Origin of the sequence: Ellagibacter isourolithinifaciens, assembly GCF_008831035.1 — a bacterium.
In the GTDB taxonomy this organism is placed as follows: Bacteria; Actinomycetota; Coriobacteriia; order Coriobacteriales; family Eggerthellaceae; genus Ellagibacter; species Ellagibacter isourolithinifaciens.
The window spans coordinates 173,015-229,859 of record NZ_WAJR01000001.1 but is presented as its reverse complement, the minus strand read 5'-3'; the positions used below and the strand labels follow the sequence as shown (position 1 = coordinate 229,859).

56 protein-coding genes (2 of these 56 cut by a window edge) are annotated in these 56,845 nt (G+C 58.4%); 33 read left to right on the top strand and 23 right to left on the bottom strand.

What is annotated here, in order from left to right; translation table 11 throughout:
* The 5 genes from F8C90_RS01020 to F8C90_RS11170 form a co-directional block, all read left to right on the top strand.
* Positions 1–369 carry the 3' portion of a radical SAM protein gene (locus F8C90_RS01020; RefSeq protein WP_158048580.1) on the top strand. It extends 642 nt beyond the left edge of the window, so the window shows 369 of its 1,011 coding nt (coding positions 643–1,011); the start codon falls outside the window, past its left edge; its stop codon occupies positions 367–369.
* Positions 370–410: 41 nt separating this feature from the next.
* A complete protein-coding gene (locus F8C90_RS01015; RefSeq protein WP_158048579.1) occupies positions 411–1,403 on the top strand; it encodes an ABC transporter permease in 993 nt (330 codons plus the stop codon).
* Positions 1,404–1,477: 74 nt separating this feature from the next.
* The gene (locus tag F8C90_RS01010; RefSeq protein WP_246155722.1) at positions 1,478–2,155 is read left to right on the top strand and encodes an ABC transporter ATP-binding protein; all 678 of its coding nucleotides are present in this window, start codon (positions 1,478–1,480) and stop codon (positions 2,153–2,155) included.
* A gap of 155 nt (positions 2,156–2,310) precedes the next feature.
* Complete coding sequence (locus tag F8C90_RS01005; RefSeq protein ID WP_170264481.1) at positions 2,311–3,240, top strand: ABC transporter permease; 930 nt, start codon at positions 2,311–2,313, stop codon at positions 3,238–3,240.
* A 95-nt stretch (positions 3,241–3,335) separates the two neighbouring features.
* Positions 3,336–4,469 carry an ABC transporter substrate-binding protein gene (locus F8C90_RS11170; RefSeq protein ID WP_158048576.1) on the top strand — a complete coding sequence of 378 codons (1,134 nt, stop codon included), beginning with the start codon at positions 3,336–3,338 and terminating at the stop codon, positions 4,467–4,469.
* Here F8C90_RS11170 and F8C90_RS11075 read toward each other — a convergent pair.
* Complete coding sequence (locus F8C90_RS11075; protein ID WP_211360970.1) at positions 4,466–4,654, bottom strand: hypothetical protein; 189 nt, start codon at positions 4,652–4,654, stop codon at positions 4,466–4,468. The two genes, F8C90_RS11170 and F8C90_RS11075, sit on opposite strands and share 4 nt — an antisense overlap.
* Here F8C90_RS11075 and F8C90_RS00995 point away from each other — a divergent pair.
* From F8C90_RS00995 to F8C90_RS00970, 6 genes are all read left to right on the top strand, one after another.
* Complete coding sequence (locus tag F8C90_RS00995) at positions 4,653–5,825, top strand: ABC transporter permease (RefSeq protein WP_170264480.1); 1,173 nt, start codon at positions 4,653–4,655, stop codon at positions 5,823–5,825. The genes F8C90_RS11075 and F8C90_RS00995 overlap by 2 nt on opposite strands.
* Position 5,826: 1 nt before the next feature.
* Positions 5,827–6,486, top strand: a complete 660-nt coding sequence (locus tag F8C90_RS00990) for an ABC transporter ATP-binding protein (RefSeq protein WP_158048574.1) — start codon at positions 5,827–5,829, stop codon at positions 6,484–6,486.
* 68 nt (positions 6,487–6,554) lie between these two features.
* A complete protein-coding gene (locus tag F8C90_RS00985; RefSeq protein ID WP_158048573.1) occupies positions 6,555–6,995 on the top strand; it encodes a DUF4418 family protein in 441 nt (146 codons plus the stop codon).
* Positions 6,996–7,214: 219 nt separating this feature from the next.
* Positions 7,215–9,545 (top strand): aminotransferase class V-fold PLP-dependent enzyme, encoded by a 2,331-nt coding sequence (locus tag F8C90_RS00980; protein ID WP_170264479.1) that lies wholly within the window; start codon positions 7,215–7,217, stop codon positions 9,543–9,545.
* Between the two features lie 131 nt (positions 9,546–9,676).
* Positions 9,677–10,564 (top strand): radical SAM family protein, encoded by an 888-nt coding sequence (locus F8C90_RS00975; RefSeq protein ID WP_343030116.1) that lies wholly within the window; start codon positions 9,677–9,679, stop codon positions 10,562–10,564.
* A 73-nt stretch (positions 10,565–10,637) separates the two neighbouring features.
* Positions 10,638–11,294 (top strand): DJ-1/PfpI family protein, encoded by a 657-nt coding sequence (locus F8C90_RS00970; protein ID WP_158048570.1) that lies wholly within the window; start codon positions 10,638–10,640, stop codon positions 11,292–11,294.
* 89 nt (positions 11,295–11,383) lie between these two features.
* Here F8C90_RS00970 and F8C90_RS00965 read toward each other — a convergent pair whose 3' ends face one another.
* Positions 11,384–12,391, bottom strand: a complete 1,008-nt coding sequence (locus F8C90_RS00965; RefSeq protein WP_158048569.1) for a radical SAM protein — start codon at positions 12,389–12,391, stop codon at positions 11,384–11,386.
* An 843-nt stretch (positions 12,392–13,234) separates the two neighbouring features.
* Here F8C90_RS00965 and F8C90_RS00960 point away from each other — a divergent pair.
* The 18 genes from F8C90_RS00960 to F8C90_RS00875 all read left to right on the top strand — a co-directional run bounded on the left by F8C90_RS00960 (position 13,235) and on the right by F8C90_RS00875 (position 30,383).
* Positions 13,235–15,175: an NADH-quinone oxidoreductase subunit 5 family protein gene (locus F8C90_RS00960; RefSeq protein ID WP_158048568.1), complete on the top strand. Its 1,941-nt coding sequence runs from the start codon at positions 13,235–13,237 to the stop codon at positions 15,173–15,175.
* A 16-nt stretch (positions 15,176–15,191) separates the two neighbouring features.
* Entirely contained in the window at positions 15,192–16,061 is an 870-nt protein-coding gene (locus F8C90_RS00955) for an NADH-quinone oxidoreductase subunit H (protein ID WP_158048567.1), read from the top strand.
* A 12-nt stretch (positions 16,062–16,073) separates the two neighbouring features.
* Positions 16,074–16,517 (top strand): NADH-quinone oxidoreductase subunit B family protein, encoded by a 444-nt coding sequence (locus F8C90_RS00950; protein ID WP_158048566.1) that lies wholly within the window; start codon positions 16,074–16,076, stop codon positions 16,515–16,517.
* A gap of 5 nt (positions 16,518–16,522) precedes the next feature.
* Positions 16,523–17,407: an NADH-quinone oxidoreductase subunit C gene (locus tag F8C90_RS00945; RefSeq protein WP_158048565.1), complete on the top strand. Its 885-nt coding sequence runs from the start codon at positions 16,523–16,525 to the stop codon at positions 17,405–17,407.
* Between the two features lie 2 nt (positions 17,408–17,409).
* Complete coding sequence (locus F8C90_RS00940) at positions 17,410–18,498, top strand: hydrogenase large subunit (protein ID WP_158048564.1); 1,089 nt, start codon at positions 17,410–17,412, stop codon at positions 18,496–18,498.
* A gap of 6 nt (positions 18,499–18,504) precedes the next feature.
* Positions 18,505–18,873: a 4Fe-4S dicluster domain-containing protein gene (locus F8C90_RS00935; protein WP_158048563.1), complete on the top strand. Its 369-nt coding sequence runs from the start codon at positions 18,505–18,507 to the stop codon at positions 18,871–18,873.
* Positions 18,874–19,091: 218 nt separating this feature from the next.
* On the top strand, positions 19,092–19,967 hold the full coding sequence (gene rhaD / locus F8C90_RS00930) for a rhamnulose-1-phosphate aldolase (RefSeq protein WP_246155721.1): 876 nt from the start codon (positions 19,092–19,094) through the stop codon (positions 19,965–19,967).
* Positions 19,968–20,147: 180 nt separating this feature from the next.
* Entirely contained in the window at positions 20,148–20,816 is a 669-nt protein-coding gene (locus F8C90_RS00925; protein ID WP_246155720.1) for a CDP-alcohol phosphatidyltransferase family protein, read from the top strand.
* 200 nt (positions 20,817–21,016) lie between these two features.
* Positions 21,017–22,297 carry a phenylacetate--CoA ligase family protein gene (locus F8C90_RS00920; RefSeq protein WP_425481722.1) on the top strand — a complete coding sequence of 427 codons (1,281 nt, stop codon included), beginning with the start codon at positions 21,017–21,019 and terminating at the stop codon, positions 22,295–22,297.
* Positions 22,297–22,728, top strand: coding sequence for an amino acid-binding protein (locus F8C90_RS00915; RefSeq protein WP_158048560.1), 432 nt, complete (start codon positions 22,297–22,299; stop codon positions 22,726–22,728). Before F8C90_RS00920 ends, F8C90_RS00915 begins: the two co-directional genes overlap by 1 nt.
* Positions 22,718–24,130 (top strand): D-alanyl-D-alanine carboxypeptidase family protein, encoded by a 1,413-nt coding sequence (locus F8C90_RS00910; protein ID WP_246155719.1) that lies wholly within the window; start codon positions 22,718–22,720, stop codon positions 24,128–24,130. Before F8C90_RS00915 ends, F8C90_RS00910 begins: the two co-directional genes overlap by 11 nt.
* 43 nt (positions 24,131–24,173) lie before the next feature.
* Positions 24,174–24,614, top strand: coding sequence for an FHA domain-containing protein (locus F8C90_RS00905; protein ID WP_158048559.1), 441 nt, complete (start codon positions 24,174–24,176; stop codon positions 24,612–24,614).
* Between the two features lie 41 nt (positions 24,615–24,655).
* Positions 24,656–26,386 (top strand): thiamine pyrophosphate-dependent enzyme, encoded by a 1,731-nt coding sequence (locus tag F8C90_RS00900; protein WP_158048558.1) that lies wholly within the window; start codon positions 24,656–24,658, stop codon positions 26,384–26,386.
* An 11-nt stretch (positions 26,387–26,397) separates the two neighbouring features.
* Positions 26,398–26,979, top strand: a complete 582-nt coding sequence (locus F8C90_RS00895) for an indolepyruvate oxidoreductase subunit beta (protein ID WP_158048557.1) — start codon at positions 26,398–26,400, stop codon at positions 26,977–26,979.
* Positions 26,980–26,997: 18 nt separating this feature from the next.
* Positions 26,998–27,420, top strand: coding sequence for an amino acid-binding protein (locus F8C90_RS00890; RefSeq protein ID WP_158048556.1), 423 nt, complete (start codon positions 26,998–27,000; stop codon positions 27,418–27,420).
* An 18-nt stretch (positions 27,421–27,438) separates the two neighbouring features.
* Positions 27,439–28,830 (top strand): phenylacetate--CoA ligase family protein, encoded by a 1,392-nt coding sequence (locus F8C90_RS00885; protein WP_246155718.1) that lies wholly within the window; start codon positions 27,439–27,441, stop codon positions 28,828–28,830.
* Between the two features lie 127 nt (positions 28,831–28,957).
* Complete coding sequence (gene gluQRS, locus F8C90_RS00880; RefSeq protein ID WP_246155717.1) at positions 28,958–29,875, top strand: tRNA glutamyl-Q(34) synthetase GluQRS; 918 nt, start codon at positions 28,958–28,960, stop codon at positions 29,873–29,875.
* 61 nt (positions 29,876–29,936) lie between these two features.
* The gene (locus tag F8C90_RS00875; protein WP_158048555.1) at positions 29,937–30,383 is read left to right on the top strand and encodes a universal stress protein; all 447 of its coding nucleotides are present in this window, start codon (positions 29,937–29,939) and stop codon (positions 30,381–30,383) included.
* Positions 30,384–30,539: 156 nt separating this feature from the next.
* On the opposite strand, the gene F8C90_RS00870 is transcribed toward F8C90_RS00875, so the two are convergent.
* Complete coding sequence (locus tag F8C90_RS00870) at positions 30,540–31,493, bottom strand: prenyltransferase (protein WP_246155716.1); 954 nt, start codon at positions 31,491–31,493, stop codon at positions 30,540–30,542.
* A gap of 92 nt (positions 31,494–31,585) precedes the next feature.
* Here F8C90_RS00870 and F8C90_RS00865 point away from each other — a divergent pair, with 92 nt between their 5' ends.
* The 3 genes from F8C90_RS00865 to F8C90_RS00855 all read left to right on the top strand — a co-directional run bounded on the left by F8C90_RS00865 (position 31,586) and on the right by F8C90_RS00855 (position 35,012).
* Positions 31,586–32,029, top strand: coding sequence for an acyl-CoA thioesterase (locus F8C90_RS00865; protein WP_158048554.1), 444 nt, complete (start codon positions 31,586–31,588; stop codon positions 32,027–32,029).
* Between the two features lie 33 nt (positions 32,030–32,062).
* Complete coding sequence (locus tag F8C90_RS00860; RefSeq protein ID WP_158048553.1) at positions 32,063–32,959, top strand: acetamidase/formamidase family protein; 897 nt, start codon at positions 32,063–32,065, stop codon at positions 32,957–32,959.
* A 736-nt stretch (positions 32,960–33,695) separates the two neighbouring features.
* Positions 33,696–35,012 (top strand): IS30 family transposase, encoded by a 1,317-nt coding sequence (locus F8C90_RS00855; RefSeq protein WP_158048552.1) that lies wholly within the window; start codon positions 33,696–33,698, stop codon positions 35,010–35,012.
* Positions 35,013–35,470: 458 nt separating this feature from the next.
* Here F8C90_RS00855 and F8C90_RS00850 read toward each other — a convergent pair whose 3' ends face one another.
* From F8C90_RS00850 to F8C90_RS00835, 4 genes are all read right to left on the bottom strand, one after another.
* Entirely contained in the window at positions 35,471–35,860 is a 390-nt protein-coding gene (locus F8C90_RS00850) for a hypothetical protein (protein ID WP_158048551.1), read from the bottom strand.
* 119 nt (positions 35,861–35,979) lie between these two features.
* The gene (dut, locus tag F8C90_RS00845) at positions 35,980–36,429 is read right to left on the bottom strand and encodes a dUTP diphosphatase (protein WP_158048550.1); all 450 of its coding nucleotides are present in this window, start codon (positions 36,427–36,429) and stop codon (positions 35,980–35,982) included.
* A gap of 3 nt (positions 36,430–36,432) precedes the next feature.
* The gene (gene nrdR / locus F8C90_RS00840; RefSeq protein ID WP_158048549.1) at positions 36,433–36,879 is read right to left on the bottom strand and encodes a transcriptional regulator NrdR; all 447 of its coding nucleotides are present in this window, start codon (positions 36,877–36,879) and stop codon (positions 36,433–36,435) included.
* Positions 36,880–36,996: 117 nt separating this feature from the next.
* Complete coding sequence (locus F8C90_RS00835) at positions 36,997–37,335, bottom strand: hypothetical protein (RefSeq protein WP_158048548.1); 339 nt, start codon at positions 37,333–37,335, stop codon at positions 36,997–36,999.
* A gap of 115 nt (positions 37,336–37,450) precedes the next feature.
* Between F8C90_RS00835 and lexA the strand changes: the two genes are divergently transcribed.
* The gene (lexA, locus tag F8C90_RS00830; RefSeq protein WP_158048547.1) at positions 37,451–38,101 is read left to right on the top strand and encodes a transcriptional repressor LexA; all 651 of its coding nucleotides are present in this window, start codon (positions 37,451–37,453) and stop codon (positions 38,099–38,101) included.
* Here the strand turns inward: lexA and hflX are convergent.
* From hflX to dapA, 16 genes are all read right to left on the bottom strand, one after another.
* Positions 38,061–39,401 carry a GTPase HflX gene (gene hflX, locus F8C90_RS00825; RefSeq protein ID WP_158048546.1) on the bottom strand — a complete coding sequence of 447 codons (1,341 nt, stop codon included), beginning with the start codon at positions 39,399–39,401 and terminating at the stop codon, positions 38,061–38,063. The genes lexA and hflX overlap by 41 nt on opposite strands.
* 2 nt (positions 39,402–39,403) lie before the next feature.
* A complete protein-coding gene (dapF, locus tag F8C90_RS00820; RefSeq protein ID WP_170264478.1) occupies positions 39,404–40,321 on the bottom strand; it encodes a diaminopimelate epimerase in 918 nt (305 codons plus the stop codon).
* A gap of 25 nt (positions 40,322–40,346) precedes the next feature.
* Positions 40,347–41,318 (bottom strand): tRNA (adenosine(37)-N6)-dimethylallyltransferase MiaA, encoded by a 972-nt coding sequence (miaA, locus tag F8C90_RS00815; RefSeq protein ID WP_158048544.1) that lies wholly within the window; start codon positions 41,316–41,318, stop codon positions 40,347–40,349.
* A gap of 5 nt (positions 41,319–41,323) precedes the next feature.
* Positions 41,324–42,694, bottom strand: coding sequence for a tRNA (N6-isopentenyl adenosine(37)-C2)-methylthiotransferase MiaB (gene miaB, locus F8C90_RS00810; RefSeq protein ID WP_158048543.1), 1,371 nt, complete (start codon positions 42,692–42,694; stop codon positions 41,324–41,326).
* A gap of 6 nt (positions 42,695–42,700) precedes the next feature.
* The gene (locus F8C90_RS00805; RefSeq protein WP_276996631.1) at positions 42,701–43,048 is read right to left on the bottom strand and encodes a stage V sporulation protein S; all 348 of its coding nucleotides are present in this window, start codon (positions 43,046–43,048) and stop codon (positions 42,701–42,703) included.
* A 102-nt stretch (positions 43,049–43,150) separates the two neighbouring features.
* Positions 43,151–44,251 carry an ATP-binding protein gene (locus tag F8C90_RS00800; RefSeq protein WP_158048541.1) on the bottom strand — a complete coding sequence of 367 codons (1,101 nt, stop codon included), beginning with the start codon at positions 44,249–44,251 and terminating at the stop codon, positions 43,151–43,153.
* 3 nt (positions 44,252–44,254) lie between these two features.
* Positions 44,255–45,787 (bottom strand): ribonuclease Y, encoded by a 1,533-nt coding sequence (rny, locus tag F8C90_RS00795; RefSeq protein ID WP_158048540.1) that lies wholly within the window; start codon positions 45,785–45,787, stop codon positions 44,255–44,257.
* A gap of 216 nt (positions 45,788–46,003) precedes the next feature.
* Positions 46,004–46,570: a regulatory protein RecX gene (locus tag F8C90_RS00790; protein WP_158048539.1), complete on the bottom strand. Its 567-nt coding sequence runs from the start codon at positions 46,568–46,570 to the stop codon at positions 46,004–46,006.
* A gap of 6 nt (positions 46,571–46,576) precedes the next feature.
* Positions 46,577–47,632, bottom strand: a complete 1,056-nt coding sequence (gene recA, locus F8C90_RS00785; RefSeq protein ID WP_158048538.1) for a recombinase RecA — start codon at positions 47,630–47,632, stop codon at positions 46,577–46,579.
* A 173-nt stretch (positions 47,633–47,805) separates the two neighbouring features.
* Positions 47,806–48,972, bottom strand: coding sequence for a CDP-diacylglycerol--glycerol-3-phosphate 3-phosphatidyltransferase (gene pgsA / locus F8C90_RS00780; RefSeq protein WP_158048537.1), 1,167 nt, complete (start codon positions 48,970–48,972; stop codon positions 47,806–47,808).
* Positions 48,972–50,285 carry a 30S ribosomal protein S12 methylthiotransferase RimO gene (rimO, locus tag F8C90_RS00775; RefSeq protein ID WP_158048536.1) on the bottom strand — a complete coding sequence of 438 codons (1,314 nt, stop codon included), beginning with the start codon at positions 50,283–50,285 and terminating at the stop codon, positions 48,972–48,974. The genes pgsA and rimO overlap by 1 nt, the downstream gene beginning before the upstream one ends.
* Before the next feature lie 12 nt (positions 50,286–50,297).
* A complete protein-coding gene (locus tag F8C90_RS00770; RefSeq protein WP_158048535.1) occupies positions 50,298–50,795 on the bottom strand; it encodes a YajQ family cyclic di-GMP-binding protein in 498 nt (165 codons plus the stop codon).
* Between the two features lie 14 nt (positions 50,796–50,809).
* Positions 50,810–51,955 carry a helix-turn-helix domain-containing protein gene (locus tag F8C90_RS00765; protein ID WP_158048534.1) on the bottom strand — a complete coding sequence of 382 codons (1,146 nt, stop codon included), beginning with the start codon at positions 51,953–51,955 and terminating at the stop codon, positions 50,810–50,812.
* A gap of 3 nt (positions 51,956–51,958) precedes the next feature.
* On the bottom strand, positions 51,959–54,565 hold the full coding sequence (locus F8C90_RS00760) for an FtsK/SpoIIIE family DNA translocase (RefSeq protein WP_158048533.1): 2,607 nt from the start codon (positions 54,563–54,565) through the stop codon (positions 51,959–51,961).
* Positions 54,566–54,649: 84 nt separating this feature from the next.
* Entirely contained in the window at positions 54,650–56,509 is a 1,860-nt protein-coding gene (locus tag F8C90_RS00755) for a ribonuclease J (protein ID WP_158048532.1), read from the bottom strand.
* A gap of 69 nt (positions 56,510–56,578) precedes the next feature.
* Positions 56,579–56,845, bottom strand: the 3' portion of a protein-coding gene (gene dapA / locus F8C90_RS00750; protein WP_158048531.1) for a 4-hydroxy-tetrahydrodipicolinate synthase. The gene runs 630 nt beyond the window's last position; the window shows 267 of its 897 coding nt (coding positions 631–897); the start codon falls outside the window, past its right edge — the gene reads right to left on this strand; the stop codon is at positions 56,579–56,581.

Below are 56,845 nucleotides of genomic sequence, written 5' to 3'. Positions count from 1 at the left end.
CTTACTGAGGCGACGATGCGCTGCATCTCAACCAACCCGGTTTCCGCCGGCGTGGGCAAACGCATCACCGTTCCCGGCACCCTGCTGGAGGACCGCGGCATGCTCACCGACATCGTCAACGCAAACATGGTTGCCGTCTATCGCCTTGCGACAGGCCGCGATCTGCGCTTGAACTGCTCGGCAAACACGGTGATGACTGCTGCTGCAGGCGCCAACCTGGCATGGGCGGAAGTTGGCACGAACCCGCGCGACACCGTCGAGCGCACCGAGCACGGCGGACGCGGCGGCAACATCAAGCAGCTGCGCAAGATGTTTGCCGCCTCTGACTGGAAGGTTCTCGAGGGACCGTCAACGGGCTGGATGCTCTAAAAGCCCGCATGTGTTGTTGAGACGGTTGTGAATTGCGAAACATGATGTCGACAGAATCAGTCTTCGGGAAGGTTAACTTCATCGAGGCGAAGGACGCTCTGAAGCTTCTCGCCGCACTTGCCGCCATCGCCGTTGCGATAGGCTTCGATGCTCTTGTGCCCACGGTTTATCCTGAAGGGTATGTGGAGCGCTATTACCCGATATTTCTTCGCATCTTGTTTGCCGCGTATCTTGCGCTTTCCGTCTTGTCGGTTTGGTTTCCCGGTATTCGTAGGAGAGTTGTTCGATATTGGGGGTTGCTCATTGCTCTAGTTGCCCTGCTGTCGCTTTACACCTATCAAACGACGAAAACGGGAAACCTGCTCTTGCCGGTCATGCCGAGCCCCGATGCAATTATCGCAGCGGTGTTCGAAGACGGCGCAAAGGTTTGGAAGAACTTCTCGGCTTCGTTCACGCTTCTTCTTGAAGGCGTAGCGTGCGGTTTCGTTGCGGGAATGATTTACGGAACTCTCATGGGCTACAGCCGCTTCTTCAATTATTGGCTGCAGCCCATCATCAAGGTAATAGGTCCCGTGCCTTCCACGGCCTGGATGGCCATTGCCATGGTTTTGGCGCCGTCAAGCCACATCGCTTCAGTGTTCTTGGTGGCGCTCACCACGTGGTTTCCGCTGTCGGTGAATCTGTCGGGCGGCATTCGCGGTGTACGCAAAGTCTATATTGAGCGTGCCCAGATCATGGGGGCTTCGCCGCTCCATATCATTCTTCACGTGATTTACCCCGCGGTTCTTCCCAACATCTTTACTGGGTTGTTCATGGGCCTTTGCTTTTCCATGACGTCGCTTGTCGGTGCCGAGACGCTCGGCGTGCAGGCTGGGCTTGGGTGGGTCATCAACTACGCGCAGGGTTGGAATGAGTTCGATCTCATCTTCAGCACCATAATCATATTCATATTGATGGCTTTCGTGTTGCTGACCATCTTGTTCAAGTGTCAGAAACACCTCATGAAATGGTCGAAGGGAGCCATCCAATGGTAGTGTCCAATCATCATCTTATTGCCCAAGGTATCAAGCGCGCGTTTAAAACAGACGATGGAACCGAATTGGTTGCTTTGAGCGACTTTGATTTCGAGGTGAAACAGGGCGAGGTTGTTGCCTTGATCGGCCCTTCCGGTTGCGGAAAGTCAACTTTCTTGCGCTTGGTGGCCGGCCTGGATACACCTCAGTCAGGCGAGCTCACCTACAATGGCAGCCCTATCACGGGCCCCGACCCGAATCGCGGATTCGTCTTTCAGCAGGCTAACCTCTACCCATGGCTGACGGTTGAGAAAAACGTCGCCTTCGGGTTGAAGGCAAACGGCACGTACAAGGAAAACCGGCATCGCGTGCAGGAGATGATCGACCTCATGGGCCTTGCCGGCTTCGAGAAGTCATACCCGCATCAGATCTCGGGCGGCATGGCCGCTCGCGTGGCAATCGCCCAGACGCTGGTGATGGATCCTGACGTGCTGCTGCTCGATGAGCCTCTTTCGGCTCTTGATGCTTTCACGCGTGCCGTTATTCAGGATGAAATCTTGGCTATGTGCGTGAAATTCAAGCCAATTGTCTTGCTCGTGACCCACGACATCGAAGAGGCGGTATACCTTGCCGACAGGGTTGTGGTTCTCTCTCCTCGTCCTGGTACGAAAGTGGCCGAGATTCCCGTTGACTTGCCGCATCCCCGCGATCGCATATCCAGCGAGTTCATCGCGAAGCGCCACGAGATCCTCGACGCTCTTAGGTTTGAGTAGGAGAAGGTTCAATGGCGAGATTTTCTGCCTCAACTGAAGCCGACAGCTCAAACCAAAAGGATACGGCTTCAATCGAGAGCCTCATGATACGCGATTCTGATGTTCCCCCCGAGCGAAGGGTGGTTCTCCGGGCGCGTTCGACGGAAGCGGCGAAGATGCTCATACCTTTTGCGGGCATCTTCCTTGCGTATCTAGTGCATGTCCTTGTTCCCAATGTATATCCGGCAACCTATGTTCCGAAGTATTGGGCGCCCTTCTTGTTGGGGTGCGCGGGCGTTTGGACGGTCGTTTGGCTGCTGGGCTTGTTTATCGTCCCTGTCCGCAAGAAGGCTCTTAGGCTCTCTTGGCTGCTGGCGTTTCTCTTTGTGTTCCTTGAAGTTTGGGATATTGCCACGCTGAAGACTGGGTATATGAAACTGCCGTTTATCCCGAGCCCCGACAAAGTGCTCGAGCAGCTCACGGTTAACCACCTCAAGGTGATCGAGTCGGCGCAAGCGTCTTTGTTGTTGCTGTTTGAGGGCCTTAGCATTGGCTTGATTTTGGGGTTTGCTTCGGGCGTTTTATGCGGCTGCTCGCGCTTGGCGAACTATTGGCTTGCGCCGCTGCTGAAAATTGTGGGTCCCGTGCCCGGTTTGGTGTGGCTTCCCGTGTTCGTGAAGATGTTCGGGTCGAGCCATGCGGGATCGGTGGCGGCGATCGTGCTGGCTGCTTGGTTCCCCATGACGCTCATGTTGTCGAATGCCATTAAGAACACTGATATCGCGCTGATCGAAAGGGCTCAAACGCTCGGGGCATCGAAAACGCGCATCGTAGCCCATGTGATGATCCCGGCCGCTGCGCCCGCATTAGCCGATGCCCTGTTCATGGCCCTTGCCGGTTCGTTCGGGGCGTTGTCGGCGGCAGAGCTTTGCGGCGTCAAGTCTGGCCTTGCGCTCGCCGTGAGCACATGGGGAACCATCGCGAACTTCGGCGTAGTGTTCGCTTACGTTTTGGCCATGATAATCATCTTCGCCACCCTGACGGCTTTGATGTTCGCGGTGCGCAATTGGCTGCTCAGGTGGCAGAAGGGCCTTGTGCGTTGGTAGTGCTCACTCAGCTTCGCGCTGTTTGATGACAGGAAGGGCCGCCGATCAGATCGGGCGGTTCGGGAATCGATGAAGACAAAAGGGAAAGGGACAATATGAAGGAAAGTACTAGCAAGGGCTTGAGCCGTCGCTCGTTCGTGAAGGCTGCCGGTGCTACGGCGGCGGTTGCAGCGATGGGCGGCGTTGTGGCTGGTTGCGCCGGCGGCGAGTCTGCCAAGCAGGAGAGCAGCTCTGCTGCTGCGTCGAGTGACAAGACGCCGTGCACCATCGGCTACTGGGGCGGCTCCCCGTGCGAGCTTCCCGTGTACGTGGCTATCGAGAACGGCTATTTCGAGGAAGCGGGCCTCGACCCGAAGATCACTTTGATCACGAGCGACGTGTCCATCCTGCTCGCTAACGACGAGATCGACTTCTTCGAGTCGACCCCCGGCGACTTCCCAGCCATTTACCAGGGCATGCCTTTGAAGCACCTCGACACAATCCATGTGGGTTGCTGGTCGGGCGTCACGAACAACCCCGACATCAAATCCTGCAAAGACCTCGCCGGTCGCCGCGTGGGCACCACCATGATGAACGGCCCCGCATACACTGAGTGCATCTCGCTGTGCGCCCGCGAAGGCGGCGACCCCTCCACCATTGAATGGGTGAAGTACTCCGGCTCGACCATCGCGGATGCGTTGAAGAACGGCGAGATCGACGCAGCGTGCGGCTCCGATGCCACCACCTATCCTATTCGCTGGAACAACAAAGATGATGTCCATTTCTTCTACACGTCTTGCGAGGATCTTGGCGAGTACTACTGCTGCTTCATCGGCTGCAATTCGAACAACCTCGCCAAGTACCCCGAGATGGGCGATAAGCTGACGAAGGCGATGGCAATGGCCAGCGACTACATCAACGAAGATCCCCAGCGAGCCATCGACATGGCCATGGAGAAGGGCTATGCCGATAACGCGTTCCCCGAGATCCAGCGCGGCTTGACCGTGAACTACTTGTGGGGCCATGGCAACGAGAAGGACATGCGCGCTTCGAGCAAGGAGCGTTGGCGCGAGCTCTACGACGCGGGCGTGCTCACCGAAGCTCCTGCTGATGCTTCGAAGGTCGATGCCTACCTCGACAGCCTTGTCGACATGGTGGTTGACTTCCGCGGCGACGTCGCGAAGGACACGGCCGACACGAAGGGCTGCGCTGCTCGCTTGGCCGAGTTGGGTGAGATTTACACCATCTAGTTATCGTAAGCGCAATTAGGCACATCTCTTTTGATGACACAGGGCGGCTCGCCAAGGCTCATTGCTTTGACGAGCCGCTTGAGCGAACGGTTTGTGGGGCGAAAGCCGCGCTGCACGAGGGAGAAATCGAGAGACGAAGGGAAAGGGAAGGCGTTGGGTTCGTTGATACTGCGCAGCTTGCGCATGCGTAAAGTGCAAACGGCGTCGATCATCGCATCTGTCGCGCTGAGCGCGGCGTTGATTCTCGCGTTCGGCCTTGTTTACGGAGGCGTTACGAAGGGCATAGAGTTGTCGGGCGAGCGCGGTGGCGCTGACATCATGGTGGTTCCAGCCGATGCCGAGAAATACTTGACCGGTGCTGACCTTCTGTTCACGGGCGCACCGGTGTCGATGTACATGACCGAAGATGAGGTGCGTGCCGTTTCTGACATTGAGGGAGTTACGCGCGTGACGGGGCAGTTCTTTAGCCAAACGCTCGACCAATCCTGCTGTTCGGCGACAAGCCCCACGCGTCTCATTGGCGTCGATTTCACCACCGATTTCGTGGTAACGCCCCTTTTGGATGAAGGGTTCGCCGGCGAGCTCGGTGCGAACGAAGTCGTCGTCGGCAGTCGCGTCGACGGCATCTCGCAAGGGCAGATCTCAATCTTGGGCAAGCCGTACAACGTGGTTTCCACGATGGCCGAGTCGGGCGGAGAACTTGACGAGTCCATCGTCATGGACATCGATACCGCACGGGAGATATCTCGCAATACCGATGGCAACGAGCGCTATTGGGATATGTACGGGGATCCATCCGAGCTGGTCAGTTGCATCATGGTCGAGATCGACGATGAGCAGCTCACTCGCGTTGAGACCAAGCTGAACCTTATGCGCGAGCTTTCCTATGTTGAGCATTCGGAGACCGCAGAGCGCGCACAGGCTCAGCTCAAGGCTGTGTTTGTTCTTCTCGCCGGGTCGGCGGTGCTTATGTTGGTCGTAACTCTCCTTCAGATTTTCGCGCGATTCTACTCGTGCGTGTGGGACAGGAAGAGCGAGCTGGCTTTGTACCGCGCAATCGGCGCAAGCAAGTCAGATATCAGGAAGCTCATCGGCGGCGAGGTTTGCTGCCTTGTGGTAATTGGACTGGTTGTCGGCCTTGCTTTGGGAGCGGTGGCCTATGAGTCGCTCATTTCCCTGCTTCTTGACACTTTGGCGTTCCCCTTCGTGGGCTTGGGCGCTCCGGCAGTTGCGGTATTTTGCTTGGGTATCATTGCCCTGTTTGCTTTTGTGTCTTTCCTGTCGGTCGTTTGGCCGCTTCGTCAAGTCGGGCGGTTGGATCCATCGTTGGCAATGCAACAGGGGGATATCGATTAACATGGCATATCTGAAAGTCGAGAACCTCGGCAAAACATACGGCGAAAACGTGATCCTGGAAGGCATTTCGTTCACTGCCGAGCCCGGCGATTCCATCGCCTTCGTCTCGCCGTCCGGGTCGGGAAAGTCTACATTGCTCTCTATGCTGGGCCTTCTTCTCTCATCGACGACCGGAACGGTGATCGTCGACGGAAAAGACAGCGATTCGATGGGAGACAAAGAGCTCTCTGCGCTGCGGCGCGAGACCTTCGGCTTCGTGTTTCAGCATACTCAGCTCGTAGGGTCGCTTCGTGCCATAGAGAACGTTACCGCCCCTGCAAGTTTTGCGGGCAAGATGCCCTTCGATGCGCGCCGGCGCGCGCAGTCGCTTTTAACCGATCTTGGCCTTGCCGACCGCATGGATCATTTTCCGTATCAGCTAAGCATCGGGCAGAAGCGACGCGTTTCCGTTGCGCGCGCCTTGCTGCTCGATCCCCCGATCGTCATCGCCGACGAGCCGACGAACGACCTCGACTCGTCGAGTTCTCAAAGCGTTGCGGATACGCTGTTCTCGCGCGTGGAAGAGGGCGGGATCCTTCTGTATGCAACGCATGATCAGGCGCTTGCTTCGCGCGCGAAGCGTGTAATGCACCTTGAGGGCAAGACGTTCGTCGAGCGTTGATGCGCGCATGTCTTCTAAAAAGGCGAAACTGAATTAATGATGCGCGAATCTTTACGAAAGGGATTTCAATGAGGAAAAACGTTTGGAAAGCTGCTGCGGCCGCGATTGCCGTATGCATGCTTGTGATGGTTGCCGCGTCGCTTTTCATCGAAGGTTGCACGAAGATGCTTGAGACGACGGCTGGCAATATGGTTCCTATGAAATGCCATTGGGTCTTCGTCGCAACTGCGATAGTGGGCATCGTGGGGCTTGTGGGCGCGTTGTGTTCGTTTGTGTGCTCCACGAAAGAGGGACGTCGCGTTTCGTCGATCCTTGTTGCAGTTTGCGCTGTTGCTGCAATCGTGCTGACAACTTCGCTTGGCATTGGAATATGCGCAAGCGCGGAGATGGCCTGTCATCAGAAGGCTTTGTTTGTTTGGGTCCCCGCCGGCATCGCTCTCGTGATTGCCCTTGTCCAGGTTGTCAAGGCTGACCTGAAAGCGGCTGACGCCCCGAAGATGAAGCTTTAGCAACCTAGCCCGTGCTGCTGGCGTTCCCATCTGAGAAACGAAGAAGGAGAGCATTTGGCGCAGCTTTCGAGGCGTCTTCAAGAGAAGCCATCTTCGCATCTCGTGGCCTCGTGGATAGAGTGGTACCGGAGAACCCCGATCTTGGTCTCTCGCAGCATAATGGATGCGGTGGACGCTGGGGAATTGAGCAAACCTTTGGATCGTTCGGGATTTCGCGCCATGCCACGCTTGCGCGTTGAGGATGTTGTGTTTGGCGAGGAGCTTCTTTCCGCAAACGATGCGGGCATTCCGTCAATCGAAGCTTTTGGTAAAAGCGGGGTTCTATCTGCTCGGGAGCTGGCCTGTCTATCGGCGGATCCCCGTAAGAAAGACGATTTCGAGCCCGCAAACCCTGAATGCGGCTTCGCGTTTGATGTTGCTCGCGATATGCTATCTGAAGCGAAAGAGAGATGCGACAGCCGCGGCTATTCTTCTGAGCTAGCCTGGGCCGACGAGTTCGCGCAAAACGTGCGCCGCGATTTCCCATTGTTGAACGACCGTAAGCACAGACGCTCTTTGGCCTATTTGGATTCGGCCGCCACGGCGCAGCGCCCTGCATCGGTGCTGCAGGCCATGGAAGATTTTGACAAGCACGAAAACGCGAACGTATACAGAGGGGCCTATGAGCTCTCGATGCAGGCAACCGCTTCTTTCAACGATGCGCGTCAGGCGGTGGAGGAGTACCTGGGTGCTTCTCGCCGTGAGGTGGTTTTCACGCGGAATACGACCGAGTCCATCAACCTGGTTGCACTTTCGTGGGGGTCGCACAACATAGAGCGCGGCGACGTTATCGTGGCGACCTTGGCAGAGCATCATTCCAACTATCTTCCATGGCTGCTGCTGAGCCAGCGAGTCGGCGCGCACGTCGAATTGGTGAGGTTATCTTCCGATGGCTCAATCGACGAGGCAGATTACGAACGTGCTCTTGCCCTGAAGCCTAAGCTTGTGGCCCTTTCCCAGATGTCTAATGTGATAGGCGTTGAAAACCCCTTAGACCGGCTCGTTAAGCGCGCCAAGAGCGTTGGTGCTCGAGTTTTGATCGATGCAGCGCAGGGGCTGCCTCATTGCGGGATGCGCGTTGACGAGCTTGATGCTGACTGGGTCGCTTTCTCGGGGCATAAGATCTATGGCCCTATGGGCATTGGGTGTCTATGGATCTCGGCCGATGCTTTCAACGAGATGGACCCTGTGATGTCGGGCGGCGGCTCGATTTCCCATGTGGGCGAGGGCAGCTACTACTTGCGTCCCTTGGCCATTCAATATGAGGCGGGCACTCCTGCGATTTCTCAGGCAATTGGTTTGGCAGAGGCTATCCGCTATGTGAAGGGTCTGGGCCCGAACAACATCTGCAGGCACGAACGCGTTATGACCCGTTACTTGATGGACGGCTTGCGCTCTATAGAAGGCGTTACCGTGTGGGGAGACCACACTGCGCAAGAAGGTCTTCATGGCTTGGTCTCGTTCACGGTTGAGGGCGTCAAGCCCATTACCGTGTCGAAATTCCTCGCATCGTTGGGCGTGGCGATTCGCGCGGGAGGCCACTGCGCGCTGCCTCTTCACGCCAGTATGGGCTTAACGGGGACGTGCCGCATTAGCATGGCAACGGGGACGTGCCGCATTAGCATGGCCACATATACAACAAAAGAAGAGCTTGATGCTGCGCTTTTAGCTTTGCGTCTGTTGGTGCGACTGCTTTCGCGCAGCCGGGCGCTAAAGGAACCCTTTGCGCGCGAAGATTCGATTCGCCGCCATTATGCGCAGGTGGCCGCGCAGGCTTCGCAGTGCGATATCCATGTTGGAGAAGCGGTGCAGCTATATGATGACCGCATCGTAGCCGGGCTCCCCGATGCGGCGATCGCGGCTTCGCGTGGCTGTGGAGACCCTGTGGCGAAGGCAGAGCTCAAGGCCGGCGAGCACGTTCTTGATTTGGGAAGCGGCGGAGGCATAGACGCCATAATCGCATCGCGTCTTGTGGGTGCTTCGGGTCATGTTTATGGGCTCGACATGACCCCCGAGATGATAGAACTAGCCAATAAGAACGCAAGCGAAGCCAACGCCGAAAACGTTGAGTTCATCGAGGGAAACATCGAGTCGATTCCGCTGCCTGACAATTCGGTTGACGTTGTTTTGTCTAACTGCGTTCTTAACTTTAGCAGCAATAAGCGCGCTGTTATGCTTGAGGCTCTTCGCGTGCTTCGCCCCGGCGGGCGATTCGTGGTCTCCGACATCGTCTCATGGCAAGCGATTCCAGATTCTGCCCAGCGCGATTTGTGCGCAATCATGGGATGCACCAACGGGGTGTCTACGCGGGAAGAATACGAGACTTTTCTTGAAGAGCTTGGATTTTTGCGTGTGAATTTGGAAGTGAAAAGCATTTACACGAGCGCCGTTCTGCAGGGCAAGGCAAAGAAAAAAGGAAGGCTCGAGTCCGTTGAGGCCCTGAAATCCGCAGGTGTCTGGGAAGCTGTGGATGGTGCTTGCGGCAGCGTGGTTATCTGCGCTTACAAATAGCAGGGAGGCTGCATCTCTTGGACCGAATCGTCTTGAAAATAATCGAACAGGCACGTTCGGGAGAGCATCTTAGCCGCGACGAAATCGCGTGGCTGCTTTCGTTTCCAGAGGAATCCCCTGAGAGCCTCCTTGTGGTAAAGGAGGCGAAGAGGCTGGCTTGGGAGAGGTGCCGCGGCCGTGCTTTCGTGCATGCCCAAATTGGCCTTGACTCGCTGCGTTGCCCGGGGAATTGCCGATACTGTTCTTTTGCGCAGGTCAATGACTCCAATAGCAGAGAGTGCTCCGTGATGGACATGGATGCATTGCTCGCTTTCGCGCGCTTGTTCAGCCAAGAGGGCGCAAATCTAATTTCGCTGATGTCGACGGCCGCGCTCCCTTTCGAGAAGCTGCTTTCCTTTGTAGCGGCAGCACGTCTTGTCATTGACGACCATGTGATTCTTTTGGTGAACGGCCCAGATCTCTCGCTCGAGCAGGCAATCGAGCTTCGGGAGGCAGGTGCTGATGCAGCGTATCATGCTGTTCGCTTGGGAGAAGGTTATCTGACTGACTTGGATCCTCGAAGAAGGGTGCAGACGATTGAGAATATCCAGGCTGCTGGTTTGGCCTTGATGAGCGGCGTTGAGCCTCTATGGCGCAATGCCCCCGAAGATGAGCTGCTTGATGCTATTGAGAGGCAAATCGGCTTGCGACCCGTATGGACAGGGTGCTGCAGCCTGACTATTGCGGAAAACTGCTCTATACATGGCCTAAAGCCCGCATCGCGCTCAAGAGCAAGGCAAGTTGGTGCTATCATTCGTCTTGCTGCCGGTTCTCGCATACCTGTTGGCGGCGTCGGCGGCGTTGCGTGGGTTGATGCAGGGACCGACCCCCGAATGCGCGGGAGGAGCTCACATCATGAGTCCTTGCGCCGGGACATGCGAGAAACTCGACGCGATCTGGAAAAAGACGGATGGCTTGTTGCAGGCCAAGATGAATCCTGGGCATATTGCTTGCGGGGCGTGAAGCCTAGCGCGTGGTGAGCGCCTTCGGGGCCGTTGCCTCCGTTGTGCCGAAAACGAACTCGCTGAGCATTCTGGGGAAAGGGGATCTATCATGAATCGCGAGATGGCTTCTGCGAACGCCGGCGCCCCCGGCGAGCCGAAGGGCGCGAGCGAGGGCAAGAAGGTTCTTCTGTTCTTGCCCGAGGCGTTTGAAGACCTTGAGGCGGTTGCTGCGCTCTCGATGTGCGGGTGGACAGGGTACAGGGCCCATCTTCCGAACGTGTCCGTTGACTGCACAGGCTTCCACGAGGTGGCGCACGGGCGTTTCGGCCTTTCCGTTCCCATAGATGTCCCCATTGGGGAAGTGGACCCCCTCTCATACGATGCGCTTGTGGTGCCCGGGGGATTTCATGGCTTTGGCTTCGATGAGGCCTATTGCCCGGAACTGCGCGCTTTGGTGCGGGCGATGCACGGCAACGGCGCTTTCGTGGCAACCATGTGCGTGGGTGTCCTTCCCGTTGCAGAAAGCGGTATCCTTAAGGGCGGAAAAGCAACCACGTATTCGCTCAGCAGCAGGCACGACAACTTTGGAAGGCTCAAAGAGCTGGGCGTCAACCCCGTGAAGAAGCCGGTTGTGTGCTGGAACGGCATCGCATCATGCTCGGGCCCCGCATACAGCGAGCAGGTTGTCGAGCTGATGCTCGAGCATCTGGTCGGGCCGCAGGGTGCAATGGAAATCGCGCGTTTCCGCAAGGGTCTTCCAGGCTAATCGCTCTCTAAGTTGCCGTTTTGGCCGAGCACCCACTGCCCTTTGGCGTGACCCCCCGGCGACGGACAGCCTGGGCCGCCCCTCCGGCATCAGCGCATCGCCGTCTTCGCGAACATGGCCGAAGGGCCCTCGAGGACCTCCCAGCCGCATTCGCTATACAAGTCGCGGCAGCGATCGGCGGTCCAGCCTCGCACGGTCTCGGCCTCGACATCGCGAGGGTTCGACCCGACTTCCGCCCACAGCAAGTTGGCGCCCGCGAACACCCCGAGCCCGTTCGGCTCGTGCGTGCAGTTTCCTGGGACGGCAGCGCCCGTGGCAAGCGCAACGGCCGCGACGATGGTCGCCATGCGGGCGTAGCTCAGCTGCCCATGCGCGGCGAGCGGCGACGTTGGGATGCTCGTGCGCCGCATCGCACCCGAAAAGCATGCCCCAAGGTCTCGAGTGAGCAGGGTTTTCTCGACCAGCTCCTCGACGGAGTGCTCCGGCCCGACCGGCTCCACGCACATGCCCACTTGAAGCCCCGCCTCGCGAGCGTTTTCGATCGACTTGATGCGGCGGGCGACGGGGATGCGGGTGAACTCGCCCTCGCCCATGCGGATGGCATGGTAGACACCCGTATAACCGGCATCTACCAGGTCATTTGCGTGCTGGAGCGAGAAATCGCCAGTGTTCGCGATGAGCGGAACGTCGGATATCATCGCGTCTTTGATGGCTCTCGATAGCTCGAGGAACCGGTCGGCGTCCATGTCTGCGGTGGACATGACGTACACGGCGTTTACGCCTTGGCGCTCCATGGAATTCACGCCGGCGATGGCGTCTTCGGCGGAAAGCACACTCGCATCGGGAAAGACGCCGTTACATGCGGCGAACGAGCAGAACTTGCAGTCCATGGGGCATGATCCGGTGTTGATGCCGATCTGGCCGTGAATTTCCGCTTTTCCTTGCGAAAGCCCGGCGGAAAGCAAGCGCCCCGCGCGCTGGATGGCAAAAGCCTCCTCGCTCAGGTCGTCGATCTCAAAAAGACGCGTGACCTCAGTCTTTGTAAGGTCCGATCCGTCCAACGCCTTGTTGATCGCGGCAGCAACGTCATGGTTCATGATCTTCTCCTCCTCAAGCGCCGCAGCGGCCCCCGCTGCGGCGCGCTCACAGCAGCTCTCTGTATGAGACGTATGGCGATTATACGCTTAGATTCATTAATGGACAATGGCATATATAGGATGTCGTCCATCTTAGGTATTGCTGACCGTTGGCCTTTAGCCGCAATCGCCATTTTATTTCTTCTGGCTCTGCTGTTTGGGAAATAAGGACTTATTGGTGGGGGCCGAACAATAGCTGCATCGACTGGCGCCTCCCTAAAGATTAGAGGGGGTTTTCTTCGAAAGCCGCAGGCGTTTGAAGAAAGGTTATCTGAAAACCATCGACAAGCTTTGCATTGAGTACCTTGCGAGTGCCAGCAAAACACGAGCTGGGGATACTGAAGCCGCTCCCGTACGCCCCGCTCGCTTCTCTATTCGAAAAGGAAGGGGGGATTCGGGGGGAATGAAATCGAGAAAGCGGATAACGTGGGAGTACTGAAATCCACGAATCGGGGCTTCATCAGGCATTATCGGTCTCTGCGGTTATCGGCGATATTGTCAAAAATCACCCTTGACCCGCTGGGGGTCAAGGGGTCGCAGGTTCAAATCCTGCCAACCCGACCAGCTTTCTCAAGCGGGTCAGATGGAAATCTGGCCCGCTTTTTTCTTTCGCGAGATAATTGCTACCTCTGCGATAGCCCTTTTACCGATTGATTTCGACCTGCACCCCAAAGGTACAGGTCGTACCCTTTCTTTAATATTAGAGTAGACGCCACGCGAGTCTCGCGTTCGCCTTCTTGCTTGCGTTTGGCGTTTGGCCTCCGCCTTGGGCGGGAAGGTTTCTATTCAAGTAAAGGAGTATGCATGGAGCTGGTAGCCTCCCTCATTGTCGTTCCCGTTGTTGCGGCATTGCTGCTTCTCGCGATCAAAAACGACCGTGCGCGCGATGTGATAGCCATTGCCTTCGCCGCGCTTATCGCGTTGCTCTCGATTGCGTTCGCGGTTGTGTTCGCGGGGCCTGGCACCTATGAGTTCGCTCTGCCCGCCGAATGGGGGCATCCGCTTTCTCTGGTGAACCTTGCCATCGACCTCACCGTCGCCATCTTCGTCGTGTGCTATGCGGTCCGCTACAAACGCCCGCTCGCATTGGGCCTGGCTGCGCTGCAGATCGTTGTGGCCCTGTGGTTCGAGTTCGCCGTTCAGGCGGGTGCCGAATTCTCCACGACGATGCGCGTCGATGCGCTCGGCGTGGTCATGGTGCTCATCATCGGCATCGTCGGCTCGGGCATTTGCGTCTATGCGCTCGGCTACATGAAGGATTTCCAGGCTCACGAGCTGCATGGGAACCCGCAAGCGCGCGATCGCCGTCCATGGTTCTTCGCGATCATGTTCGCGTTCCTCTCTGCCATGTTCAACATCGTCCTCGTCGACAACATGGCGTGGATGTACACGGCATGGGAGGTCACCACGCTGTGTTCATTCCTGCTCATCGGGTTTACGAAGTCCGAAGAGGCCATCAACAACGCGTTCCGTCAGATCGTGATGAACCTTCTTGGCGGCGTTGCATTCCAGTTCTCCCTTGTCTACCTGGGCGTTTTCGGCCTGCCGCTTTCTTTCTCGACGTTCGTCGAGATCGGTAGCGCCTTCCCGGCGCTCGTTATGCTGCCCGTCACTTTGCTCGCGTTTGCGGGCATCACGAAGGCCGCGCAGATGCCCTTCCATACATGGCTGCTCGGCGCAATGGTCGCCCCGACGCCGACATCGGCTTTGCTGCATTCCTCCACAATGGTCAAGGCGGGCGTGTTCTTGCTCGTGAAGCTCTCGCCGATCTTCGCGGTGAGCTTGGTGCCCTCCGTGATGGTTGTGCTCGTCGGCGGGCTCACCTTCGCCCTGTGCTCGTTTATGGCTATCTCCCAGAGCAACGCCAAGCGCGTGCTTGCGTACTCCACGATCGCCAACCTCGGTCTCATTACCGCATGCGCCGGCGTGGGCACCCCCGAGGCTGTTTGGGCAGCTATCCTGCTCATCATCTTCCATGCGGTCGCGAAGAGCCTCTTGTTCCTGTGCGTTGGCACCGCCGAGCACCATATCGGCAGCCGCAACATCGAGGACATGGACCTGCTCTTCGAGCGCATGCCGCGCCTTGCGCGCTTCATGATGCTTGGCATCATGTGCATGTTCGTGGCTCCCTTCGGCATGCTCATCGCGAAATGGGCGACGCTCGTGTCGTTCGTCGAAACGGGCAACGTCGCGCTCATCATCCTGCTCGCATTCGGCTCTGCTGCAACGTTCATGTTCTGGGCGAAATGGCTCGGCAAGCTCTCGGGCATCGCGGGCGAGCCGCAGAATGTCGAGCTCACCGTGCATAAATCCGAGTGGGCGGCACTGCTTTTGATGGCAGGGCTCGTCTGTGTGACGTGCGTGCTGCTCCCTGTCATGTCATCGGGGCTTGTCGTTCCCTATGTCCAGACCGCATTCCGCTACGGCGGGCAGGACATCTCCGACGGAAATCTCTGGATCGCTGCAATCTGCGCGGTGCTCGTGATTCTTATGCTTTTCGCGGGGCTTGGCCGCTCCTCGAAGCAGAAGAGGGTTGACGTCTACCTCGCGGGCGCTTCGGCGGACAACGCGGCGCGCACGTTCCGCGGCTCGCTTTCTGCGCCGGTCGAGGCAACGTCGCGCAATTTGTATCTCGACGGTATCTTCGGCGAGGCTCGTATCGCCCCGGTCGGGTCGGGTGTGTGCATCGTGATTATGGTTGCGGCGATAGCTTGGGCGGCTGCTGTGCTGCCGAGTATGCTGTAGGAAGGCGAGGCTTCTCATGACGATCATCGTTACGGTCATCGGCATCATCGCGTTTGCGATTGCTGGCCCCATCATCGGCTGCTTGCTCGCAGGGCTCGATCGAATCATCTCGGCGCGCATGCAAGGTCGCGTTGGTCCGCCGCTTTTGCAGCCCTACTACGACGTGCGCAAGCTCTTCTCCAAAGAGAACGCCTCGGTGAACACCTCCGAGCATGCCTACATCCTGTTCGCGTTCATCTTCACCCTGGTGGCGGGCGGCGTGTTCTTCTCTGGGGGAAACCTGCTTTTGAGCGTGTTCCTCGTGACGCTCTCCTCGCTGCTCTTCATCGTGGCCGCCTATTCCTCGCGCTCGCCTTACTCTGAAGTGGGTGCCGCGCGAGAGACGTTGCAGGCGATGGCATACGAGCCGATGCTCTACCTCATGTGCGTCGCGTTCTTCATGGCGTCCGGGTGGTTCGACGTGGCGGGCGTGTTCTTCCTCGATGCTCCCGCGATCACGACGGCGTGGCTTGCGTTTCTGGGCTTTTTGTTCGTGCTCACTATCAAGCTGCGCAAGTCTCCTTTCGACATCTCCATGTCGCATCATGCGCATCAGGAAATCGTTCGCGGCGTCACCACCGAAATGAGCGGCCCCACGCTCGGTTTGGTGGAAGTGATGCACTGGTGCGAGAACGTGCTGTTCATGGGATGGGTTGCCATGTTCTTCATCTGGTCGAACCCGCTTTCGATCGTACTTGCCGTTGTCGTCGTTCTCGCGGTGTACTTCCTTGAGATCTGGATCGACAACAACTTTGCCCGCGTGAAGTGGCAGCTTATGCTGAAGTCCGCATGGGCTGTCGCGCTCGTCGCCGGCGGCTTGAACGTGGCCGTTCTGGCCTACCTGTAAGGAGGCTTACCTATGGCATATAACTCGAAATCACCCTGGGTCATCCACTACGATGCCTCGAGCTGCAACGGCTGCGACATCGAGGTGCTCGCGGCGCTGTGCCCGGGCTTCGACGTCGAGCGATTCGGCATCATCAACACCGGCAACCCCAAGCATGCCGACATCTTCCTTGTCACCGGTAGCGTGAACGAACAGAACATCAAGGTCGTCCAGGAAATCTACGATCAGATGCTCGAGCCCAAGGCGGTCGTTGCCTGCGGCATCTGCGCGTGTTCGGGCGGCGTCTTCCATGACTGCTACAACGTGCTCGGCGGCGTCGACAAGGCGATTCCCGTCGATGTGTACGTGCCAGGTTGCGCCGTTCGTCCCGAGGCGATTATCGACGGCGTCGTGCAAGCGATCGGCATCCTCGATGAGAAAGCGAAGGCTATGGCGCAACAGAAGAAGGGAGCGTAGGACCTATGGAATTCTCCTCCGAGTTCATTCCGCTCAAGTTGGACGAGGTGCCATCGCTGTCCGACCGTATGAAAAGCGAGCATGCGCGCTTCGTGCAGATTCTCGCGGTGAACACCGACGCGGGCGTCGATTTGGTCTACTCGTTCATGATGGGCGACGGCGCGCTTCAAAATTACGAGGTCAAAGGCGTGAAGAAGACCGACGTCGTGCCCTCCATCACCGGCAATTTCCTCGCAGCTTTCGTGTTCGAGAACGAGATCCACGACCTGTTCGGCGTCACGATCGAGGGAATCGCCATCGACTTCGGCGGCAAGTTCTACCAGCTTGCCCAGTCTGAGCCGATGACCATCATTTCTCCTGCTCAGAAGGCTGCCCGCGAGAAGGCCGCCAAGGCTGCGGAAGCCAAGCGCGCTCGAGCCGCGAAGGTGGCCGAGACCGAGTACGCTGCTGACCACCCCGACGCCATCAAGCAGATGAAACAGAAGGTCTCGGGTATCGACCCTGCACAGATGGCCGATTTCGAGGAACGCTTCGCGGGCACCGACCCCGAGAAGCTTGCGCGCATCAAGGCTGCGTTCGCGGCGAAGGCGGCAAAGGCTGCCGAGGCGGAGCAGTCTCGCAAGAGCAAGCGCGAGACCCGAGCGGCGGAGCTCGAGAATCTCGATCCCGAGAAGGCCGCCAAAGTCCGCGCGGCCCTCGAGCGCAAGAAGAAGGCCGCCGAGGCGAAGCGCGCTGTCGGCTCTAGCAACGTCGAGCGCGACGCCGAGATCGAGGCCAAGCTCGCCCAGCTCGATCCCGAGCGCGCGGCCAAGGTCCGCGCCGCCCTCGATGCGAAGGCGCGTAAGGAAACCGCCGAGCGTGCTGCGAATACCGGAAAGGACGGTGAATAACGATGGGTAAGGCAACCGTCATCCCCTTCGGTCCGCAGCACCCCGTGCTGCCCGAGCCGCTTCACCTCGATCTTGTGGTTGAAGACGAGAAGGTGCTCGAGGCGATTCCCCAGATCGGCTTCGTCCATCGAGGCCTCGAGAAGCTCGTCGAGACCCGCGATTACAACCAGTTCATCTTCATTGCCGAGCGAATTTGCGGCATCTGCGCGTTTGGCCACTCCATGGGCTATGCGGAGACCGTCGAGAGCCTCATGGGCGTCGAGATCCCCAAGCGCGCCGAGTACCTGCGCGTCATCTGGCACGAGCTCTCGCGTGTCCATTCGCATATCCTTTGGCTCGGTCTTGCCGCCGACGCCTTTGGCTTCGAGAGCCTGTTCATGCATTGTTGGCGCCTGCGCGAGCGCGTGCTCGACATCTTCGAGAAGACGACCGGTGGCCGCGTCATATTCTCGGTCGTGAAGGTGGGCGGCGTCGTGCGCGACATCGACGCGGTGCAGTTCGCCGAGATTAAGCGTGTGCTCGAGGGCATCAAAGACGACTATCGCCAGATTATGAACGCCTTCCTGAAGGATTCATCGGTCAAGAACCGCACCGTTGGGGTGGGGCATGTGAGCCACGAGGACGCGCTTGCGCTATCCATGGTGGGTCCTTTCGCCCGCGCCTCCAGCGTGAACTACGATGTGCGCATGCTCGGCCGCGGCGGTTACGCGGAGCTCGCCGATTTCCGTCCCATCCTCGACGATCAGGGCGACTGCTACGCGCGCTGCAAGGTTCGCGCTCTCGAGGTGCTGCAATCCATCGACATCATCGAGGAGATGATCTCCAGGATCCCCGAGGGCGACATCTCGGTTTCCGTGAAGGGCTCTCCGGTTGCCGGCTCCGAGGCGTCCAACGTTGTCGAGCAGCCGCGTGGCGAATGCTACTACTATGCTCGCGGCAACGGCACGAAGAACCTCGAGCGCATGCGCATGCGCACACCGACCTCGCAAAACCTCGCAGGAATGACCGCGGCGCTCAAGGGCTGCGATTTGGCTGACGTGAACAACATCATCCTCACCATCGACCCCTGCATCAGCTGCACGGAAAGGTAGAAGAACATGGGTGGATTCAAACTGGGAAAGATGACGCTCGGCTCGCTGTTCAAAAAGCCCGAGACCGTGCTTTACCCCGTGGAAAAGAAAGAGGCTCCCGCAGGACTTAAGGGCCATATCGTCAACGATGTCGATGTTTGCATCCTGTGCGGCATCTGTCAGCGCCGCTGCCCGTGCGCGGCCATCGTGGTGGAGAAGCCCAACCGCAAATGGACTATCGACAAGTTCCGCTGCGTCCAGTGCGGAACCTGCGTGCTCGAATGCCCGAAGCACTGCCTGTCGATGGAGCCTGGCTGGCCGGCGCCTTCGAAGGAGATGTACATCGAGTCGGTAGACGTCCCCGAGCATCCCAAGCCAATGAAGAAGGTTAGTTAAGAACAGCGTTCTTGTATCGCCCATTGGGCGAAGGTTCTCGAATGCGCGTTTTGAAGGGACCCTGCGGGGTCCCTTTTCATTTTCGCCAAATTCGCGGTTCTGATGTTGCGCAACGGAATCTAGCGGTATAGTCGGGCCAGTCGAGGAGGGCGGCGTTGCGATGCGTCCGAATGAGGGAAGGTTGTGAAACGATGGGTTTTTTCGATAGCGCGCAAGGCATGATTGACAAGGGAGTTTCTGCGGCGAAAGGCGTTGTTTCGGGCGTTGCCGTGGAACAACAGCCCTTCATGAAGGGCTTTGCGCGCCTGTGCGCCGACGGTTGGGACCAAGGCTGGCACGAGCGCAACGGCGGGAACCTCACCTATCGCATGACCGAGGGGGAAGTGGCGGATTGCCGTCCGTTCTTCTGCGAGAACCCGTCCAACTGGATTCCCCTCGGTGTTCAGGCTGACAACCTTCGCGGAGCCTTCTTCGCCGCGACCGGTGCGGGATGCTATCTGCGCAACGTTGCGCTCGACATCGCTCGCAACGTGGGGATTGTCGAGATTAACACCTCAGGCGATGCCTGTCGTGTAGTTTGGGGACTTAAAGACGGGGGGAGACCTACCTCTGAATTCCCCTCCCATTTCATGATTCACTCGGTTCGCCTGGACGCGACCGAAGGTGCGTCCCGTATCCTCTACCATGCACACCCCACCAATGTGGTCGCGCTCACTTCCGTGATGCCGCTCGACGCTCGCGCTATCACGCGTGCGCTCTGGAAAGTCATGACGGAGTGCATCATCGCTTTCCCGAAAGGTGTTGGCGTAGTTCCGTGGATGGTGCCGGGAGGATCTGAGATCGCGATGGCGACAGCAAAGCTTATGGGGACCTACGATGCTGTCATCTGGGCACAGCACGGTCTGTTCTGCTCGGGTGCCGATTTCGATTCCGCGTTCGGTCTCATGCACACCATCGAGAAGGCGGCGGATATCTATGTGAGGGCGCGCCTGCTCAACGGGGGCGGCGATTTTGCGAACACCATATCCGACGACGGGCTTCGCGCCATCGCCCGGGATTTGAGGCTGGATGTAAACGAGATGTTCCTCGACTAGGCTTCTTCCAGCCGGGCTTTGGCGCACAGTGAGCAATCCGCGATCAAATAAACGTGCTGGCAACATCTCCGTGAGGAATCGGCGAAGTGTTCCGCATCGGAAAGGCGGGGCGCTATAATAATTCGCTGCAATTAACACGACTGACCCGCTGGGGCTTTATTTACTGGGGGCTTGGCTTATATGGCGAAGATGATAGACAAGGCCGCGAAAAACGACCTGACACCCGAGGAAGACGAGGTGCTCGACACCATTTTCACCATTCCAAATCTCATTTCGACGATTCGCCTGTGCATGGTTCCGTGCTTCATCGTTTTGCTTCTGACCGGCTACGACATCCTTGCGACGGTTCTTTTCGCCGCGGCGGCGGGAACCGACTGGATCGACGGGCAAATCGCTCGCCGCACGCACACGGTCTCGAAGCTTGGCCGACTGCTTGACCCCGCCGTCGATCGCATCCTCATGATCTCAGGTGTCGTGTGCCTGCTCGCCGTCGGGCGCCTGCCGCTCTGGGTCGTCGTCTTGGTCCTTGGCCGCGATCTGCTGCTCCTTATCGGAGGGGCGTATCTGCTCAAGAAGTGGCGCATTCGCGTGGCGGTAATCTATCCTGGCAAGGTGGCGACAACGTTTTTGTTCGTCGGATTTGCAGCGCTCCTTCTTAACTGGCCGGTGCTCGCTGGCATGGGGGTCGTGCCCTTCTCTTGGCTTCCCGGCTTTTCCTCGGACCCCTATTCGTGGGGCATCTGGTTTGTCTACGCGGGACTTCTCGTCGGCGCTTTCACGACGATCTATTACGTCACGGCTGGGGCGCTCAAGCTATCCGCTGCGAAGCGTGAAATGCGTGCCGAATAACGCTTTGAGGCGCAGGAAATCTAGTTTTGCCGCCCTTTTCCTATGACGGGGTGGGCATAAACGCTACACTGTACGAGTTAACCCTAGCTATCGGGTCTAATTTGAGTGTGCGATGGCTTGGGTGGCGTGGGCAAGGGCGCTCATGCGCCGGGTAAGATAAGGAAGGACTTGAGGTGTTTTTTCAAGAAGAAATCGAGACTATGCCGCGCGAACAGCTGCGCGAGCTTCAGCTCGAGCGAATGAAGAAGTCGATCCGTCACGCGTACGACAATGTCGATTTCTATAAGAAGTCCTTCGCCGAAGCCGGTGTCACGCCCGATGACCTGACCTGCCTCGAGGATATCGCGAAGTTCCCGTTCGTCGTCAAGCAGGACATGCGCGACGCTTATCCGTTCGGCCTTTTCGCCGTTCCGAAGAAGGACGTCGCCCGCATCCATGCATCCTCTGGCACCACCGGCCAGGCGACGGTCGTCGGGCATACCGCGAACGACATCAAGAACTGGGGCGACTGCTTCGCCCGCGGCATCTACATGGTTGGCGGCTCCGCCGATTCGACCGTTCAGGTGTCCTACGGCTACGGCCTGTTCACAGGTGGTCTCGGTGCGCACTATGGCGCTGAAGCCGCTGGCTGCTCGGTCATCCCGACCTCTTCGGGCAACACGAAGCGCCAGATCCAGATGATGGTCGATCTCGGCACCGACATCCTGTGCTGCACGCCTTCCTACGCGCTTTATTTGGCCGATACGGCTATCAGCATGGGCTATGATCCTGCAAAGGATTTCAAACTCTCCGCCGGCATCTTCGGCGCCGAGCCTGCCTCCGAGAATATGCGACAGGAAATCCGCGACAAGCTCGGCATCCGCTACTGCGATGTGTACGGCCTGTCCGAGGTCATGGGTCCGGGCGTCGCGATGGAATGTTCCGAGTCCCATGGCTTGCATCTGGCAGAAGACCATTTCTTCGCCGAGATCATTGACCCTGAGACGCTCCAGCCGGTGCCTGACGGCACGTATGGCGAGCTCGTGTTCACCACGCTTACGCGCGGGTGCTGCCCGCTTGTGCGTTATCGCACGCGCGACATCACCCGCATCATCAACGAGGAGTGCGCATGCGGGCGCACCCATCGCAAGATCGACCGCATCATCGGCCGCTCTGATGATATGATGATTATCCGCGGTGTGAACGTGTTCCCGCAGCAGATCGAGCAAATCATCACCGGCTTCGACGAGATCACGGCGCACTATCAAATTGTGCTCACCGATAATGGACCGCTCGACAAGGTCACGCTGAACGTCGAGACGGTGCCCGAGTTCCCGATTGACGAGATTCGCAAGCTCGAGGACTTGAAGGCGCGTCTTGGCGCCGAGCTTAAGAGCAACCTGCAGATCAAGGTTGACATCAAAATCGTCGAGCCGAAGTCTATCGAGCGCAGCGAAGGCAAAGCCAAGCGTGTCATCGACTTGAGAGAAGGGAAGCACTAATGATTTCTCAGCTGACTGTTTTCCTGGAGAACGACAAGGGTCGCCTCGCTTCTGCATGCCGCGTGCTGAGCGATGCGGGCGTGAACCTGCATGCCTTAAATCTCGCCGATACAGCCGATTTCGGTGTCGCCCGCGTCCTCGCTGATACCCCTCATGCCGCTGCCGAGGCGCTTCGCGCGGCCGGCTATCGCGCGATGGTCACACCGGTCCTTGCCGTCCGCGTCCCCAACGTGAAGGGCGGGCTTGCGACTCTGCTTGAGTTTTTGGACCAGCAGTCCGTCAACATCGAGTACGGATACTGCTTCTCCGTCAATCCCGAAATGGCGATCGACATACTGAAAATTGGTGAAGCGGAAGGCATCGAGGCCAAGCTCGAAGAGGCTGGCTTCGCAACTGTATCCCCGGAAGAGGTTTACCAGCTTGATTGCTAGCTCTCGTCATATCGCGCGTAGCGCCCGTGCCCCCTTCGGGGTGCGGGCGCTTTCCGCGCTTTGCGCCTGTGCACTCGCAGTCTCGCTCTCGTTCGCTCTCGTGCCCGCCACCGCTTTCGCCGGCGTCGCGAAAACCGATGTCGTCGCTGGCGAGACTGTCGAGTCGCGCGGGCTTGCCGTCTCGCAGTGCCCAAGCATCGATGCGACGTACGCTTATGTCGTCGACGGCAACGGTACGGTGTATTTCGAGCGCAACCCGGACACACAGACGCATATCGCTTCGGTAACCAAGATTATGACGGCGATCGTTGCCTTGGAGAACTCCCAGCTCACCGATCAGGTGACGGTGAGCGCTGAGGCAGCCTCCATCGGCGAGTCCTCGGCATCGCTCAAGGAGGGCGACGTGCTTTCGATGGAGGACGCCATCAAGGCGCTTCTCACCTCGTCGGGCAACGACGCGGCTATCGCCATCGCGGATACCGTGGGCGCGAAGCTCGGCGGCGCGGGCGGAGCGCGGGCGGCATTCGTTGCCGCGATGAACGCCAAGGCGGCAGATCTCGGGTGCGCAAACACGCTGTTCGCAAATCCCCATGGGCTCGATTTCAACCAATACGCGGGTGATATGCACAGTACGGCCCGCGATGTGGCAACGATGTCCGCCTACGCGATGAAAAGCCAGACGTTCCGCGATATCGTCTCGAAGGACAAGGCGACGATCACGGTCACGCGCGGGGGAGTCGCAACTCCGCTCGAGCTGGAATCGACCGATGAGCTTATCGGCGTCTACGAGGGTGCTTGCGGCATAAAGACAGGATTCACCTCGCTCGCCGGAGAATGTTTTGCGGGTGCCTGCAACCGCGACGGGCTCGACTTGTATGCAATCGTGCTCAACTCGTCAAGCGAGCAGCAGCGCTTCACGGACGCGAAGACGCTTTTCGACTGGGTTTACGCCAATAGCGTGAACTACCCGTATGCCCATGCGAGCGAAACGGCTACGATGTCCTGGGGTTCTTCCACCAAGGAAGTTCCCGTCGTTGCCGAGGTCGCGCATGGCGATTGGACGGATAAGACGATCAAAGCGACCTTCTCCGAACCAGACGGCTCGCTCGACGTGTTCTCGCTCAAAGGCAACGTGAGCTGTACAATGAGTTTCGACAACGTGAGCGGGAATGTGCATGAGGGCGACAAAGTTGGTAGCGCTGTCTTCAAGCAGCACAACGAGACGATTGCCACGGTCGACCTTATCGCGTGCGAGGACGTTGCGGCGCCGAATCCTCTCGAAGCTGCCGGTATTTGGGTGGGCAGGCTTCTGTCTCATTTCACCGGGAGCCAGACCGTTGCAACGTCCGTTGACTTGAACGACACCCCGCTCATCAACGACAAGACGAAGGCCAAGTACTGATTCGCTACACTTTCATATGCAAGACGAAAGAAGGACGAGCATTATGACTGAAACGTGCCCCGTATGCGGTGCAACTCTTAACCCAGATGCTTCTGCGTGTCCGACCTGCGGATTCAAGTTGCTTGGCGCAACGCAGAGCTTCAAGCCGTTTCCCATTGAGGGAGGGGACGTGCCTGCGGCAGACCATCCGCAACACCAGTTCGTGCTGCGAGTTGTTAAGGGCCCTCAGATCGGAATGGTCTACAGGCTGGGCAATGCGCCGATGAGCGTCGGGCGCAATCCACAGTGCGATATCTTCTTAAACGATATGACAGTTTCGCGCAGCCACGCGGTCGTTGAGCCGACAGGCGATGGTTACACGATCACCGACGACAGCTCCTTCAACGGGGTGTGGGTGAACAACGACAATGTCGAGGCGCGCGAGCTTCATGAGGGCGACGTGGTGCAAATCGGAGCCTTCTGCCTCGTTTATCGGGAGGAATAGGCGCATCGACGCATAAGGCGAGATTTACGAGAGGGTTTTACATGGAATTGTTAAGCGGAAATGAGGCGATTGCTCAGGGGGCTTGGGAAGCCGGCGCCCGTATTGGCGTCGCGTACCCGGGCACCCCTTCGACTGAGACGCTCGAGGCGTTTGCGAAGAAGGATGGCGTCTATGCCGAGTGGTGCGTGAACGAGAAGGTTGCCGTTGAGGTGGGCATCGGCGCATCTGCCGGTGGCGCCCGCGTTCTTTCGACCATGAAGCACGTCGGCGTGAACGTCGCGGCGGACCCGCTGTTCACGGCTGCATATACCGGCGTTGGCGGAGGCTTCGTCGTGCTTGCTGCCGACGATCCGGGCATGTACTCCTCGCAAAACGAGCAGGACTCCCACTACTATGCCTGCGCTGCCCATATCCCCATGCTCGATCCCGCCGACTCCGCTGAGGCGCTCGCTTTCACGCGCGACGCGTTCGAGCTTTCCGAACGATTCGACGTGCCCTTCTTCATCCGCTCTTCGGTGCGCGTTTCGCACACGAAGACGCCGGTCGAGGTCGGGCCCCGAAAAGAGATCGAGCCCGCTCCCTATGAGAGCAACCCTGCAAAGTGGGTCATGATGCCCGCGTTCGCGAAGCCGCGCCGCAAGGTGCAACTCGAGCGCATCGAGGCGCTTTCTGCATGGGCCGAGACCTGCTCGTACAACCAGGTCGTTAGGCGCGGGGACAAGGCTGGCGTCGTGTGCGCCGGCGCGGTTTCCCAGCATGTGCTGGAGGGTCTGCCCGATGCGTCCGTGTTCAAACTTGGATGCACATGGCCGCTTCCCAAAAAGGCGTTGCGCTCGTTTGCCGAGAGCGTCGATGCGCTCTACGTTGTCGAAGAGGCATCGAGGTACCTAACCGACGCTGTGTCGGCCCTCGGAATCGACGTCGCCACTTTCCCTGCGCCCTTGCCTCGCGACGGTGAGCTGTCGGTAGGCTTGATCCGCGCCGCGTTCGGCTATCCCAAGCCCGCCCATGCGCCCGCTCAGAAAGACGTTCCCGGCCGTCCGCCCGCGCTTTGCCCCGGCTGCCCTCATCGCCTCGTCTTTAAGGAACTCTCGCGCTGCAAGGCTATCGTGACTGGCGATATCGGGTGCTACACCCTAGGAGCTCTGCCGCCGCTTTCCGCAATGGACACCTGTGTGGACATGGGCGCTTCCGTGTCGATGGCTCACGGTTTCGAGCTTGCGCTCGCAGGGCGCGAGCATCGTCCCGTTGTTGCCGTGATCGGCGATTCCACGTTCGCGCATTCCGGCCTTTCGTCGCTCATCTCGATGGTTTACAACAAGGGTGCAGGCACCGTCTGCATTCTCGACAACCGCACGACCGCAATGACCGGCCGCCAAGGCAATCCGTTCAACGGCGAGACACTCCAGCACCGCCCCTCGCGCGAGCTCGATATGGAAGGCGTCTTGAAGGCGCTCGGCATTGAGGACGTGCGCACGGTTGATCCTCACGACGCGAGGGCCGTCCGCCGCGCCTTGAAAGAGGCAACTTCCGCCACCGATACGCTTTCTGTGATCGTCTTCAGGGCTCCGTGCGTTCTGCTCGAGCGCCATCGCGAGCCTGCATTCGAGGTTTCTTCCCAGTGCACGGCATGCGGCGTGTGCATCACCCTCGGCTGTCCTGCGATTTCCAAGGACGAGTCGACCGGCCAGGCGCTTATCGATCGCGACATGTGCATCGGCTGCGGGCAGTGCGCGCAGTACTGCGCACGCGGCTTCATCGTTCAGGATTAGGAGGGGGCCCGATGAGTTCGAACACGAAAACGGTTCTTCTTTGCGGCGTTGGCGGCCAAGGCACGATTCTCGCTGCCGATTTGCTTGCCCGTGCTGCCGAGGAGAGCGGGCTTGACGTGAAGGTTTCCGAGATCCATGGTATGGCCCAGCGCGGCGGCGCGGTGACCACTGTCGTGCGATTCGGTGATAAGGTCCAGTCCATGATTGCCGATCTGGGCTCGGCGGACTGCGTCGTGTCGTTCGAAACGACCGAGGCGCTTCGCAACCTTCCCTACGTGAAGGAAGGCGGCAGCCTCTTTGTGAACGACGAGTCGATCAAGCCCCTTCCCGTCGCAACGGGTCGCGCCTCCATGCCTGAGCATGCACGCGAACGGTTGCGCGATGCGGGTGCGATGCTCATTCCCGCAACCGAGCTTGCCCGCAAGGCGGGTACCACGAAGGCGGCCAACGTCGTGCTGCTCGGTGCGCTCTCACGCGCTCTCGGCTTCCCGACGGATGTATGGAATCGGGTTATCGCTGCCCGCGTTCCCGAGAAGTATCTCGATGTCAACCTCGAGGCGTTCAAACTGGGTGCCTCGTTTTCCGCGGAATAAGCGAGAAGGAGTGTTCTTATGAGCGTTTCCCAGATCAGCGTCTTCATCGAAAGCGAGCCCGGCCATCTTGTCCGCGTGCTCGATTCCTTCGTCGAGGCGGGCGTCAACGTTCGCGGCTACAGCGCTTCCGATACCGGTGACTACGGCATCGTTCGCTTCATCGTCGACAACCCCGATGCGGCGCTTGCGGTGCTACGTGATCAGAACGCTGCCTGCGCGAAGTCCGAGGTGCTCGTGCTGCGTTTGGAGGACACGCCTGGCGAGCTCGCACGCGTCATGGGAATCATCGCCGACTGTCACATCAATGTAACGTATAGCTATTCGCTCATCAGCACGTATATCGTCCTCTCGGTGAACGACGTCGCTGCCGCCGAGAGGATGCTCGAAAGCGAGCCCGTTGAGCTCCTGGGCCAGGATGATCTTGCGCATCTCGTTGCGTAACCGCTTAAGAAAGTTGTGATGATGGTGAACAGTACCGCTGAAGAGATATTCGATCCCTCCGTGAAAGGTGCCGCCCTCAAGGCTGCTGCTGCGGGGAATTTCGACGTGCTTCCCATGTTCGACCGCGCCATGGAGACCTCGAGCCGCGAGCGCATCCGCGCAATCCAGCTTGAGAAGCTGATCGCGCAGGTTGCCTACACCTACGAGAACGTGGCGTGGTATCGCGACAAGATGAACGAGATGGGCGTGAGGCCCGAGGACATCAAGACGCTTGAAGATGTTCGCAAGCTTCCCTTCACTGATAAGAACGCGCTGCGCGAGACGTTCCCCTATGGGCTTTTCGCCCAGCCGCTCGACAAGATCGTCGAGATGCACTCGTCCTCGGGAACGACGGGCAAGCCGATTGTCGTCGGCTACACCAAGCATGACATGGCCGTTTGGAGCGATTGCATCGCGCGTCTTGCCAGTATGGCAGGCGTCGTTCCGGGCGATCGCGTGCAGATGGCGTTCGGCTATGGTATGTTCACTGGCGGTTTCGGTCTTCACTACGGCTGCATGAAGCTTGGCTGCACGATGATTCCGGCGGGCTCGGGCAACACCGAGCGTCATATCCAGATGATCGAGGACTACGGTACGACTGTTATCATCGCGACGCCCACCTACGCGCTCCATATTTGCGAGGTGGGGGAAAAGATGGGCTACGATTGGGCGAAGTCGACGTTGCGCGTCGGGCTTTTTGGCGGCGAACCTTGCCCGCCTGCACTCAAGGCGGAAATCGAGAGCCGCATGCATATCGTATGCACCGACAACTACGGATTGACTGAGGTGATGGGCCCGGGCGTCTCGGGCGAGTGCCTCGCCGAGCGCGACATGCAGCACATCGCCGAGGATCATTTCCTGTGGGAGATCGTCGATCCGGCAACGGGAGAGCCAGTGCCTGAAGGGGAGATGGGCGAGCTCGTTTTGACGCCGCTCGACAAAGAGGGCATTCCCGTTCTTCGCTATCGCACGCACGACCTGACGCGTGTTGTCACCGAGAAGTGCAGCTGCGGACGCACTCACGCGCGCATGCAGAAGGTCCGCTCCCGCTGCGACGACATGCTTATCATCCGCGGCACGAATGTGTTCCCGAGCCAGGTCGAGGATGTGCTCGCGGGCATCGAGGGCGTCACCCCTCATTACCTTATCGTGGTCGACAATGAGACCGGCCTTGACCGTATGACGGTCAATGTGGAGCTCAAGCCCGAGGCGTTTAGCGACTCTTTCGAAGTAATGGACAACTTCCGCCAGATGGTCGCCGAAAAGCTCAAGGGCACGCTGCTTGTTGGCGTGAAGGTGAAGCTTGTCGAGCCGGGCGGCATCGAGCGCTCGGTCGGTAAGACGAAGCACGTGAGGGACCTGCGCAAGTAGCGTTTTCAATCTTTACTCGATGCCGGCGGCGTTTGTCGTCGGCATCGTTGTTTTGGGGCTCTGCCTTGCGCGGGGCTCGGGTTCTGTTCTGGTTGTTACATCATGAGGGAGCGAAAGGGGTTATGCGGTGAGCGAGAAGGTGGTCGGGCGTTTTGCCCCTTCGCCCACGGGGCGCATGCATGCGGGCAATATCTACGCTGCGCTTACGGCGTGGCTCGTCGCGAAGTCCCAGGGTGGCGATATCGTTTTGCGCATCGAGGATTTGGACCGCGACCGCTCGAAGCCGAAGTATATCGACGCAGTGCAGCGCGACTTCGAGATGCTTGGCTTGACATGGGATCGCGGCCCTTTCTTCCAACACGATAGAGATGAGGCTTATGCTGCTGCCTTCGATTCTCTCAAGGAGAGGGGCCTTATCTACCCCTGCTACTGCACGCGTGCAGATTTGCATGCCGCCTCTGCCCCTCATCGCGGGGAGAAACTTGTCTATCCGGGAACGTGCCGTTTGCTGTCCGCCGAGGAACGTGCGGCAAAGGAGGCATCGGGACGCAGGCCTGCCATGCGGTTGCGAACGCCTGAAGAGGTCATTTCGTTTCATGATTCAATACAGGGCGACTATTCCCAGGACCTCGAGCGCGATTGCGGCGATTTCCTTGTTCGTCGCTCCGACCAGGCCTTTGCCTATCAGCTCGCCGTCGTCGTCGACGATGCCGCACAGGGGGTGAACAGCGTGGTGAGAGGCGTCGACTTGCTCTGTTCGACGCCGCAGCAAATCTACCTTCAGAACCTGCTCAGCCTGCCGCATCCCATCTACGGCCACATTCCACTCCTCGTCGCCGAACGCGACCGTCGCCTCTCAAAGCGCGATCACGACGCATCGCTTGATGCCTTGCTTGTGAGATTCGGTTCGCCGGAGGCGATCATCGGGCATATCGCGGGGATTGCCGGCCTTGCTCCTACGACTGAACCGGCAACTCCCGAGCAGCTCCTTTCTTGCTTCTCGCTTAAGAATCTTCATGGTAGAATCCAGATAGCCTGGATTTGATAACCTGTCCGACTAGGGGATAGGCGGCGTTTTCGTCGTCGTTTGAAAGAGAGGTTTCATCATGGGATACTCAAAGATTCTCGTAGGTTACGATTGCTCCGACGCTTCGAACCGCGCGCTCGCTGACGCTTATGAGCTCGTCGACCATGGTTTGGCCGATGGTGTGGTCGTTGTCACGGTCACCGACTTGGCGAAGACGGGCGATCCGGCGTTCAACGCGGCTGCGCGTGCCGCAGGCGTTCTTCTCACCTCTATCGGTGACGAAGAGGAAGCGCTTTCCAATTTGAAGAAGAATATTGGTGAGAGAATCGCCGGCCATGAGGGTGTCACGACGCTGCGCGTTGCCTTCGGCAAGCCGCACGAGCTGATCATCTCAATCGCGAAGTCTGAACGCTGCGGGCTCATCGTCATGGGAAGCCGCGGCTTGGGTGCTGTCCGCTCGATGTTGGGCAGCGTTTCGACGGCGGTCCTTCGCGAGTCGGAAATACCCGTTCTCGTGACGAAGTAACGCCTTCCCACGTGGTTGTTCGCAAAAGCGATACATGCCCTGCATTCCGATGCCAGCCTTCGGGGTGCAGGGCATTTTATGTGGCGTGAATGCGATTGCTCGCGCGTATCGCCCTCAATAGGGTAGAGGTGTTGGTGCTGGTGGCGGTCCCTTCCCTTAGGCGACGAAGGCGATGGCGCTGCTCGCGAGTATTGCGGCAGCATAGAACGATCCAAGTGCGATGTTCACGCTGCAGATCTGCGCCATGGCTCCAATGCGCGCCTGGGGAGCGAGGGGGTTGCTTAAGAGCGCCTTCAACAAAGGATAGGAAGCTAACAGCGCGAACACCAAGACGATTGTTCCGCGCGTGAAGAAGACTGCGATAATGACCGCAATCGCAACGAGCCAGCAGAAGACGAGTGCATGGTAGAGCTTTCGAGCGTGCGGCCGGCCGAGCAGCGTCGGCAGTGTGCGGCGGCTCACTTCGATATCTTTCTCGATGTCGCAGGTGTTGTTTGTCATCATGATGAGCCCGATCCCGATGATCGTTGGGATTGACCAGACAAGCACGACGAAATTGAGCTCTCCCGTGAGGGCTTGGTAGCACGCGAGTGGAATGAGCCCGCCCATGACGAACCCGCTTACCACTTCTCCGATGGGAAGGTAGGAGATAGGCGTTTTGCCAGCGGAATAGGCGATGACGATCACCGCGCCGATGATTCCAAGTACAAGCGGGATCCATCCAGCGCAATAGATGACGTAGACGCCGATCGCAAAGGCGGCGACAAGCAGCCCAACTGCCAGGCGAAGCGCCGACGCGGGGTTGATATGGTTGTACACGAGCACAGCGTCGGTCACGTCGACGTTATCCTCTTCGCTGTCCGCGCCTTTGACGAAGTCGTAGTAGTCGTTGAAGGTGTTGACCGAAGCCTGCATGAGGATGCAGATGGCGAGCAGCGCACACACCATAAGGATGTCGAGGACGGGGGAGTGCACGACCGCGCAGCTTGTGGCTACGAGCACGGGCAGAATGGATGCGGGCCATGTGTGCGGTGCGGCGAGCTCGACAGCCATCTTCAACGTGAATCTCTCGTAAGGTCGCTGGTCTTTGTTTGAAGCTGATTCGGTCATTGTCTCGTTTTGCCCTTCTTGATATCTCGACGCGCCGCAATGCGCTACCATACTAAAAGGTATTCTACCGTTTTTTAGAAGGTGTGCTCGTTATGCGTCTGAATGTGCCCATATCCGTTCGCTACGGCGAAACCGATATGATGGGAGTCGTCTATCATGCCAACTACATCCTCTACTTTGAGGATGCTCGTGAGAAATATCTTGCTGAGTTAGGATTTCCCTATGCGGACTTGGAAGCGCGGGGACTTATCTCTCCCGTTCTCCATGTCGAATGCGACTACGGCGAGTCCGTTCGATACGGGGACAAGGTCGTTGTGCAGCTTGCCGTCACCGCACTCAAACCGACGAAGGTGCAGTTTCGCTACAAAGTCTTCGATGGGGAAGAGATTGATCTTGACGAGGCGAAGCCGTTTGCGACAGGAATGAGCGAGCATTGTCTTATTCGGCGCGATGATTTCAAGCCGGTAAGCATTAAAAAGGCGGTACCGGAGCTTTACGAGCGCTACACAGCGGCGCTTGAGCCAGATTATCAATGAGAATAACGGCAACGTTTGAAAGGGAGTTTTCTCATGATTGAACTCGATGATGCCAAGACACTGTTTTCGTTCGACAAGGATTTGGAGCCGGTGCTGAAAGTGCCATCGGGCGAGACGGTGCGCATCCGCACGAAGGACTGCTTCGGCAACCAGCTACAAGGTCCCGAAGATCAACTGAGCGAAATTGACTGGGAGGCGATCAACCCCGCCACGGGCCCGATTTATGTCGAAGGCGCTGTTGCGGGCGGCACGCTGAAGGTCCATATCGACAATATCGAGCTCGATGCGCAGACAAGTTCTTGCACCGGAAAAGACGAGGGTGTTTGCGGCGACCGCTTCAGTGACTGGGCGACGCATTTTTGCAAGGTTGAGGACGGCAAGGTCGTGTGGGACGAGCGCCTGAACATCCCTCTTGCTCCGATGATCGGCGTCATCGGTGTTGCCCCCGAAGGCGAGCCGGTCAACTGCGGAACGCCGGGCAAGCATGGCGGCAACATGGACAACACCGCCATTGCCGCAGGTGCGACGCTGTATTTTCCCGTTGCCGTCGATGGCGCGCTGTTCGGGTGCGGCGACATGCATGCTGTCATGGGCGATGGCGAGGTGAGCGTGTCGGGTGCGGAAGTTGCCGGTTATGCGACGGTGACGCTGACCGCGTTGCCCGAGCTTTCGGTCCCGAACCCTCTGATCGAGAACGAAACGCATTTCGGCATCATCGTTTCCGCCGAATCGCTCGATAAGGCTGCCGAACTCGCGGTTCAGCAAATGGTCGATTTGCTTGCATCGCGTACCAACGAGTCGGAAGCTGACCTGGTCATGCTGCTTTCGCTTGTGGCCGACGTGCGTGTCTGCCAGATGGTCGATCCCGAGAAGACGGTTCGCTTCATGGTTCCGAAATACGTGCTCGACGCTATCGGCTTTTCGTTATAAAGAGCGAATATGAGCGCTTCCAAGCCCGCCGAGAAGGCCTTAATGCCGCTGCTCGCTGCAGTCCTGGCCGTGTCGGTTTGCCCCCTCGTGCCCGCTGAGAAAGCGCAGCCATAGTCTTCGCGCGTGCCTTCGAGTGGGAAATCCTAGAGTAAGCCCAGCTTCAAGCGCAGCGATTGCCCCCTTCCTTTTCATCCGAACTCGAAAAGGAAGGGGGTTGCCTTCTTGAATGTGTGGCTTGCGATTCGGAGAGTTTACGTAATGAAAGACCTTGCCAAAAGAATGGGAGTCCGTCTGGTCTGTTTGAGTGTCATAGGATACACTTACCGCAAGTCGTGGTGCGGCGATTTAGGGGAAACGTCGCTAAGTTGTTGAGAATCGGAGCTGCGTTTCGGGCAATTTACCTGCACTCTTTCATAGGACCAATATAGGGTCTGACCTGGCATTGCGCCGCTTTGGTCGCGTCTGCACATATCGCGGAGCCGGCAAATCGAAATGAAAGACTGGAGGCAAACGATTCGAATCCGCGACCTGGTTTTTGAAAGAGTGCAAGTAAACGAGCCTTTGAACTGCACAAACGTTTACTTAGAAGAATTCAATCAACCCAAAGTACACACGCCTTAATTCTTATCTGAAATGCACGTTCTGTGCATTTAGTCTCGGAAAGAAGCGGTTCGCCTCCCGAATCCCATCGGATACCATCGTTCCAGCGGCATTCGGGCGAGGGGAGGTGGAGAGAATGCCGAGAAGCAAGAACGGGCAGCTCACCCAGGGGGACCGCATGGCGATCGAGCAGCAGCTCAAGGACTGCCGGCCGCTGCCGGAAATCGCCAGGGGGCTGGGCGTCGCGCCGTCGACCGTGGCCCGCGAGATAAAGCGCAACGGGATGTCGTCGAGCCCGAGCTTCCTGTCCGTCGAGACGCGCAACATATGCCTGAGGCGAGAGGCGTGCTCGAAGAGGGACGTGTGCGGCAAGGGCTGCCTGATGCCGTGCCCGACGTGCCGGACGTCGATGTGCAACAAGGTCTGCCCGGATTTCCTCCCGGACCAGTGCCCGTGGCTCGCGAAGCCGCCGTTCGCGTGCAACGGCTGCCACAGGCGCTATGGGATGGGGTGCGGCTACGAATACCGGTTTTACGACGGCAGGATGGCCCACGAGCTCGCGCAAAAGCGGAAAGTCGAGTCGAGGGAAGGCATCGACGTCACGCCCGAGGAGCTCGAGGCGATGCGGTCGATCGTCGGGCCGCTCATCAAGAAGGGGCAGAGCCCCGAGGTCATTTGGGCCACCCGCGCCGGCGAGCTGCCCGTGTCCCTGAGCACGTTCTACCGCTACGTCGAGATGGGGGTGTTCGGCGACATCATCGGGCTGGACTTGCCAAAGAAAGTGCGCTTCAAGCCAAGGAGGAGACGCGCCGACGAGACCCCGATTCCCAGGCATGACCTGGAGGGGCGCGCATACAAGGACTTCGAGGCCCTTCCGGATGACGAAAAGATGGACGCCGTCGAAATGGATTGCGTGGTAGGAAGGCGCGGCGAGGCCCAGGCAATCCTAACACTGCTGTCCAGGCGATTCAGGTTCCAGCTCATGCTGTTCCTGCCGAAACGCAACCAGGAAGAGGTAGGCAAGGTGCTCGACATGGTCGAGAGGCTGATCGGCCTCGGGGAATTCAAGAGGCTGTTCGGCGTCGTTCTCACCGACAGGGGGTCGGAGTTCTTGGACTACGGCGCCATCGAGAAAAGCTGCACGTCGAGGGGCTCGCGCTGCCGCGTGTACTACTGCGATCCGATGAAGTCGGGCCAGAAAGGCAGCTGCGAGAAGAACCACGTCGAGCTGCGCAAGGTAATCCCCAAGGGCTCGTCGTTTGCCAAGTTGACCCCGGCGAAGCTGTCGGTGGTGTGCTCGCACGTGAACTCGTACGGGCGTCCGCAGTTCGGCGGCGCGTCGCCGCTGCAGCTGGCCTCCCAGGTCGTGCCGGCCGAGCTTCTGGACGGCCTGGGCATAGGGCTCGTGCCCGTCGAAGAAGTCATGATGAGGCCGGGTCTGATCGAGCTTTAAGAAACGGAAGAGCAGGAAACCCGAAGAGAAAACGGCCCGAATGCCATCGAAAACCGCATACCGAGGCAAAAACGAGCAACGGCCCCGCGCTCACGGCGTGCGTTTAGTCTCGGAATCGCAAAATGAGGGGTCTATCTGGGCATGCGCGTCTTCATATCCCGCACACAAGCGAGAAATGCCATGCATCGATTCCAATACTAAACGCATGATGAAAGCAGCACGAAAAGGCAGCGATTCCAACACTAACTGCATTACTCCACGTCACCTGCGCAAATACGTGCATTTGAGATTGGAATTAACCCAAAGTACACACGTTATCTTCATTTGTAATTAGTTTACATAACGTCTATTATCAAGTGTTTATGTATAATAGGAAAGCGATGTATAGTGAATTGGCAAACCCTTGAATGGGCTTTTGATTGAAGCGTGGTCTGGTTAGCCGAAACGCTGTCGTTTCTTTAGCCCCAGGTGGACGTAGCTGTTCCTGCGGTGTTTACCGCACCGCCCCCGAAAAGCGTCGTCAGATTACCTGTCTGTGAGGCTTCGAGCACGGCTGGCATCACAAGCGCCAGCGAAATGACATTAAGAACAAGCGCTATCGTGCAGATAATCAGTGCAATGGCGCCTGGTTTTGCCGCCTGCATGACCTTTTGCGAAAATATCTGATCTTGCGGTTGCTCTTTCAGCATGGTGTTGATTCTCGAACGCGCGATCAACGAGCATATAAGTCCTGCCGTGCTCAGCAAGACTCCGCCTATAATGAGCGAGACAGGTCCAGCGATGTTGGCGAATGTAATCAGTTTCCTCGTTGAGGCGAGTTTCCGCTCTTTTTCTTCGCTATTCTGCACTGCTATCCTTTGTCTCGTAAAAATATCAAGCTGTTGACCTAGGGTTTCATGGGCGAAGCTCTTAGAGCCGTTCTAAGGCCCGATCTGGGTTTCTTTGGGCAACTATACCGTGGAAATAGCTAGCTTTGAATGCCGCTGCTTCCGAATCCGGAATCTCCGCGCTCGGTTTCGTCCAATGAGGCTCTGCATCCGAAGTTTGCGTTCTCTACCTTCATGATAACGAGCTGAGCAATGCGGTCGCCTTTTTGCGCCTGGAATGATTCATTTGGGTCGAGGTTGATCAAGGTGACCTTCAGCTCGCCTCGGTAGTCGCTGTCGATAAGTCCCGGCGTGTTGACGATAGATATCCCATGCTTCACAGCAAGCCCGCTCCTCGGCATAACGAAGCCTGCATAGCCTCTCGGCAGTGCGATTGCGATTCCTGTTGGGACGAGCTTTCGTTCGAACGGCTTGAGCGAAAAATCTTCGGCTGCGCGCAGGTCTACGCCTGCATCGCCCTCGTACGCATAACGGGGAACCTCCAAGGTCTCATCAAGCTGTTTTATAGGAACGAGTAACTGTTCTGGCATGACTTATCGCAACTCCTCAAGTGCTTCAGCGAATTCTTCAATGTTTTGAAAGTCTTTGTATACGCTCGCGAACCTGACATAGGCGACATCGTCGAGCTTTGCAAGGCGCTTCAACGCCATTTCACCAAGCTCTTTCGATCTGATTTCGGTTCGCGAGGTATTGCGAAGCTCGGTTTCGATGCTGTCGATCAAATCGTCGACCTGCTCTTTCGAAATCGGCCGCTTGGCGCATGCGATAAGCAGGCCCCTGAACAGCTTGTTACGATCGTAGGCTTCGGATGATCCGTCGACTTTAACGATGACGAGCGGGTTATCGCCCAAGCGCTCGTATGTGGTGAATCGGCGTTGGCATTTCAGGCACTCTCGGCGCCTTCTAATTGATGTTCCGTCTTCGGATGGGCGTGAGTCTACGACTTTTGATTCAAGGTAGCCGCAGGAGGGACAACGCATGCGCATGCTCCTTTAAACTTTACTTCTGTTAAAGGTATCATACCGTATGGATTGTCTGTTACGGGTTTGATCAGGATGTCCGCACAATTGAAGATGCGGACACCATCAACAGGTTGTTTACAGGAAGAACAGGATAAACGAAGCGATTGTCATTGCGACACCGCATGCGATTGCGTGTGACGGCTTCATATCGCTGCGAGAGACGCCGCGCAAGGTTCCCTCCTTGAGGCTTCGCACCATCTGCCGATCATCGAGCGGCGTGGTGAAGAGCGCTTTGAGCTGAGAGAAATCCGAAGGCTGTGCCGCTGCGCTGTTCTGTTCGAGAGACTCCCAATCGAACTCGTTTTGCGCAATAGCTGGGAACTCGATGATGGTCGCAGATTGCGATTTCTCTGCTGAACTGGGCTTCAGCGCGGCTGATCCGTGTACGGGGTACCTCATTTCGAAATTTCCCATCTTTGTGCCTCCTTGCCCTTGCGTAGAACCTTTGTTCGCGTTTATAATAAATCGAACAAAGGTTCACGTCAATAATTATTTCAAACATTTGTTCGATTAATTGAAAGGACGCACTATGGCCGCCAAAGTGACGAAGCGTCAACAAGCTGTTCTCGATTGCATTGAGGATTGCATTCGGGAAAAGGGCTACGGGCCGACGGTTCGCGAGGTATGCCATGCCCTGGGGCTTTCCTCCCCTTCCACCGTCCATGTCCACCTGAAGGCTCTTGAAGAAAAGGGTCTTATCAAGCGAGACCCCTTAAAATCTCGATCGATCTCGCTTACCTACCCTCTTGAGGGCTCATCGGTGCAGGCGAGCTCTGTGCCAGATGTTGTTCAGCCGAGCTTCAGTAAAATCGTGAACGTGCCGCTTGTGGGCGATGTCGCTGCGGGCGTGCCGATTCTTGCTGAAGAGAATATCACCGATACGATTTCCCTTCCGACCGACATTGTCGGCGATGCCCCCTCGTTTCTCTTGTCCGTGCGCGGCGAATCAATGATCGAGGCAGGCATCAACGACGGCGATTATGTGGTCGTTAAGGAGCAGCCAGTTGCTAATAACGGCGATATCGTTGTCGCCATCATCGACGATGGGGCAACCGTGAAGCGCTTCTACAAGGAGAAGGACCATATTCGGCTTCAGCCGGAGAACTCCTCTATGGATCCGATCATCACTACAAATTGCTCTATTGCGGGCAAGGTTGTTGCGGTGTTCCGTCGTTTGTAAGGTAGGGCTGAAAGGCGCTGACATAGCTTTGGGGGACGAACATTGTGATCGCAGTCCCCTGTTCTTCGTGGGTTTCGCTCACGATATGGCAGCGCTCGTGAGCCTTCGCAACAAGAGCCCCTTTTGCATAGGGAATGAGGACGCTCATATGCGTATCGGCAGCTGAAGCGGCTTGCGCGATTCGTTTGACGAGCTCCTCAACCCCCTCTCCTGTTGCAGCGGATATCGCAATCGCCTGCGGATAACGGGACTTGAGAGCGCTAATGTCTTCGTCGCTTAGCAGGTCGCACTTGTTGAATACCTCGATTCGGGGAATCGATTGAGCGCCGATTTGCTCGAGCGTCTCGTCGACGGCATCGCGTTGGCCTTCTCGTTCACTTGAAGAAGCGTCAATCACGTGCAGAATCAAATGCGCTCCCGTGATCTCATCGAGTGTCGACTTGAATGCCTCAACCAAGGTCGTCGGCAGTTTTTGAATGAACCCAACGGTGTCGGTCACGGTTATTTCGCGCCCTTCGGGTAGCTCGAACTTTCTTGTCGTAGAGTCGAGGGTTGCAAAGAGCTTGTCATAGCTGAGGACGTCGGCGTCACACAGACGGTTGATCAAGCTTGATTTACCTGCATTGGTATATCCGGCCAGAGCAACGCGGAACATGCCGCTTGAATATCGTTCCTCGCGCTGCAGCGATCGTACATCGGCTAAGTGGGCGAGCTCGCGCTTGATGGAGGTGATTCGCTTGCGTACCATCCTTCGGTCGACCTCGAGCTGGCTTTCGCCTTCGCCGAAGCGCGATCCGACGCCGCCACCCATGCGATTCGAGGCGAGATGCGCCCACATGCCGCGAAGGCGGGGGTAGAGATATTGGTTCTGCGCAAGGCGCACCTGCAACCTGCCCTCTTTCGACGAGGCGTGGAGTGCGAAGATGTCGAGGATGAGCGCCGTACGATCGATGATCTTGACGCTCTTATCGACGGTCTTTTCGAGGTTTGATTGCTGCGACGGGGTGAGCTCATCGTCGAATATGACCAGGTCCGCCGAATACGAGCGAGCAAGCTGGGCAATCTCTTCCGCCTTGCCTGTTCCGACGAACGTTCGAGGATTGGGCGATTCGAGTTTCTGCGTCGTCTTGGCGACGGTGTCAGCGCCCGCAGTGTCGGCGAGGCGTTCAAGCTCGGCGAGCGAAGAGTCAAGAGACCACTTTTGGTTCGGGCGATCAACCCCAACGAGGATTGCTCGTTCCCTCTGTTCCTCGAATGTCGTTTGCGCTCCCTTGGTGAGCACCGAGGCGAACTGCTCCATGCTTATAGGACTACCGTTCCCTCGAACGCTTCGGCGGCAGGTCCCGTCATCATGACATGGTCGTCCTCGGTCCAAAGGATATGGAGCACGCCACCGCGGAGGATGAGGTCGTTTTCGCGCCCGGTGCGCTCGGTCAGCGCAGCAGCGACGCAGGTCGCGCACGCACCCGTGCCGCACGCAAGGGTTTCGCCGCAGCCGCGCTCGTACACGCGCATCTCGATTCCCGCCTCTCCGATGTGGGCAAACTCGATATTGGCCTTCTCGGGGAATACGGGGTTCGACTCGTAGAACGCCCCGATTTTCTCAAGGTCGAGCGTCTCAAGGGACCTTTCCTCGGAAATGAACAGGTCTTTCGGCAGTGTGTTGAAGTCGTTGATGAAGGTGATCGCATGGGGGTTGCCCATTGAGACGCAGGTGAAAGCGAACGGCCCCCAGGGTGAGTCGATTTCAATTTCGCGAGCATAGGCCGCGCCCGCAGGAGACGTTGCGTTCGCCTTGGCGTTAACGGGAACCTCGCTCGGCTCGAGGATCGGATGGCCCATATCGACCGTTGCTTGGAGCATCTTGTCCTCATCGTCGACAGTGAAGCTGATCGGCTTCGGTCCTGCGAGCGTATCAGCGACAAACGAGCCGTCGCTCGCCTGCACGTATCCACGGTCGACGAGGAACTTCGCGAAGCAGCGCACGCCATTGCCGCACATTTGGGCAAGCGTTCCGTCTGAGTTGATGTAGTGCATATAGGCGGCGCACTCCGGTCGCACGGAGGGGCGCACAAGAATGACGCCATCGGCGCCAATGCCGAAATGCCGATCGCAAAGCCAGGAAACCTGGGACGTTGTCAGCTCGATCTCGCTTGAAAAATCGTCCACAAAGACAAAGTCGTTGCCGGCTCCGTTGAGTTTGGTGAATGAAAGCTCCATAGGTGCATGTCCTCTTTCTGTTAGCTTAGGCGCCCATTGTATCAAGTGAGTGTTGCGCTTGTGTTGCGATTGCTTCAGCGTTTCCGGAATCCGCGTCAATCCATGCAATTCGCGAATCTTTGCGGAACCATGTTCGCTGTCGTTTTGCATATCGCCGTGTTGCAGTCTTGATCTGCTCGATGGCCGCGTCGAGCGAGATATCCCCGTCAAGCGCGGATACGATTTCCTTGTATCCAATAGCCTGAGGTGCCGTGATGCCCTTGCGAAAGCCTTCGTCGAGCAATCGTTCAACCTCGCAGACGAGCCCGCATTCGATCATGCTGTCCACACGCCGCTCGATTCGCTTGTTGAGTATTTCTGGATCGACGGCGAGCCCGATGAACTTGGCAGGAACAGCTTGCGGAATCGACGCGAGATTCTTCTTTTGAATCGCATACGTTGTGCCCTCTTCGAGAAGCTCGAATGCCCTGATCACGCGTCTTACATTGTTTGGGTGGATAACGGACGCGCTTTCGGGATCGCGCTCGCGTAGCCGCTCCCAAAGCTTATCGGCCCCGTTGTCCTTGTAGTATGAGGTCCACTTTTCGCGTACGGGGTTGTCGACCTGCTCCCCTTTCGGGAAGTCATAGGCGTCGATTGCCGCGCGGACGTAGAGTCCCGTTCCCCCGACAAGCAGCGCTCTCTTTCCACGTTTGTCGATATCGGAGAAGCATTCTCTTGCATACTGTTGATACACGGCTGCCGAATATGGCTCCCCCGGGTTCACGAGGTCGAACCCGAAATGGGGAACAAGCCGTTTCTCTTCGGGAAGTTTGCCAGTGCCAATGTCCATGCCGCGGTAAATCTGCATGGAATCGGCGCTTACCACTTCCCCACTGAGATTTTGCGCAAGCAGCTGCGCAACGTCGGTCTTTCCTGATGCCGTCGGACCAACAACGCAGATAACAGGGCGCATAAGTGGAAGGCTGATGGCCGTCTTCCCCGTTTCGTCGATCATAGCGCTTAGAGACGCTCGTTCGCGCCCAGCACGTGGCCCGAAAGGTACCATGTCTTGGCGTCGTCGATCTTGACGTTCACGAACGTGCCGGCCAGTTCGCTCGGCGTCACACCCTGCGGGGCGAGCGCGTGGACGGTTTGGTTCTTGGGGCTTTTGCCGGCAATCATTCGCTCATCGCGTTTCGAGGATCCCTCCACAAGGATAGGGACAACGCTTCCGACATCCGGTTGGTTGAGCTCGAATGCGCGCTTTTGCACAAGATCGACGAGGCGATCGAATCGCTCCTGGATAACCTCGCGCGGTGTGGGGTCTTCGATCTGAGCCGCAGGGGTACCTTCACGCTTCGAATAGATGAAGGTAAAAACCTGATGGTAGCCGACCTCTTCCACGAGGCGATACGTGTCTTCGAAATCTTTCGCTGTTTCACCTGGGAAGCCGACGATGATGTCGGTCGACAGGGCGATATCGGGTTGCACGTCGCGAATCTTGCTGATAAGGCGTAGGTAATGGTCGCGCGAATAGCGCCTGTTCATTGCCGCGAGAATAGCGTTGGAGCCCGACTGCACGGGAAGGTGGAGCGCAGGCATGAGCGATCGCAACGAACCGAACTTCTCGATAACCTCGTCGGTGAGGTCCTTCGGATGGCTCGTTGCGAAGCGAAGCCGCTCGATTCCCGTTTGGTCGACGGCATCGAGGATGTCGGCGAAACGGGGTTTTCCATAAAGATCACGGCCGTAGGAGTTCACGTTCTGCCCGAGCAGCGTAATTTCTTTCACGCCGGAAGCGACATAGCGCTCGGCCTCGGCGACGATATCCTCAATAGAGCGCGATTTCTCGCGACCGCGGACATAGGGAACGATGCAGTAGGAGCAGAAATTGTTGCACCCGATGGTGATGGGCAGCCATGCCGCCCAGGAATGCTCGCGGCTTGTCGGGAGCTCTGTCGGGAATTCGGATGAGGCGGCGAGCACTTCGACCTGCTTCCCCTGTCCCTCAATCGCCGCCTCGAGCAATCTCGGAAGCGACCCAAGGTTGTGCGTGCCGAACACGACATCGAGATGAGGAAGGGCTTCAGTGAGCTTCTCCCCGTCGCGCTGTCCGATGCAGCCGCCGACAGCGATGACGCGCTTCGACAGAGGAGATTCTGCTCGAAGTGGAATGTTCTTCATGGAGGCAACCTGGCCATAGAGGCGTGTGTCGGCTGCTTCTCGGACGCAGCAGGTCATGAAGACGACGATATCGGATTCCTCAACGGTTTCTACCATGAGTGCTCCGAGCGCCTCGAGCATGCCTGCTATGCGCTCGGAATCGTGTTTATTCATTTGGCATCCGAAGGTGTGGATGCAGAACGTAAGCCCATTGATGGGTGAATGCATGCGGTATCAGCGCTCCGTAGGGTTGGCGGTTTTCTGTTCAGCGGCGATGGAAGGTATCACGGCGCCGCGCGGTTCAACGGTGAAACGGATGGCGGTTCGGTATTCGCCATCGATGACGATGTCGGCAAAGGATGGGGCGCATACGATTTCGACGCCCACGGGAGAGAGGAAGCCACGCGAGATAGCGATGGCTTTGACTGCTTGGTTCACGGCGCCGGCCCCTACCGCTTGAATCTCGACGTGAAGTCCATCCTTGATCATGCCAGCGATCGCTCCAGCGACAGATGCAGGAGAGGATTTCGACGACACTTTTAAGCAGCCGATTGACGGCTGCGATTCCGATGGGGTTGTCACGAGCATTTCCTTGTCGTTTCGTAGTGTGTTTCAGTGGTGGTATTTATGTCACTGAGAGAAATGATAGCAATTACTCATCAGCGTGGCAACCTGCGCAAACGGCTATCTCAGCTTATCGAAGCGCAGGGTGATCTCGATCTTTTGGGGGCCGACCTTCACTTCAGGTGCGCCGAGCGGATCAAGATAATACCGATTGGCGATATCGAGGAAGGCATCCTTGCAGGAATCCGCGAGCATTGCCTTGTCCTCATTGCAGAGACGAAGCGACCTGCCGTCGCGATCGACGGCTTTCTGACTTGCCGCTTTCGAGGTTTCGTGTGCCTTTTCCTTTGCGGGAATCGCCTGAGTCCTTACGAGTTCAGCCAATGAAATGATGGGCTTGATCTCCTCATTTAAGATTCGGCGCGCCGATCGTTCTGAAAGCGAGAGCCCCAATTCTTCTGCGATTTCAGCGAAGCTTGCCGGATCGGATGCAGTGCAGAGGCGTTTGCATACTGGCAGCTCGAGCGGATCTTTGCAGAAGGCTCGAAGGGCAGGAGAGGTGGTCGTCGCCCCGAACTCGTAGAGCGTGGCGGCGATTTCAGTCGCCGAACCCCAATAAACCGTGCATGCCTTCCTTGATTCGAGGGCGAATTCCGTTGCGGTGCGGACGATGTTTTTCGGCCCTCGCATCGAGTAGGTTCCCGCTTCCGTTACTTCGAACGTAGGGAAGGTCGATTGATCGGCACGTTCGGGAAGTTTGGTGAGGTCGGTTTCGACGTAAATCGCGCTACCGAAATCCTTGTCCGATGCGAGAACCTTTGCCTGCGTCGAGTTCACTTTGATCGAGTAGAGAGCCATTCCCCTGCCGTGGACTCCCCATTTGTCTATGTGGACAGTGTCGAGCTTGGAAGTGACGCGCGGTTCGAAGATCTTCTCATGCAAGGCGAGTGGAATGCCGTCTCCGTCGTCGAGCATCGTGAGCTTGCGAGTATTCCCGTCGCGTCCTACCGCAAGGAAAATGGTGCGGGCATGGGCGTCTCGTGCGTTGCGAAGCAGCTCGATAACGATGTCCTCGGTCGATCGGATGTCGTGGGCAGCTTGACGCCGCTCCGCTTCGGACGTGCGAAGACGAACGAAGCCATCCCCTAAATCGTCTTCGATTCGGAGATGGCTTTCGTCACAGATGGAATCAACGAATTGTTCGAGATTCGATGCGCCCATGTATTATTTTGCGATCCCGATGGCTCGACTTTCACGGATGACAACGACCTTGACCTGGCCCGGATACTGCATCTCGCTCTCAATGCGGTGAGCGATATCGTGAGCCAAGACGACGGTCTGAGCCTCGTCGACGACTTCGGGCTCGACCATGACGCGGACTTCGCGGCCGGCCTGGATAGCGTAGGTGCGCTCGACGCCCTTGTAGGAGTTGGCGATTTCCTCGAGCTTCTCAAGACGCTTGACGTATGCGTCGAGGGTTTCTTTACGTGCACCAGGACGCGCAGCGGAAACGGCGTCGGCGGCCTGCACGAGTACGTCGAGGACGCTGTTCGGCTCGACGTCGTTGTGGTGCGCTTCGATCGCATGGACGATTTCGGGGCGCTCTCCGAAGCGGCGTGCAAGGTCTGCGCCGATGACGGCATGGCTGCCCTCGACTTCGTGGTCAACCGCCTTGCCTAGGTCGTGCAGCAAGCCAGCTCGCTTGGCAGGAATCGGGTCGAGCCCAAGTTCGGAGGCCATGACGCCGGAAAGATATGCAACCTCAAGCGAGTGGTTGAGCACGTTTTGACCGTACGAGGTGCGGTAGCGAAGGCGGCCTAAGGTTCTTACGAGCTCGGGATGCAGGTCGTGGATCCCCGTGTCGAAAGCCGCTTGCTCGCCCGCTTCGCGAACGCGCTGGTTAACGTACTGCTCGGCTTTGCCGAACATCTCCTCAATGCGCGCCGGGTGGATGCGGCCGTCAGCGATGAGGTTCTCCATCGTGACGCGACCGATTTCACGGCGAACGGGGTCGAAGCATGAGATGGTGACGCACTCGGGAGTGTCGTCGATGATGAGGTTCGTGCCGGTGAGCTGCTCGAACGAGCGGATATTGCGGCCCTCTCGTCCGATGATGCGGCCTTTGAGGTCGTCGGACGGGATATGGATCGTCGACACCGTGTTCTCGGCCGAATGGTCGGCAGCCACGCGCTGGATGGCGAGGCTCAAGATCATGCGGGACTTCTTGTCTGCCTCGGCTTTCGCCTGTGCTTCCGCATCGCGGATGATCGCGGCAGATTCGTGAGCAACCTCATCCTTCAGCGAGGTGAGCAGTTCGTTCTTGGCTTCCTCGGGCGTCATGCCCGCGATGCGCTCAAGGCGCTGCGAGGCTTCTTGCTCGACTTGAGCGACATCACGCTCGCGGCGTTCAATCTGGCCCTGCAACGAGGAAATTTGATGCTCCCTTGCGTCGAGCGACTCAACGCGGCGATCGAGCGATTCTTCGCGCTGGGAGACGCGGTTCTCAGCGGCGCGCACCTCTTTCATGCGCTCCTTGTTCTCTGCTTCGGCTTCCTGCTTGAGTTTGAGAGCCTGGTCCTTTGCTTCGAGGACCGCCTCTTTGCGCATCGTCTCGGCTTGTCGTTTTGCGTCAGCAATCATGTCGTCGGCCTCTTGAGCAGCTTTCTTCGTCGAGGCGTTGATTACGTAGCGGGTGATGACGAAGCCGAGAGCTATGCCGACGATTGCGCCGATAATCAGCCATACAATTCCGGGCATATGCTCCCCCTTCCCTTTTTGGTTTCCAGTAGTCATGGCATAAAAAACCCGGCAATGCCGGGCCAAAGCGAAACGCGTATCAAAAGGAGCGTCATATTGGGTTATAGATATATATGAAGTCCCTCATGGGACGCAAATCACTTATGCCTCCATACATAATAGAGGATGTTTGCTGGTCATATAACCCTCAAGGTCAAAAAATGCGAAATTGCTCGCTTAGTCGGCGAAATATTCGCATTCAGGTGCAGCAAGAGACTCGCTCCAGCGTCTCGCGGCGGAAGCGGCGACGTCTGCGCTGTACCCTTTTTGGACAAGCTTACGATAGGCGCCTTCTCGGAGATTCTTCGACCGCGGTGGCTTTCGGTGTAAAAGCGCCATTGCTCGCTCGAGCTCATCGTCTCCGAATTGCTCGTAGGCGAGCTGCCATGCTTCTTCCGATGGCGAGTCGATATTGAGCTGTTCGAGAGCGCGTTCGACGCCGCGACGGCCTTTGCCCTGCGCCAGCTGGGTGCGCATGAAGGCTTCGGCATAGCGCTCGTCGTCGACGATGTGTGCCTCGATTGCGCGCCCAAGGGCGTTCGAGACAGCCTGTTCGCTAAAGCCGTCCTTGATGAGCCTCTCATGGAGCTTCTTGCTCGCTTGTTCACGGATGCTTGCAAGTTTCAGAATCTTCTTGAAGGCCTTTGCCTCCTCCTCCGCCAAGCTGGTCTCTTCATAAACGGAGGAGGACTCGATTTCCCTGATATTGCGCTTTAGCTGCTCTATGTCGACGAGCGTTGCCATGAACCGCTATTTCTTCTTCGGTTTGGCGACGGGGGTGACTGCATCGGCTTCTTCTGCGGTGCGCGTCGGGATGGGGATTTCGAACGCTTCGCGAACTTTGTTTTCGAGCTCTTCCCTCATCTCGGGGTTTTGACGCAACGTGGCCTTCGCAGCCTCGCGACCTTGCCCCAAGCGCTCTTCGCCGTAGGTGTACCACGCGCCGCTCTTCTTTGCGACGCCGCATTCGACGGCCATATCGACGATGCAGCCCTCACGGGAGATTCCTTCGCCGTACATAAGGTCGAACTCGGCCTGGCGGAACGGAGGCGCGACCTTGTTCTTGACGACCTTTGCGCGAACGCGGTTACCCACGACCTCGCCGTCCTTCTTAATGCTGTCGATGCGGCGGATATCGATACGCACGCTGGAGAAGAACTTCAGGGCGCGGCCGCCTGTCGTAGTTTCGGGGTTACCGAACATGACGCCAATCTTCTCGCGGAGCTGGTTGATGAAGATGCAGGTTGTGTTCGATTTCGAAAGGGAGCCTGCGAGTTTGCGCAGCGCCTGAGACATGAGTCGCGCCTGAAGTCCGACGGTGGTGTCGCCCATCTCGCCTTCGATTTCGGCTCGGGGGACAAGCGCCGCGACCGAGTCGACTACGACGGCATCGATCGCACCGGAGCGCACGAGCATATCGCAGATTTCGAGCGCTTGCTCGCCCGTGTCGGGCTGGGAAATGAGCACCTCGTCGATGTCGACACCGAGGCGGGCGGCATACACAGGGTCGAGCGCATGCTCAGCGTCGATGAAGGCGACCACACCGCCCATCGCTTGGGCTTCGGCGAGAATCTGGAGGGCAAGGGTTGTCTTGCCCGATGATTCAGGGCCGTAAATCTCGATGATGCGGCCACGAGGCACGCCTCCGATTCCGAGGGCTGCGTCGAGCGGCAGTGCCCCGGTGGGAATGACGCCGATGTTGAGGTGCTCGCCCCCTTCGCCAAGCTTCATGATCGATCCCCGACCGAATTTCTGCTCGATCTGATCGGTTGTGATCTTGAGCATCTTGGCTTTTTCGTCGTTCATTCCTTCTCCTCCGATTACGGCGATTTCATCCATGTCATAGCTCCTCATTATACGAACAAACGTTTGTGTGTCAAGGCTCGCGGTGGAACTTGCCTCAACAGAATCGTAACGTCGCATTCTGGCGGAGCTTTTACGAAAACCTTCCCGATTCCTGGCAGCTTATCTGCAGGAAATTAAGCGAAACTCGTCGAAAGCGCGCCCTCGATCATGCGCAGAGCTTCCCGAACTGTCGCATTGCGGACCTCTTCGCGATTGCCCTCGAAATGGAAGCACATCGCTTCGCAGGAGTTTTGCGCGGAAACCGCGGCCCATACGGTGCCGACCGGCTTGCCCGGCTCTTCTCCACCGGGACCTGCGATTCCCGTCACAGCGACGGCTATGTCGACATCGAGGTTCTTGCGTGCACCCTCTGCCATTTGCCGGGCGACCGCTTCGCAGACGGCCCCTTCGGTCTTGAGAACCTCCGCGTTGACGCCGAGCTCGCGATGCTTGATGTCGTTCACATAGCTCACAATCGCACCGTGCACAACCTGCGAGCTTCCGGGGATCGCCGTGAGAGCGCCCGCGATGAGGCCTCCTGTCAGGCTCTCTGCGCACCCGATGGTCGCACCCTTCTCGCTCGCGCTTTCGATGATGCGACGTGCGATTTCCTCGTTCGATTCGCTCTTTGCGTTCCCCTCTCGCTGGAGAGCTCGTTCCTTGCTTGTGGTGAACCCGAGGAGATGGCGCGCCTTTGCGAAGTAATCCATCATTGAAATGATAGTGAGAGCGAGCGCTACGACCATGACGAGCCACGAGAGCACGTAGAGCGGGTTGTCAAAGGGGTTCGGGCTGGTCACGGGGAGGATGGAGTCCTTTACGATGAACAGCACGATTGCGATGATCTGCGTGACGGTCTTCGCCTTGCCATACCAGCTTGCCGCGATGACGACGCCCTTGTCCGCGGCGACCATGCGGATGCCCGACACGATGAACTCGCGTGCCAAGATGATGAGCACCGGCCAAGAAGGCAGAACCCTTAGCTCAACCAGCGCGAGAAGCGCCGCGCAAACGAGAATCTTGTCCGCGAGCGGATCCATGAACTTGCCGAAGTTCGTCACCTCGCCGCGGCTGCGAGCGAGGTAGCCATCAAGCCAGTCCGTGCATGATATCAAGATGAAGATAAGGGCCGCAATCAGGCTTTTTGTGGTCGATGAAACGCCTGCAATACTGAACCAGGTCGGCCAGGGGGTGATAAGCGCCACGACGAACACCGGGACGAGGCAGATGCGCACGAGCGTGATGATGTTCGAGATCGTCCAAAGCTTGTCGGTCTCCCCCGGTTTCAACTCGGTCGACATTACTCTGCCTCCATCTCGTAGAGCAGCGTGTCGGCAATGCGAACGCGAACGATGTCGCCCACGTTCCCCTCGGTGAGGTAGGTCTCGCCGTCAACGTCGGGGGCTTGGCACATCGCGCGGCCGAACAGTTGACCGTCCTCTTCGATGCCCTCTACGAGCACGTCCATTTCCTGGCCCACACGCTGCGCGATGCGCGGCGTGCACGATGCATCGGCAAGGTCGCGCAAGGTCTGCGCGCGCTCGGCTTTGATGTCCTCGTCGATCTGGCCAGGCAGCTCGTATGCGGTCGTACCCTCCTCGCGCGAGTACGCGAAGACGCCGATGTAGTCGAAAAGCCCTTCGGAGACGAAATCGCACAACTCTTCGAACTGGTCTTCCGTTTCTCCGGGGAATCCTGCGATTAGCGTTGTGCGCAAGGTGACGTTAGGAATCGCTGTGCGAATCCGCTCGGCGAGCGCCAGATACTTCTCGCGCGAGCCTGCGCGGTTCATGGCGCGCAGAAGCGACTTGTCGACATGCTGGAGCGGGATATCGAGATAGGAGCAGATGTTGTCGCGATCCGCTATGGTCTTGAGCAGCTCGTTGGTGATTCCCTCGGGTTGGACGTACATGACGCGAAACCACGTCGACGGGTAGCGCTGCGCAAGCTCGTCCATAAGCGCTGCAAGCGATGACGGTTCCTCGAAGTCCTGTCCCCAACGGCCGGTATCCTGGGCGATAAGCACGATTTCCCGTGCGCCCTTTGCGACATGAGCAGCCACCTCGCGGTCGATGTCTTCAAGTGCGAAAGAATGATAGCGCCCGCGAATATAGGGAATCGCGCAATATGAGCAGAAGCGGTCGCAGCCGTCGGAAATCTTCACGTACGCTGAGACGCTTGCGGGCTCGTCATCGGAATCATCGTCCGCCGCGGCGCGCTCGGGCGAGCCTCCGAACAGGGCATTAAGAATATCTCCGAGATCGTCCTCCTTGCTGCAGGGGACAAAAGCGCAGGCCTCGGTCAGCTCCGCCGCAAGCTCGTCGCCGTAGCGTGCCGGCATGCAACCTGCGACAATGAGCTTGGCATCTCCCGAGGCGACGTTTTCCATGCCCGCTGCCTCGAAGATTGCCTCGAGGCTTTCCTCTGTAGCACTTTGAATGAACGAGCAGGTGTTGATGACGATCGCATCGGCCTTCTCGGGGTCTTGCTCGATGTGATAGCCCACGGCTTTCGCCTTTGCGCGCATCTTCTCGGAGTCGACTTCGTTTTTGGCGCAGCCGAGCGTGATGAAGGCGACGGAGCGCCCGCCGCCTTGGGTAACTTCCACTGTCATGAACAAGGATTCCTAGCGATAGTTCGTGTACTGAAGCGGTTGGCCGTAGTCTTGGCCTTTCAGGAAGGCGATGACCTCCTGGAGCGTGTCGCGGGAAGCTGAGGAGACGCGGAGCTTGTCGCCTTCGATGGTCGCCTTGCATTTCAGCTTGAGGTTGCGGATGTCCTTGCTGATCTTGCTTGCCGTTTCCTTATCGATGCCGTCGACGATCGTGGCGGAAAGACGCACGCTCTGCCCGGTTGCGGCTTGCGGCTCGCCCCACTTCACAGCGGTAAGTTCGATCCCGCGCTTCACGAGCTTGCTGCCGATCACGTCTTTCACCTGACGGGCGACGAAGTCTGCCGGTGCGTGGATGCCAAGGGTCTTGTTCTGTTTGTCGAGTGTGATCTCAGCGCCCGAGTCCTTCAGATCGTAGCGCTGTGAAATCTCGCGTTTAGCCTGTTGGAAAGCATTGTCGACTTCCTGGAAATCAACGGTCGAAACGATATCGAAGCTCGATTCCTTTGCCATGTGGGCCTCCTTGCTTATTCGGATGTGCGGGTCGTGCTCTTCGTCGAGGTTGCGTTGCTCGACGAAGAAGAGATGGTGCTTTTCGTGCTGCTGGGTGACGACGTCGAAGTCGATTTCGCTGAATCGCTTGAGGTTGCGCTCGACGACGAGCTTGCTTGGCCGTGGTCCTGCTGCCATTTCGCAAGAATCTGCGAGAAGTCGACGGTGTAGTCGTACATGCCGTTGCTGTTCTCGGTCAAGTCGACCTTCTCCCCGTCGACGGTGACCTCAACTGCGCTCGAAGCGTCGGAAATGAAGCGCAGCTTAGTCGTGACGTCAAAGGACTTCTCAGCCGGCCCCGTTACCGTCTCGGCGACGGATGCCGAGCTCGAATCGCCCTCGTAGATCTCGATGTAGACTCTCGAACCCGACGCGACCTTGTAGGTGAAGGTGGCCTTCGTCGGAGCGACGGAGGACTGCTGGGTCTGGGAGTCTGAGTTCGAGGTGCTCTCGGAGTCGCCTTGTGCCTGCTTGTTCGACGTATCAGACAAGCCCGTGATGGGCACGGTCGGCGTTTCCTGAGCGGGCTTGGATTCTTTGCCGCCGAACACGAACACGCAGATGATGATTATGATCACGGCGATGACGCCGATGCCGATGAGCAGAGGAAGCTTTGGGCGCTGCTGCGTTACGTTCTGCGGCGCTGCGTAGAGGTTGGTATACTGCGGGCTTCCCGGCGAGAGCGGCCTGCGCGACGTGTGCACATGGTCGTTGCCTCGTGCCGTTCCTCGCGCATCGCGCCGGTCGTCAAACATGAGGCGCCCCGATGACCGGCGCGGCGAATCGTCGGCCTGTCGCGAGCTAGAGCCGCGCGATGAGCGCTGTGACCTCATGTTCGGCACACGGCTCGAATCGTTTTTCATCTTCCCCGTCTCGTAGGCGTTTGCTGCCTCAAGGTACATCCGCGTGATGGTCGTTTGGTTGACGCCGACGATGCGCGCGTAGGTGGCGACCATGTTCTTCGCGTATCCACGAGGCGGCATGCGCGTGAAGTCGTTGTTCTCGATTGCGCGAATGATGTCGGCGCGAACGCGCATCTGCCGCGCGATGGATTGGACGTCCATCCCCCGGTGTTCGCGTGCTTCCCTGAGCACAGCGCCGAATGTCGTATTGCTAGCCACCTTCTACTCCTTTGCGGCGTCGTTCGCTTCGAATGCCTTCAGTGTCTCGAGCTCCATGGCGTCGACGAGAACCTCGCGCGGCTTACTGCCGTTGGGCGGGCCGACGACTCCGTGTTCCTCAAGCATGTCAATTATACGACCTGCTCGCGAATACCCCACCTTCAAGCGTCTTTGAATGTTCGAGGTCGATCCGAGACCTGATGACACGACGATGTCGGCCGCTTCCCAGATAAGCGGGTCGTCCTCCTCCACCGTGCCGCCTGAGCCGTCGGGCGACTGCGAGAGGTTCGTCACGATGTTGGTCTTCAAAATCTCGGAGTGGTACTCGGGCTGTCCCTGTTCCTTCAACGTGTCGACCACAGCGTTGATCTCGTCCTCGGAGACATAGCACCCCTGGATACGCTGCGGCTTCGCGTACTCGGGCTTGCTGAAGAGCATGTCGCCCAGACCGATGAGGTTCTCGGCTCCGGGGGTGTCCAAAACGACGCGCGAGTCAATGCCGGACGCCACGTTGAACGCGATGCGGTTCGTGATGTTCGCCTTGATGAGACCGGTCACCACGTTGGTGGAAGGGCGCTGCGTCGCCACGATGAGATGGATGCCCGCGGCACGGGCGAGCTGCGCGATGCGGCTGATGGAGAACTCGACTTCCTTGCCAACGTTCATCATAAGGTCGGCAAGCTCATCGATGATGATCACGATATAGGGAAGCTGCGTGGCAAGCTCCTCGGGGATGGGGTCGTCTGCCGCTTCCGCATTCTCATGCGCTGCGTGCACTTTCGCGTTGTATTGGCCGATGTTTCTGGCGCCGACCTTCGAGAAGACCTTCAAGCGGCGCTCCATCTCAGCGACGCCCCAGGCGAGTGCGCTCGCCGCCTCCTTCGCCTCGGTCACGACCGGGACGTAGAGATGGGGAATCCCGTTATAAGGCGTGAATTCGACGCGCTTCGGGTCGATCATGATGAAGCGGACCTCGGCGGGCGTCGCGCGCATGAGGATTGACATGATCATGGCGTTGATGGACACCGATTTGCCGGAGCCGGTCGTGCCGCCGATGAGGAGGTGGGGCATCTTCGCGAGATCGGTTATGATCGACGTGCCCTCGACGTCTTTGCCAATTGCCATAAGCAACGGGCCGCCATCGGCGTCTTTGAGGACATCGCCTAGAAAGACGGTCTGGCGAGTACGGTTAGGCACCTCGATGCCGACGTAGTTCGTCCCAGGGATGGGCGCGAAGATGCGAACACCTGGGGCGGCGAGCGCGAGCGCGATGTCGTCGGAGAGCGCTGTGACGCGGCTTACACGCACGCCCGCAGGAAGGTCGACCTTGAAGAGCGTGACCGTGGGGCCTGCGACCCACCCGACAACGTCGGCCATGATATGGAAATCGGCAAGCGTTTCTTGCAGGTGGGCAGCTGTATCTTGGAGCTCGATTTCGGATGCACGGTCCTTCTCGGGGTCGTTGGAGTAGGAAAGCAGGTCCATCGAGGGCAGCGTGAAGCCTTCGAGCGGGGTCGGAGCGCTTGCGGGCAGTTTCGCGCGTGCTGCCTTCTTGGGCTTGGGCGCCTCTTCTTGCGGTGCCGCTGCGTCGGAATCAGCCTTTTTGCCGAGCTTGCGCGTGAGCGACGAAGACGTGCCCTCGATGGGCTCGATCCGGCGGGTCGGCATCGAGGCAGGTTGAACTTCTCCCCCATCGGAAGTGCTTGCCTGTTGCTCCTCGAGCTCGGCGAGGCGAGCCGCCTTGCGCTCTGCGCGGCCGAGGGTTCGGGTTTTCGCGGAGGAAGACGCTCCCTGCGCGATGGACTTGGGGGTTGCCAGGGGATGCGCGGCGATGACCCGCGTCTCGGCGCTGCTGTCGACCTCGGGAGCTTCGTCATCTGCCGTATCGATTCTCTTTGAGTTGCGGCGAATCCTCGCGAAGGGGAACGACGCGCCCGCACCCTCCTCCGCTCGGCGCTCGGCACGGCTTTCCCTGATTTTCTCAATGAGCTTGGAGATGGACAAGCCGATGATACACAAGCCGGCAACAGCGACGCCGATGACGATAATCATCGAGATAACCTGCCCGAATAATGTAATGCCGAGCCAGGCGATGCCCGCTCCGATATAGCCGCCCCGAACGGTCAACTCATGTTCGTTGAACAGGATGCCCGCAGGGTCGCCTCCCTCAGGCAACGGCGTCGCAAGAGCGAACACCGAGAGCAACGCGACGAAGACGAGTGCAAGACCCACTGCGACGCGGGTCGGCACGCGTTCTGCTTCGAAGCGGATGAGGAAGGTGATTCCGATAGCCAGCAGGAACAGTGGCAGGATATAGGCACCGATTCCGAGCGTGAGATGAAGCGCGCTCGAAATGAAGGAGGTCACGATCGCGTCGGAGCGCATGACGGCCGCGATGAAGAGCACGACGGCCGCAACAGTGAAGGCGATGCCCACGATGTCGCGTTTCGCGTACTCGTCAATGAGCTTGCGGGAATCGCGTTCGGCGTCAGCCGCCTTCTGGGCGCGTGGATTGCGCCCCTTGCGCGTGCCCGGCTTCCCGGATCCTGCGCTTTGTGGGCGACGGTTCGCGGCGGTGTTCCTCGACGACGAAGATGGCTTCCGAGCCACTATTGCTCCTAACTGGTTCGTTAATGCTGCGTGTCTGCGAAGCAGGCCCCCGCGTCGCTGGGGCGCGGGGGCATGTTGGGTCGTTTAAATCTCAAGTAGGTTGGCGATAACCATAGGACGCTGCTTGGTGCGCTCCCACAGCAGGGACAAAAGCGCGTCGCGCGCGGCCTTCTTGGCCTCCTTGAGCGTGGCGTTCTTGCCAAGCGCCTTGCGAAGCGCGCTCTTCACAGCAGCTTCAGCGTCGTGCGCGAGGTATGCGTCGTCGCCGCCGGTAATGCCGCGCATCTCCACCTGGACTTCGCCCTGCACCTCGTGGCGCGAAAGCGAGACAGCAGCTGCGATGCAAGCAAAGCCCTGCTCGCCGAGCGCGCAGCGCTCGTCGAGGACGTCTTGCGAGGTGTCGCCGACCGACAGGCCGTCGACGTAGACGATGCCGCTCTGGACAACCTCACCGCGATGGACGCCGCGCGGGGTGAGCTCGAGCGATTCGCCGTTCTCACATAAAAAGATGTTGTCCTTCGGCACGCCGGTTGCTTCCGCGAGGCGAGCGTGGGCGCGCAGGTGCGTCGACTCTCCGTGGACGGGCATGAAGGACTTCGGCTGCACGATCGAGAGAACGATCTTGAGCTCCTCAGCACCCGCGTGTCCCGAAACATGGACGCGCGCGCGGCTCTTGTCGTACACGTCTGCACCAATTTTCGCGAGCGAATTGATGACGCGCGTGACGGCCTTCTCGTTACCGGGGACAGGCGTCGCTGAAATGATGACGGTGTCGCCTTCCTCGATGTCGATCGTCTTGTGCTCGCCGTTCGCGATGCGTGCGAGGGCTGAGAGCGGCTCGCCCTGACTGCCCGTGCACATGATGACGACCTTCTCGGGCGGGATGCCCTTCAGCTCGTAAGCGTCGATCAGGTCCTCGTCGGGAATGTTGAGGTATCCCAGCTTGCGAGCAATGTCGGTGTTCTGCACCATCGAACGGCCCGTGACGACGACCTTGCGGCCGTTCGCGCGCGCGGCGTCGCAGATCTGCTGCATGCGGTGGATATGGCTCGCGAACGAGGCGATGATGACGCGCTGCTTCGCCTGGCTGATGATGCGGTTCAGGGTCTTGCCGACTTCGGCCTCGCTCGGCGTGAACGTGGACTTCGTCGCGTTTGTGGAGTCGCTCATCATGAGGTCGACGCCGATTTCGTGGTAGCGCGCAAGCGCTCCGAAGTCGAAGTGAACACCGTCGATCGGGGTCTGGTCGAGCTTGAAGTCGCCGGTGTGCAGCACGTTGCCCGCCGGGCTCTGCAGAAACACGCCCACGGCGCCGGGAATCGAGTGGTTCACGGCGAAAAACTCCGTCGTGAAGCAGCCCATCTTCACCTGCTGGCCGGGCTTGATTTCAACGAGCTTGGCGTTTTTGATGCGATGCTCGGCGAGTTTTCCCTCGATGAGGCCGAGCGTGAGCTTGGTCGCATAGATGGGAACCTGGCGATCGAGATCCTTCAGAAGGTACGGGATCGTGCCAGTGTGGTCCTCGTGGCCGTGCGTGATGACGATGCCGCGCAGCTTGTCGGCATGCTCGAGCACATAGGTGTAGTCCGGCAGGATAAGATCGACGCCGGGATGATTGTCGTCGGGGAACATAAGGCCCGCATCGTCGACGATCATGTCGTTTCCACATTCGAACACGGTCATGTTCTTGCCGATGGCGTCAAGGCCGCCGAGAGGGATGATCTTCAGCTTGGCCTTGGGGTCCTTGCCCGCGCTCGATGAACGCTTCTTTTGGGTGGGCTTGCGCTTCTTCTGAGCGCCATCGCCCGCTTCCCCACCCTTGGTAAGCTGGGGGCGCTTGTGCTCGAGCTTCACATGCTTGTATGTTTTGGTTTTCTTTCCCTTCTCCGCGGCACCGTTGTCGGGCTGACGAGAAGCTGATTCGGTATGTTTTTCCTTTTCCATATATTTCCTTTATCACGGTACGCGAACGCCCGCAGGCGCAATCCACCTGCGGGCGTTCGCGCTGATCGATTAAAGGACGCCGACCTCGCGCATGATCGATGCGAGGCGAGCCGATTGCTCGGCGGTGGCGTCGATAAGCGGCAGGCGCACGCCGCCGACGGGGAAGCCGACAAGTTTGAGGGCTTCCTTCACGAGAATGGGGTTCGAGGTTTCGAACAGGCCGTTCATAAGCGGCAGAAGCGCTTCGTGGGCAGCCCATGCCTCGTCCCACTTGCCTTCGGCGCACTTCGTGACGAGCTCTTTCATGCGCTCAGGCGCGACGTTGCCGGTTGTCGA

Excerpts from the sequence above, each read along its gene's own strand:
- F8C90_RS01015 (WP_158048579.1), top strand. The coding sequence starts at position 411 with ATGATGTCGACAGAATCAGTCTTCGGGAAGGTTAACTTCATCGAGGCG.
- F8C90_RS01005 (WP_170264481.1), top strand. The coding sequence starts at position 2,311 with ATGCTCATACCTTTTGCGGGCATCTTCCTTGCGTATCTAGTGCATGTC.
- F8C90_RS11170 (WP_158048576.1), top strand. The coding sequence starts at position 3,336 with ATGAAGGAAAGTACTAGCAAGGGCTTGAGCCGTCGCTCGTTCGTGAAG.
- F8C90_RS00995 (WP_170264480.1), top strand. The coding sequence starts at position 4,653 with ATGCGTAAAGTGCAAACGGCGTCGATCATCGCATCTGTCGCGCTGAGC.
- F8C90_RS11075 (WP_211360970.1), bottom strand. The coding sequence starts at position 4,654 with ATGCGCAAGCTGCGCAGTATCAACGAACCCAACGCCTTCCCTTTCCCT.
- F8C90_RS00990 (WP_158048574.1), top strand. The coding sequence starts at position 5,827 with ATGGCATATCTGAAAGTCGAGAACCTCGGCAAAACATACGGCGAAAAC.
- F8C90_RS00985 (WP_158048573.1), top strand. The coding sequence starts at position 6,555 with ATGAGGAAAAACGTTTGGAAAGCTGCTGCGGCCGCGATTGCCGTATGC.
- F8C90_RS00980 (WP_170264479.1), top strand. The coding sequence starts at position 7,215 with ATGCCACGCTTGCGCGTTGAGGATGTTGTGTTTGGCGAGGAGCTTCTT.
- F8C90_RS00970 (WP_158048570.1), top strand. The coding sequence starts at position 10,638 with ATGAATCGCGAGATGGCTTCTGCGAACGCCGGCGCCCCCGGCGAGCCG.
- F8C90_RS00965 (WP_158048569.1), bottom strand. The coding sequence starts at position 12,391 with ATGAACCATGACGTTGCTGCCGCGATCAACAAGGCGTTGGACGGATCG.
- F8C90_RS00960 (WP_158048568.1), top strand. The coding sequence starts at position 13,235 with ATGGAGCTGGTAGCCTCCCTCATTGTCGTTCCCGTTGTTGCGGCATTG.
- F8C90_RS00955 (WP_158048567.1), top strand. The coding sequence starts at position 15,192 with ATGACGATCATCGTTACGGTCATCGGCATCATCGCGTTTGCGATTGCT.
- F8C90_RS00950 (WP_158048566.1), top strand. The coding sequence starts at position 16,074 with ATGGCATATAACTCGAAATCACCCTGGGTCATCCACTACGATGCCTCG.
- F8C90_RS00945 (WP_158048565.1), top strand. The coding sequence starts at position 16,523 with ATGGAATTCTCCTCCGAGTTCATTCCGCTCAAGTTGGACGAGGTGCCA.
- F8C90_RS00940 (WP_158048564.1), top strand. The coding sequence starts at position 17,410 with ATGGGTAAGGCAACCGTCATCCCCTTCGGTCCGCAGCACCCCGTGCTG.
- F8C90_RS00935 (WP_158048563.1), top strand. The coding sequence starts at position 18,505 with ATGGGTGGATTCAAACTGGGAAAGATGACGCTCGGCTCGCTGTTCAAA.
- rhaD (WP_246155721.1), top strand. The coding sequence starts at position 19,092 with ATGATTGACAAGGGAGTTTCTGCGGCGAAAGGCGTTGTTTCGGGCGTT.
- F8C90_RS00925 (WP_246155720.1), top strand. The coding sequence starts at position 20,148 with ATGGCGAAGATGATAGACAAGGCCGCGAAAAACGACCTGACACCCGAG.
- F8C90_RS00920 (WP_425481722.1), top strand. The coding sequence starts at position 21,017 with ATGCCGCGCGAACAGCTGCGCGAGCTTCAGCTCGAGCGAATGAAGAAG.
- F8C90_RS00915 (WP_158048560.1), top strand. The coding sequence starts at position 22,297 with ATGATTTCTCAGCTGACTGTTTTCCTGGAGAACGACAAGGGTCGCCTC.
- F8C90_RS00905 (WP_158048559.1), top strand. The coding sequence starts at position 24,174 with ATGACTGAAACGTGCCCCGTATGCGGTGCAACTCTTAACCCAGATGCT.
- F8C90_RS00900 (WP_158048558.1), top strand. The coding sequence starts at position 24,656 with ATGGAATTGTTAAGCGGAAATGAGGCGATTGCTCAGGGGGCTTGGGAA.
- F8C90_RS00895 (WP_158048557.1), top strand. The coding sequence starts at position 26,398 with ATGAGTTCGAACACGAAAACGGTTCTTCTTTGCGGCGTTGGCGGCCAA.
- F8C90_RS00890 (WP_158048556.1), top strand. The coding sequence starts at position 26,998 with ATGAGCGTTTCCCAGATCAGCGTCTTCATCGAAAGCGAGCCCGGCCAT.
- F8C90_RS00885 (WP_246155718.1), top strand. The coding sequence starts at position 27,439 with ATGATGGTGAACAGTACCGCTGAAGAGATATTCGATCCCTCCGTGAAA.
- F8C90_RS00875 (WP_158048555.1), top strand. The coding sequence starts at position 29,937 with ATGGGATACTCAAAGATTCTCGTAGGTTACGATTGCTCCGACGCTTCG.
- F8C90_RS00870 (WP_246155716.1), bottom strand. The coding sequence starts at position 31,493 with ATGACCGAATCAGCTTCAAACAAAGACCAGCGACCTTACGAGAGATTC.
- F8C90_RS00865 (WP_158048554.1), top strand. The coding sequence starts at position 31,586 with ATGCGTCTGAATGTGCCCATATCCGTTCGCTACGGCGAAACCGATATG.
- F8C90_RS00860 (WP_158048553.1), top strand. The coding sequence starts at position 32,063 with ATGATTGAACTCGATGATGCCAAGACACTGTTTTCGTTCGACAAGGAT.
- F8C90_RS00855 (WP_158048552.1), top strand. The coding sequence starts at position 33,696 with ATGCCGAGAAGCAAGAACGGGCAGCTCACCCAGGGGGACCGCATGGCG.
- dut (WP_158048550.1), bottom strand. The coding sequence starts at position 36,429 with ATGCCAGAACAGTTACTCGTTCCTATAAAACAGCTTGATGAGACCTTG.
- nrdR (WP_158048549.1), bottom strand. The coding sequence starts at position 36,879 with ATGCGTTGTCCCTCCTGCGGCTACCTTGAATCAAAAGTCGTAGACTCA.
- F8C90_RS00835 (WP_158048548.1), bottom strand. The coding sequence starts at position 37,335 with ATGGGAAATTTCGAAATGAGGTACCCCGTACACGGATCAGCCGCGCTG.
- lexA (WP_158048547.1), top strand. The coding sequence starts at position 37,451 with ATGGCCGCCAAAGTGACGAAGCGTCAACAAGCTGTTCTCGATTGCATT.
- hflX (WP_158048546.1), bottom strand. The coding sequence starts at position 39,401 with ATGGAGCAGTTCGCCTCGGTGCTCACCAAGGGAGCGCAAACGACATTC.
- dapF (WP_170264478.1), bottom strand. The coding sequence starts at position 40,321 with ATGGAGCTTTCATTCACCAAACTCAACGGAGCCGGCAACGACTTTGTC.
- miaA (WP_158048544.1), bottom strand. The coding sequence starts at position 41,318 with ATGATCGACGAAACGGGGAAGACGGCCATCAGCCTTCCACTTATGCGC.
- miaB (WP_158048543.1), bottom strand. The coding sequence starts at position 42,694 with ATGCATTCACCCATCAATGGGCTTACGTTCTGCATCCACACCTTCGGA.
- F8C90_RS00800 (WP_158048541.1), bottom strand. The coding sequence starts at position 44,251 with ATGGGCGCATCGAATCTCGAACAATTCGTTGATTCCATCTGTGACGAA.
- rny (WP_158048540.1), bottom strand. The coding sequence starts at position 45,787 with ATGCCCGGAATTGTATGGCTGATTATCGGCGCAATCGTCGGCATAGCT.
- F8C90_RS00790 (WP_158048539.1), bottom strand. The coding sequence starts at position 46,570 with ATGGCAACGCTCGTCGACATAGAGCAGCTAAAGCGCAATATCAGGGAA.
- recA (WP_158048538.1), bottom strand. The coding sequence starts at position 47,632 with ATGAACGACGAAAAAGCCAAGATGCTCAAGATCACAACCGATCAGATC.
- pgsA (WP_158048537.1), bottom strand. The coding sequence starts at position 48,972 with ATGTCGACCGAGTTGAAACCGGGGGAGACCGACAAGCTTTGGACGATC.
- rimO (WP_158048536.1), bottom strand. The coding sequence starts at position 50,285 with ATGACAGTGGAAGTTACCCAAGGCGGCGGGCGCTCCGTCGCCTTCATC.
- F8C90_RS00770 (WP_158048535.1), bottom strand. The coding sequence starts at position 50,795 with ATGGCAAAGGAATCGAGCTTCGATATCGTTTCGACCGTTGATTTCCAG.
- F8C90_RS00755 (WP_158048532.1), bottom strand. The coding sequence starts at position 56,509 with ATGGAAAAGGAAAAACATACCGAATCAGCTTCTCGTCAGCCCGACAAC.